This window comes from Planococcus beijingensis, assembly GCF_016820615.1.
Taxonomy (GTDB): domain Bacteria; phylum Bacillota; class Bacilli; order Bacillales_A; family Planococcaceae; genus Planococcus; species Planococcus notacanthi.
On record NZ_JADHDZ010000001.1, the window covers coordinates 630,855 to 688,525 of the forward strand.

Consider the following 57,671-nt stretch of genomic DNA (forward strand, 5'->3'; position numbering starts at 1 on the left):
AGGACGACATAGTCTTCGACTTTTTGCATGCTCGACTTGTACTTCTTAGGACGGACAGGCTGTTTGCGGCTCCACTGAGGCCGTGTTTCCTTCATTTTCTGTTCAAGTATCTGCCGTGCATCTCTTTTTTCCATACGATGCCTCCTTTTTTACTTTCTAGTGTACCGCAAAACTGAAAAAAATTCCGTTTTGGCAGATGACACAGTTTCTTCATTGTATTCGCCATCTGCCTATGGCAAAATGAAGCGCAGGAGGAATGCGTGATGAAAAAAATGATTATTGCGGTTGGGCTGATTTTGACGCTAGCTGCCTGTTCGAATTCAGAAGAACCTTCAGTCAATGGAAATACAGTTGAAGACGGCAACGCCTCTAATGAAAATAATGCTGTTGACCATGGCATTAAAGAAAATAAGGATGAAAAAGTCGGCTTTACAGTAGATGATGAAGGAAATGTCATTGAAGCAGATGTGCCTGAAGAAAAGGCAAGTGAACTTCTTGCTGCCTATGATGAATATATTGCTGCTTTCAATTCTGAAGATATTGATCGGTATATGGAAACCATTGCACAAGAACCGGACGGTTTCGATCGCGAAGAAGACAAAGCAGCATTGGCTCAGGCTTTTGAAGCTTTTGACAGCAAATATGAAACCAATGACGAAACAATTGTCAAATATGAAGAAAGCCGTGCGGAAGTTTTTGCAACACTGAATGTTAAGATGAAAGATGCAAAGTCATCTGACGCCATCGAGCAGTCAGGACGCCAAGTGGTCGTATTCAAAAAAGAGAATGATGAATGGAAAGTAACTAGCGTTCACTTTATCGGTAATCAATAAAAGATATCCCGCTATGTGCGGGATTTTTTTTATTGTGACTTTTCACATTATGTCTTTTCTATGTCTTTTTTTGGTAAACTAGCAAGGGGGGCTTGATCGAGTAATGAAAACAGCAATTGTAACAGATAGCACATCTTATTTGCCTATAAAAACACGTGAAGCATTAAAGATCCATACAGTTTCACTAGAAGTGACGTTTGGGAACCAGTCATTTAAAGAAATAGATTTAACAGAAGAAGTATTTTATCAGAAAGCTAAAGAAGAATTTCCGAAAACTTCACAGCCGCCTCTGGGAGAATTCGTTGCGCTGTATGAAGATCTTTCAGCCGACCACGCTGAAGTTGTATCCATCCATTTGTCGAGCGGCATCAGTGGCACCTACGCAGGTTCCAAACAGGCTGCTGAAATGGTTGATGGCGTCAAAGTTTATTCTTTTGATACAGAACTTACTTGTGGCCTACAGGGGTTTTATGCAATTAAGGCCGCAAAAATGGCTGAAGATGGAGCAGATGCCCAAACGATTTTAACCGAATTAAACGAAATGAAAAAAACCTTGCGTGCTTACTTCATGGTGGAAGACCTGAAACACCTGCAGCGTGGCGGACGATTGTCGACTGCACAGGCGCTGGTTGGCGGTATGCTGCAAATCAAACCGATTCTGCATTTCCAGGAAAAAGTCATTGTCCCGTTTGAAAAAATACGGACACGCAAAAAAGCGATGAACCGGATTGTTGATTTATTGAAAGCAGACGTCAACGAAGGTTTGGAATTCCAGGCAACGATTATCCATGCGAACCGGCCGGAAGAAGCTGAACAATGGAAAGAAGAATTGGAGATTGCCTGTCCTGAAGTAGATTTTGAAATTTCCTATTTTGGGCCAGTCATCGGAACACATTTAGGAGAAGGAGCAATGGGTCTTGGTTGGGTGAAGAAATAAACCTGCTGAGGCTTTTTCTCTATCGAAAGGTGGTAGTCCATGAAAAATATAGAAGAGTTTCTGACTGGACGGGTGTGGCTTAGAAATTTCACACCCTTTCCAAAAGAGCAGATTGATCAGGCTATTTTAAACGGGAAAATCAGCATCAGCCGAGGCATTACGGATGAGCTTCAGTGTGCCCGTTGCCTCGAAAAGTCACCACAAAAAATTATTTCTTTTTTCTGCAGTGCATGTGTCGGCATCTGTTATTATTGCAGACATTGCATTAGAATGGGACGCGTCAGTTCCTGTACAGAATTGATCACCTGGTCATCTCCTTCAACGATTACTCCTCAGAGCCATTCTTTTCACTGGAATGGCAGCCTCACACCTTTGCAGGAAAGAGCTTCCCAGGAAGTTCAAAAAAGCCTCTTTCAACAAAATGACCATCTTGTATACGCCGTCTGTGGAGCAGGAAAAACGGAGTTGCTGTTTCCGCCGATTTTCGCTGCGTTGCAAAAAGGGCAACGAGTTTGTGTCGCTGCACCCAGAACGGATGTCGTTTTGGAACTTTCACCGCGCTTGCGTGTCGTCTTTCCGGATACAATCATCCACAGCTTGTACGGGAATTCTCCGGAAGAATCGGGTTTTGCGTCGCTGGTCATTGCAACGACCCATCAATTATACCGATTTCAAAATGCCTTCGATGTCATGATCGTCGATGAAGCGGATGCATTTCCCTATTCTTATGACCTTGCTTTAAAAAATGCAGTCATAAAAGCGCGGAAGAAAGACGCACCTATTGTTTATGTATCTGCTACTCCTTCGGATCAATTGCAGAAGCAAGTGCCGGAGATATCTCTAATTTTTCAGCGCTTTCATGGGCATCCTTTGCCGATTCCTGAATTCCGGTCATTATGGGGATACGACAAAACTTTTGCAAAAGGGAAGATTCCCAAAAAACTGATTGCCTGGGTAGATGAAAAAATAGAAAAAGAAGAGCCGTTTCTTGTGTTTTTTCCGACAATCGAAATGATTGAGCAGGCCATCCCTTTATTGCAAGAGCGCCATCCGGAAATTGCGGCGGTGCATTCAAAAGATCCAGACAGAAAAGAAAAAGTGATGAAGCTGCGCCAAAGGAAAATCCCAGGAGTTCTGACATCGACCATCCTTGAGCGTGGAATCACGATTCCTAATGTGCAAGTGGCAGTAGTGGGCGCTGATCAGCCTGTTTTCAATGCGGCTGCTTTGATTCAAATTGCCGGACGGGCTGGAAGATCAGTGGATTATCCCGATGGAGAAGTTGTGTTTTTCCATAATGGCATTGTTCGCCAAATGGATAAAGCCAAGCAGTTAATCATTTCCTATAATGGAGGGAGCCGCCGATGAACTGTTATTTATGCGAGCGGGATATGCCTCTCCAAGCAAATTGGCGAAGCCTTTTTTTAAACGACCTGGAAGAAGTAATCTGCAGCCGGTGCCGCAGCAGTTTCGAACGGCTGGAAAAAGGCTGCCGTATTTGCGGGGGGTTAGGAACAGACATCTGCTCCGACTGCAGCAAATGGGAAACGACAGCCTACGCCGGAGTGATTGACTCCGGCAAAAGTTTATTCCGCTACAACCTTGCAATGAAAGAATACTTGCATCAATATAAGTTTTTAAAAGATATCGTGTTGGCAGAAGTGTTCGCACCAGTCCTGCGGGAAGAGCTGCGCAGCCAAAAAGCAGTGATCGTTCCAATTCCAATGAATGAAAACAAATTGAAAGAGCGTACGTTTCCACAAGTCGATCGGCTGTTGGATGCGGCCTCTCTGCCTTATGTCCACTATCTCGAGAAAAACGAAGTAAGACTGGCAGGGAAATCAAAAGCTGATCGAATTGCTTCGGAAGATGTCTTTTGGTGGAATGGAAAACCGGTCCCTGAAAAAGTGCTACTGTTCGATGATCTGTACACCACAGGAAGCACAATGAGAATGGCTGCGAAAGCCTTAAAAGCGGAAGGCGTCAAAGAAATTACCATTCTGGCGCTCATCCGTGCCTAATAGATAAAGTTATAATACAGGATAACGAGGAGGGACATGAATGTTTTATAAAAGGTCAGAAAGTTTTCGTTACACCTTCGGCACACCGCCGGAAATCCATATGCACGTATTGGGGGCAGCAGAAAGTCCACCCAAGACAACTAAAATATATGGCCTAATGCTTGATGTTTCCCCAAAAGGAGCCAAATTGTTTTCCGAAAGGGAATTGCAGCCGGGAGAAGAAAATGTCAGACTGGAATTTGTCTTAAACCACGAAACAATCCGGTCAGGCGCAACGATTGTCTGGAAACAGCAATACGAGGAAGGCTGGATCTACGGTGCAGATTTCGAACGCAATTCAATCAAGGAAATGCTTATTTTAAATGAAATCAGAGAACTGAAAGAAATAGAAATGAAATAAAACCGGCCTTGGCCGGTTCAGACTGTAGACAAAGTCTTTACAAAATGAATAGCGGTGCATACCCCCAACCGGTCCGGCCACTTCGCGTTCCGTGGGCTCAGCTTCAGCCTCCTCGTCACTGCGTGCCTGCGGGGTCTTCAGCTTTCGCTGTCCCACAGGAGTCTCCGTGGCCAGCCCGGTCGGGGGCGTGTAGCTCTAATCAAAGAAAAGGGCTTGCTAGTCAGAATCCCGAAGACATCGTCCAAACAAACTTGGTAAATCCATCAAAGGATCCGTAGCGCAAGGCGGCGACTCCAGCGGGATAGTGAAGTGCCGAAATCCACTCGGGCGTCAGTCCGAGTTAGTTCGGCGCGAGCCCGCAGGAAAGCGTCCGCCTGGAGCGCAGGATCTGGTGTAAATAAGATAAAATGAATAATTATTCTTTAAAGGATATAACTATTCTTTTGTCTACAAGCTGAACCGGCCTTGGCCGGTTTTTTAGTGCTCGTATATCATTTTTCTTGTCATGCCGCCGTCGATATTCAGGCATTCGCCCGTGATGAATGAGTTTTGTGGATTGCTCAGAAACAGGCAAGCCCGTGCGATGTCGTCGGGATTTCCGACGCGTCCGCTCCAATGCTGCTTGTGGTCCACATCGCGCAATTCGGCAGTGTCCCCAGTATGGATCCAGCCTGGAGCGATTGAGTTGACGCGGATTCCTTGTTCGCTGAAAGTGGCGGCGAGTGAATGGGTCAATGCGAAAATGCCGCCTTTTGATGCCGAATAGGTTTCTGTATTGGGTTCCGACATGAAAGCCCGTGTCGAGGCCATGTTAATGATGGAACGGATATCGTCTTTCATATAGCGAGCTGCTTCACGGCTGCAGATGAAGACACTTTTTAAGTTAGTGTCCAGAACCTGATCCCATTCCTGTTCATCCACTTCCCAGATGGATTTGAACGTTGAAATCCCGGCATTGTTGATCAATGCATGGATAGCACCGTAATCCTCATGGATTTTTTTGAATACAGCCATTACTTCCGTGAAATCTCCCACATCGCATTTTCGGTATTCCACGTTCTCCAATTCGACCGGTTGGATATCTAACCCGATAACACGCGCATTTTCAGCTGCGAAATGTGTGGCAATGCTGCGGCCAATTCCTTGCGATGCTCCTGTAACGACAATGGTTTTATTAGTGAACATGAACTTCATCTCCTTGTCATAATGTTTACCTGTAATCCATGTTCTTAAAACTTTTTTGGTTTTAAGAAGGAAAGACTAGGGAAGATGTAGAATTGTACAAGTAGCACAATAGAAGGAGGAGTTAACATGTTGCAATTTAACATCAGAGGCGAAAATATTGAGGTAACTCCCGCAATACGCGACCACATCGAAAAGAAAGTGGAAAAAATTGAACGCTATTTTACCGACGGAGCAAATGCTACCGCGATGGTCAACTTAAAATCCTACAATCATAGCCAAACAAAAGTGGAAGTCACAATACCAATGAAAAATTTAACATTACGTGCTGAAGAACGGCATGATGATATGTATGCTGCAATTGATTTGATCGTCAGCAAACTAGAGCGCCAAATCCGTAAGTACAAAACTAAAGTCAACCGCAAATTCCGTGAGCGGGATGGCATTGGGCTTGCTTTTGCAACAGCAGAAAATGATACACGTGCACAGAATGAAATTGAGGAAGAAGAAGAAGATTTGACAATCGTTCGCACTAAACAGTTCGACTTGAAACCGATGGATGAAGAAGAAGCGGTTTTACAGATGAACATGCTTGGGCATAACTTCTTCGTCTTCACGGATGCAGAATCCAATGAAACGAATATTGTCTATAAACGAAAAGACGGAAGCTACGGACTGATCGAGACTTCTGCACAATAAAGGCATCTCCAATAGGATGTTAAAGCCTCTCCTTGCGAGAGGCTTTTTTAGTTGCTTTTTTCGATAGGAAACATTTTTCATATTAGGCTTTAGAGACAATAGATGGCGGATTCAGGCGCTTTAACGACAAAGAAAGAGAATCCATAATTTGCACGCATTTCAGCGCAGTGTTAAAATGAATAGTGAGATTTTTTTTGAAACAACCGATGATGATTTGGGTAAATATGTTCTTATAGGTTTTACTTAAAAGAACACTATAAAAGCTAAAGCGATCATCCGGCATGACAGGTGCCGGCGGACACTTACGCAGGGAGCGGTATAATTATGCTAGGAGTATTGAATAAGGTATTTGATCCGAATAAACGGGATTTGAAGCGATTAGAAAAAACGGCAGATCGGGTAGAAGCGTTGGCTTCTGAGTTTGCAGCTTTGTCCGATGATGCATTAAAGGCGAAAACCGAAGAATTTATCGCACGCCATGCAAAAGGCGAATCATTGGATGACTTGCTGCCTGAAGCATTCGCGACTATTCGTGAAGCGTCGAAACGTGTACTTGGCCTGTACCCATTCCGCGTACAGATCATGGGGGCTGTTTCTCTTCATGAAGGGAATATTTCTGAGATGAAGACAGGTGAAGGTAAAACTTTGACCTCTACTTTAGCCGTCTACTTGAACGCTATCAGCAAAAAAGGTGTGCATGTCGTGACGGTCAACGAATATTTGGCTAGCCGAGATGCTATGGAGATGGGCCAACTTTACGAATGGCTTGGACTATCTGTTGGATTGAACTTGAACAATTTGACCAAAGACGAAAAACGGGCGGCGTATCAGGCTGACGTAACATATAGCACCAACAACGAATTGGGCTTTGATTACCTGCGGGATAATATGGTCCTTTACAAAGAAGATATGGTTCAGCGGCCATTGAATTACGCTGTAATTGATGAAGTCGATTCAATTTTGATCGATGAAGCGCGGACTCCGCTGATCATTTCCGGACAGGCAGCCAAAGCGGCGCAATTGTATCAGCAGTCTAATGCGTTTGCACGCCTTCTGACAAAAGACCAGGATTATACTTACGATGAAACGACCAAAGGTGTGGTGTTGACGGAAGAAGGCATCGAAAAGGTTGAGAAAGCCTTTGGGATCGATAATCTTTTTGATATCAAACACGTGCGGCTGAACCACACGATCAACCAATCATTAAAGGCATATGTCACCATGCACAAAGACGTTGATTACGTGGTACAGGAAGGCGAAGTCGTCATTGTCGACCAATTTACGGGCCGTCTAATGAAAGGGCGCCGTTATTCGGATGGGCTTCACCAGGCAATTGAGGCGAAAGAAGGCCTGGAAATCCAAAACGAATCTATGACGATGGCTACCATTACATTCCAGAACTATTTCCGTATGTATGATAAGTTGTCCGGTATGACAGGGACAGCGAAGACGGAGGAAGAAGAGTTCCGCAATATCTACAATATGTACGTTGTGGTCATTCCGACGAATAAACCGATCATCCGTGAAGACCGTGTAGATTTGATTTATTCTACAACTGCCGGTAAATACAAAGCGGTAGGCGACGATATCGCTGAACGAAACGCAAAAGGACAACCTGTATTGGTGGGTACTGTAGCGATCGAGACTTCTGAAATCATTTCAGAGTACTTGACGAAAAAAGGCATCAAGCATTCGGTATTGAATGCCAAAAACCACGCCCATGAAGCAGAAATCATTTTGAACGCAGGCCAAAAAGGTTCTGTTACGATTGCCACCAACATGGCTGGACGCGGTACAGATATCAAGCTTGGCGAAGGTGTCATCGAGGCAGGCGGACTGGCTGTTATCGGGACAGAGCGCCATGAATCACGCCGTATCGATAATCAGCTGCGCGGACGTTCAGGACGCCAAGGCGATCCGGGTGTCACTCAATTCTACCTGTCTCTTGAAGATGACTTGATGCGCCGCTTTGGATCAGATGCGATGCGCAACATGATGGGCAAATTAGGCATGGACGATTCACAGCCATTGCAATCAAAAATGGTGACACGTTCTGTGGAATCAGCACAAAAACGGGTTGAAGGCAATAACTTTGATGCACGGAAACGCTTGCTCCAATACGATGATGTGCTTCGCCAGCAACGCGAAATCATCTACAAAGAGCGTATGGAAGTTTTGGACACTGACAATATGCGTACATTGGTTGAAAATATGATCAATAGCTCTATTGAACGCATGGTTTATACGCATACTGTTGAGGAAAAACAGGAAGACTGGCACCTGAAGACACTTTCTGAAACAATAGCTGCCAACCTGCTTCCCGAAGATACAGTCACTGAAGCTGATCTGCAAGGAAAAACCCAGGAAGAATTGATCGACTTCATCAAGGCAGCTGTCGCTGTGCGTTACGATGAAAAGGAAGTTGAGATGACGCCTGAACGGATGCGTGAATTCGAGAAAGTTGTCTTGCTTCGTTCGATTGATACGAAATGGATTGACCACATTGATGCAATGGATCAGTTGCGCCAGGGAATTCATTTGCGTGCTTATGGACAAAATGATCCGCTTCGCGAATACCAAAGTGAAGGATTCGCCATGTTCGAGGCAATGGTTGAAGCCATCGAAGAAGATGTCGCGAAGTATTCCATGAAAGCTGAAATCCGCAATAATCTTGAACGTGAAGAAGTTGCAAAAGGGCAGGCCGTCAACCCGAAAGAAGACGGACCGGCACCGAAAAAGAAAAAGGCTCCTGTCCGCAAAGACATGGAAGTTGGGCGCAATGAACTTTGCCCATGCGGCAGCGGCAAGAAATTTAAGAATTGCCATGGCACAGCTTCATAAGAGTGTGTGAAAATACCGAAGAGCATATGCTCTTCGGTGTTATTTTGAGGAGGAACATATAATGATGGAATTAGCAGACATCCGTAACGAGCTCGACAAATCAGCCAGTAAATTGGCGGACTTTAGGGGGTCTCTTTGACTTAGAAAACAAAGAAGCCCGCATACAGGAATTGGATGAAATGATGCTCGATCCGGATTTTTGGAATAACCAAGAATCGGCGCAGACAGTCATATCGGAATTGAATGGGTTGAAGGAAATCGTTAATGCTTATTACGGTTTCGTAGAAACCCAGGAAAACATGGAAATGTCTTTAGAGCTACTAAGAGAAGAAGACGATGAAGAGTTGCATGAAGATGTTAACACTGAAATGAAGGAATTCATTTCTAAGCTGGCAGATTACGAATTGACGATGCTGCTCAGCGAACCGTATGACAAAAACAATGCCATATTGGAGTTGCATCCAGGGGCAGGCGGAACTGAGTCTCAGGATTGGTGTTCAATGCTTTTGCGCATGTACACACGCTGGGCTGAAAAACGCGGATTCAAAGTAGAGACACTGGATTACTTGGCTGGAGATGAAGCAGGTGTTAAATCGGTGACTTTAGGGATTCGTGGACACAATGCCTATGGCTACTTGAAAGCTGAAAAAGGTGTTCATCGCCTGGTTCGGATATCGCCTTTTGATTCATCAGGCCGCCGTCATACTTCTTTTGTTTCCTGCGAAGTCATGCCGGAATTTACAGGTGAAATTGAAATCGATATTCGTACAGAAGACTTGAAAATCGATACGTATCGGGCAAGCGGCGCCGGTGGACAGCATATCAATACAACGGATTCCGCTGTCCGTATCACTCACCTTCCGACGGGGGCTGTTGTGACGTGCCAACAGGAACGTTCGCAGATCAAAAACCGGGAAAAAGCCATGCAAATGTTGAAAGCGAAATTGTATGCGCTGAAAATCGAAGAAGAAGAAGCGCGTCTTCTTGAAATTCGTGGAGAACAAAAAGAAATCGGATGGGGAAGCCAAATCCGTTCTTATGTGTTCCATCCCTATTCGATGGTCAAAGATCACCGGACGAATTATGAAACAGGCAATTTGAGTGCCGTCATGGACGGCGATATTGATGGATTTATCAATTCCTTATTGCGTTCTAAAATGGAATAGAATTATGTAGTGGATTGTGAAAAATTGCTGCAGTTCTAAACGAACGCCGCGAAAGCCAATGAGCTTTCGCGGCGTTTTTTCTTTGGGTGTCTGGCGAATGCCTTGCTTTACTTGAATGAAGTTCACAAAGTTCCATGCGTTTGGTATACTCTGACAGGGTTTAACCGAACATAACAGAGAAGAGGAAGAAACAGATGGCTAAAAAAAATAGACGTATCCGTAAAGATCCACATCCACTGCTGACGGTTTTCATAGATTATGCCAGTGTCATAATCGGCTCAGCGATTGTGGCCATTTCCTTTAACGTGTTTTTGCTGCCTAACGAAGTAGCTTCGGGCGGAGTAAGTGGCATCAGTACTTTATTGAAAGGGTTATTTGAATGGAAACCAGCATTTGTGCAATGGGCATTCAATATCCCTTTGTTTATTGCAGGCTTGATTTTATTAGGGAAAAATTTTGGCGTTAAAACGGCTGTAGGGACCGTATTCCTTCCGTTTGTCGTCTTTCTGACGGAATCATGGGAACCATGGACGCGTGATCCTTTGCTTGGGGCTTTGTTCGGAGGAATCATGGTTGGTCTTGGATTAGGAATCGTATTCCGGGGGAAAGCATCTACAGGCGGGACGGATCTGGCCGCTCAGATCATTACCAAATTTACTGGGCTGACGCTCGGGACAAGTGTTGCCATGATTGATGGATTTATCGTATTGGCTGCGGCATTGGTATTTGATATCGAGAAAGGCCTTTATGCATTGATCGGCCTTTACGTGACGACCAAAACCATCGACCTTGTCCAGGTAGGGTTTGGCCAATCCAAATTGGTTTATATTATTACTACAAAACAAATGGAGATCCGTGATGCCATTTATGAAGAAGTGGACCGGGGGGTTACAGAATTGGCTGCAACCGGAGGTTATTCGGGAACAGAAAAACCTTTATTGATGGTGGTTATTCCTCAAACGGAATTTACGAAACTGAAACAATTGGTGAAATTTATCGATCCTTCCGCATTTGTTATTGTCTCGGATGCCTCAGAAGTTTTAGGTGAAGGTTTTAAACGGGCGTAACTTTGGTATACTCTAATAGGAAGAGATAATACATCTGAGGAGGTCACCAAATGAAAAAACAGTTGATGGCTATATTATTCGGATCAGCACTTATCCTTGGTGCGTGCGGCGGCGGAGATACGACTGAACCGGAAGAGGCACCTGCTGACAGTGGCGGTGAAGAAGCAGCAGCGGTGGATGCGGAACAAGTGGTTCAGCAAAATTGCATTTCCTGCCATGGTGAAAACCTGGAAGGTGCAGGGAATTTCCCGGCTTTGAACAATGTTGGTTCGCGTTTATCGCAAGATGAAATTCGCTCAGTAATCGAAAATGGTAAAGGTGCAATGCCAGCAAACATCATTGAAGGTGAAGAAGCCGATGCTGTTGCAGAGTACTTAGCAAGCATGAAATAAATCTGCTAATTAGCAGATTTATTTTTTTTGCCAAAAAATAGGTCCGAATAGCATATTTATGTCTAGAAAAAGGAAAAAAATAGTTTTTAAAAGGTCTATAATTACGACAAGAAGTATTTTTTCATATAGTTCTGATTATTCAGATTGAATTTTAAATGATACAGAAATGTAATAAAAATATATGTTTAAGGTGTTATAATGAGTTTGCTGCAAAATTCTATGGAAATAATTTTGGCATTTAGCCAATTAATAATAGGTGGGTAATAAAATGATTCAAATGAAAAATGTCTACAAGAAATATCCGAATGGCATTGTCGCTTTGAACGGGCTGAACGTTGAAATCGAACAAGGAGAATTCGTATATATTGTAGGTCCGAGTGGAGCAGGGAAATCAACATTCATCAAAATGATGTATCGCGAAGAACGTCCATCTTCAGGCCAGATGTTTGTGGATGATATCGATATAGCAACATTGAAGAACAGAAAAGTTCCGATGCTGCGCCGTCAGATCGGAGTCGTGTTTCAGGATTTCAAATTACTGACGAAGTTGAATGTTTATGAAAATGTAGCATTTGCCTTGGAAGTAATTGAAGAAAAACCACAAGCAATCAAAAAGCGTGTCATGGAAGTATTGGATCTGGTTGGCTTGAAGCACAAAGCCAAAATGTTTCCGACTGAATTATCCGGTGGCGAACAGCAACGTGTTTCAATTGCGCGTTCGATCGTCAACATGCCGAAAGTAATGATAGCGGATGAACCGACTGGAAACCTGGATCCGGAGACAGCATGGGACATCATGAATTTGTTCGAGCGGATCAACAAAGCAGGAACAACTGTAATTATGGCAACGCATAATCAACAAATCGTCAATACGCTCAGACATCGCGTTATTGCAATAGAAGGCGGATTAATTGTCCGTGATGTAGCTGGAGGTGATTACGGCTATGAAGGGTAGAACATTGGTACGCCATTTCAAAGAAAGTTTCAAAAGCATCGGAAGAAACAGCTGGATGACATTTGCATCTGTAAGTGCTGTAACAGTAACGTTATTGTTGGTCGGGGTATTTGTTCTTATCATGATGAACTTGAACAAAGTGGCCGATGATCTTGAAAACGATGTTGAAATCAAAGTATTCGTTTCCTTGGACGCTTCGGAAGAGACGGTCCAGAACCTGGAATCGAAAATAACTGAAATGCCTGGTGTTGAATCGACCAACTTCTCGACAAAAGAAGAAGAGTTGACTGACTTGGTTCTTGATTTTGGGGACGAGTTAAGCTTATTCGAACAAAGCAATCCATTGTTCGATGTTTTTTATGTAAAAGCACTTGACCCGCAGCAAACTGAAAAAGTGGCCACAGATATAGCGGCTTTTGAACATATAGAAGATGTGAAGTACGGAGAAGGCAAAATAGAAAAACTCTTTAATTTCTTGAATGCCGGAAGAAATGTCGGGTTGATTTTAATCCTTGCATTGCTGTTTACAGCCATGTTCTTGATTTCCAATACGATTCGAATCACAATTGTTGCGAGACGACGTGAAATTGAAATCATGAAATTGGTGGGTGCAACAAACTGGTTTGTCCGAATTCCATTTATTTTGGAGGGTATGTGGCTTGGCCTGTTAGGTTCCATCATTCCAATTGGTCTTGTAGCATTGCTTTACAGCAAAATCACCGAATTTGCACAGCCCCGCTTGAGTGGCGAACTATTCCAGCTATTGGAGTTTACACCATTCATTTACCAGGTAAGCGCCTTGATCTTGCTGATGGGTGTATTTATCGGGATTTGGGGAAGCTTCATGTCCATCAGAAAATTCTTGCGTGTGTAACATAGATTTAGAAACGGCCTGCATGTAGGCCGTTTACATAGAAAAAACGGAAATAGATAGAAAAAGAGCGTAAAGCCGAAAGGGGATCACGAACTTGAATTCGAAGTCGAAATGGATGTTGACTGGTGTTTCATCGGTATTAGCACTTACCTTGTTGATTCCAACAGCAAATGCAGATACATTGAGTGAATTACAGCAAGAACAACAAAAAGTAGAACAAAAACAAAATGAATTAAATTCTGGAATCAGTGAAAAATCCAACGAAATGAATCAAAACCAATCTACACTGGAGAGCATCATGGCTAAAATCCAGGAGTTGGAGAACCAAATGCAAGAAACCCAGTCAAAAATTAATGGAGTTCAAGGCGAAATTGATCAAACAATCGTTGAGATTGAAGAGCTGCAGAAATCAATTGAAGAACTGGAACGAAAAATTGCTGAACGTACAGAGCTTCTTCAGGAACGTGCACGTGCTATCCAATTGAGCGGCGGCTCTGTGGATTACATAGATGTATTACTGGGTGCCAATAGTTTTGTTGATTTTATTGACCGTTTTTCAGCAGTCAATACATTGATTGATGCAGATCGCGAAATCATGACAGAACAGGCGGAAGATAAAAAGCTATTGGGCGAACAAAAGGCTTTAGTTGAAACAAAACTTGCAGAGCAGGAAGAACGCCGTGCAGAACTTGTTAATTTAAAGGAATCATTGGAAGGCCAAAAAGCGCAGCAAGCAGGCCTCGTGAAAGATTTGAAAGCTGAGCAGGAACGCTTGGCAAAAGAGAAAACTTCACTCGTGCAACAACGCGATGAAGCAATTGATATAAGTGCTGATCTTGAAACAAAAATCGTTAATGAACAAGCGCGTCTGGCAGAATTGGCGAGAAAAGCTGAAGAAGAACGCCAACGTAAGCTAGCGGCAGAACGTGCAGCAGCAGAAAAAGCAGCAGCAGAAAAAGCGGCGGCAGAACGCGCTGCAGCAGAACGTGCAGCAGCTGAAAGAGCGGCAGCAGAAAAAGCAGCCAACAAATCTCAAGCAGCCAAAGCACCGGCAGCAGCAAGTGCACCGGCTTCAACGCCGGCTCCAGCTTACAGTGCTCCTGAACCAGCAGTGTCAGTAAGCGCAAGCTCAGGATTTATTCGTCCAGCAGCTGGACGCTTCACTTCTAAATTCGGCTGGCGTGATATCGGTTCTGGTCCGGAATTCCACCAGGGCGTAGATATTGCCAACAGCAAAGGCACTACAATTGTAGCTGCAGCGAACGGATTCGTTTCTTATGCAGGATCGATGGGCGGCTACGGCAATGTAGTTATCATTACTCACTCGATCAACGGACAAACGCATGCGACTGTTTATGCACACTTGAATTCGATTAGCGTGTCAGTCGGACAGCAAGTTTCACAGGGACAAAAAGTTGGCGGAATGGGGAACACTGGACGTTCATTCGGTGATCACCTGCATTTCGAAATCCATGTTGGACCTTGGAATGGCGGACGGACAAACGCAGTGAATCCAGCAAGCTATATTTCTTTATAAGTACAAACAGCCGGCATCGTGATGCCGGCTGTTTTTCTATTCTGCGATTCTGTCACATTTCGCAATAAACATAGTGGAACAAGTCACCTGATTTATCGTATGATAAAGAGAAACTTCAATTTATGTGGGTTTCTTCATCCCCCATTGATTGTTAGTTGATCCAATCGGACTTTTACGGCCAGTGGGATCACCTGCTTGTTAAAGCGGGATGAAAGTTGAATGGAGTGAATAACAGATGCCTAAAAAGATAATTGGCTTATTAGTGTTGGCTGTTATGATAGCCATTGTTGTAATAGGGGCTGTGAAGAATAACATGGCGGATTCTGATGCATTGGATGGCATGGCACTCGGCAGCGATGTGGATTTTTTGCCGACAGATGAAGGCCTCGCCAAAGGAGAAAAAGCACCGGATTTTCTGCTGACTACATTGGATGGCGAGGAAGTCAAACTTTCGGATTATCAGGGAAAGAAAGTGCTGCTGAATTTCTGGGCTACCTGGTGTCCCCCTTGCAGAGCCGAAATGCCGCATATGCAAACCTATTATGATGAACAGGCAAAAGACGAAAATGTCGTGATTCTGGCAGTCAATTTAACGACTGAAGACAAGGGACTCGGGAAGATCGAAGATTTCGTTGAAGAATTTGGATTGGAGTTCCCGATTCCGATGGATGAAAACGGGGATGTGGGAGCTTTATATCAGGCGGTATCAATTCCGACTTCGTATGCCATCGATACAGAAGGACGTATTCAAAATAAAGTTGTGGGCCCGATGGATGAAACGATGATGGAGCAATTGATTGAAGAATTGGAATAGGAGATGGACTAATGACCTCACTTGAAACGAAATCCGTACACACTGCAACAATGAAAGAACGTACCATCCAATCAAAAGTTATGCCGCTATACCAGACTTCCGCTTTTTCGTTTTCCTCTTTGGAAGAGCTTGAAGGTTATTATGAAGGCAATGGCACCTATCTGTACTCGCGTACAGCCAATCCGAATACCGATGCACTCGGCCAGACTGTAGCGGATCTGGAAGGGGCTCCAAAAGGCGTTTCGGCATCTTCTGGGACTTCGGCTATACTGGCGGGGATCTTGTCGGTGGTGAAAACTGGAGACCATATCCTGGCAGCTCAGGATGTATACGGGGGAACTTTTCATCTATTGAAAGAAGAACTGGTGTTGATGGGAATTCAGGTTCATTTTGCCGATTTTTCGAACGTCAGCGAAATCGAACAGATTTTAATCGATTTTCCTGAAGTCAAGCTGATTTTCAGTGAATCGATCACCAATCCATTTTTGCGCCTGGAAGATATCGAAGCGCTAAACCAACTGAAACGGCATTATGGTGTCCGGCTAATGATTGACAACACCTTCGCTACGCCTTATACAATGACGCCTTATGCCCTTGGTGCTGATTTGGTCGCTCACAGTGCGACAAAGTATCTCGGAGGCCACAGTGATGTCACAGCGGGCGTTTTGGTAGGGGATGCCGATCTGATTGGCATCGCTGAAAAACGTGTGGTGAATTTAGGTTTGAACTTAAGCCCTTTTGAAGCCTGGTTGACAATCCGGGGAATCAAAACGCTGGCGTTGCGAATGAAGACGCAAACCGAAAATGCCATAGCAATTGCAGCTTTTCTGGAAGACAAGGCACGTGTCTGGCATCCAGGAGTGGGCGCCATCGTATCCTTCGAATTGCCTGAAACTGTCGATGTGTCGAAATTCTTTTCTTCACTCGGCTGGATAAAAATCGTGCCGACTTTGGCAGGCGTAGAAACGACAGTGTCATATCCTTACGGAACATCGCACCGGGCGTTGTCTGCAGAAGAAAAAGAGAAAATTGGCGTGACACGCCAAGTGATTCGGCTGTCTGCTGGAATTGAAGGCACCGACGATATATTGGAACAATTGGGTGCGGCTTTTGTTTAACTGAAAAAGAAGTGCAGAAAGCCGGTTTTCTTTGGTACAATAATAACTAAAGTCAATTGCCGGTGATAGGATGGTGTAAGAACAGTGATAATGGATTTAATAGTAGCTATTGGCAGATTTTTTGTGAATCCGGTTTTTTACATAGCATTGCTTGCTGCAGTGTTATTGGGATATTACAGAGTTAAAAAAGAAAGAAAAATTTTCAGGATCCGTATCGTATATGGCCTGACAGAATTTAAACGGCTCATTAAAGATGGTTGGCTGTACGCTTTAGTCTTTTCTGTACTGTTTGCAGGAATAGGGCTGGTTGTACCGATGGATTGGCTGATCGCCTTGAGCATCGTCTCCATTGTGTTGATGGCTACGACTTTTTATCAGGCAGGCTCATTCATTTATTTGGCTGCAGCAGCTGTAGGTTTAAGTTGGTTGTTCAGCGCGAATGAGTGGACTTTGAATTTCGGATTTTTCAAATTTGAAGGAGTGGCTTTTTCCTACGAATGGCTCATCCCGGTTGTCTTGATTGCAGGTGCATTAGTATTTGCAGAAGGCAAAATGATCGGCAAAGCGGCAGCGGACGCTGCTTCTCCACGTTTGCACAAATCTGGGCGTGGCCTCAAGGCTGCTGCTTACATTTCTAAACGTTTGTGGCTGCTGCCGATCTTATTGGTGGTGCCAGGTTCGTTGATTGAATCGTATGCACCTTATTGGCCTCAATTGCCGATCGGGGAATCCAGCTTTTCGCTGATTTTGTTCCCGTTCATCTTTGGATTCCAAGGGCGGTCGCAGCGCACCTTGCCGGTGTATCTATATCCGCAGGTCGCTAAAGCGGTGTCCACTTTGGGGATCGGCATTGTAGTGGTCGGATTAGCTGCCTTGTTGTGGCAGCCGCTGGCAGTTGTCGCATTGGCAGCTGGAGTAATCGGCCGCATCGCCATTGCTGTCCGTTTTGCAATGAAAGAACGCAGCGGCAATTACGCTGTAACTCCCCAATCCCAAGGCGTCATGATCGTCGATGTTTTGCCGGATTCTCCCGCTGACAAAATGGGCTTGCTGCGCGGCGAAGTGATCCGCAAAGTAAACGGCATCGCTATTGCGAATGAATCAGAGCTTTATGAAGCAATTCAAGTCAACGCGGCGCATTGCCGTCTGGAAGTGCTGGACCATAACCTGGAAGTCCGTTTGCGCCAGCATGTTATTTTCCGGCACGACCATCATCGCCTGGGGTTATTAGTGGTCAATTAAGGAGCTAATCTAATGGAATCAATGGTAACGAAATTTTTCTTGTCTCTGCTGGTGCCTGGGCTGCTCGTCATTTTGTTTACGAGAGTCACGTTCAACCACATTGTTGCATTGATTTTGACTGTGGCGCTTATGGCGGCAGCTGTTTATGCGGGTTATACCCATACATGGCTGTTGTTCATTGCCAATGCGGCTTCTTTAACCGCAGGATTCTGGTATTCCACAAATATGTTCAACCGCAGAAAAAAAGCCGAAGCTCATGAAAATGAGTAACGGCTTTTTTGTTATATAGATTTAAATGATTAAACTTAAAACTGCCAGTACGGCAATCGAACCGAGGACCACAATCATGACGTTAGCTCCGGTGAAAGCGATGCCGAATGCGGCGATAGCGCCGATTACGCCATACCAAATATTTTCCTGAATAAAAAAGATCGCCGGGAAAATCAAAGCACCTAAAACAGCATAAGGGATATTGCGCAAGACATTCTGAAGGGTTTGAGGCAGTTCCTTGCCTTCCAAAAAAGTAAGTGGAATGGCGCGTGGGATATAGGTCACCACTGCCATGCCAAGTATCATCCACCAGTACCATGAGCCCATTAGTGTGCCACTCCTTTCCGGGAGATCCATTCAATGAAAATGGCGGACGCCAAAGTCGAGACCATGATAGCCCAACCGGTAGACAGCCATTCTGTAAAATAAAATAAGGAATTGACTGCCCCGGCAATAAGGGCAAGGCTGACCACTTTTCGATTGCCGCGCATTGAAGGCACTAAAAGGCCGACAAACATGGCGTACAGTGCAATCGACATGGAAGCTTGGAGAAATTGAGGCAGGTTGGCTCCGATCAAATGGCCGATTGCTGTGAAAATGACCCAGCTTCCGTAAGCGATGACAATGACACCTACAGCAAAAGCCGTGCTTAATTTATTGCCTTTTTGTGTAGCCAGTACTGAAAAGGATTCGTCTGTAATTCCAAAAGCATAAAGCGCTTTTTTCCAGCGGTCATCCGGCTGCATCTTTTCATTGAGTGCAGCCGTCATAAGAAAGTGGCGTATGTTGACGATGAACGTATTTAAGACGATGACTGCTGGTGCTACTCCCGCAGTGATGAGTGACAGGGATATGTATTGTGCAGCACCTGCATAAACGAAAATGCTCATCGCTACAGCTTCAATCAGTGATAGTCCAGTGGTTTTTGCCAATAAACCAAAGGTTAATGCTATCGGAAAATAACCGACGGCTATGCTCGTTCCAGCCTTCAGCCCGGACAAGAACTCACGACCATTCATTTTTCTCGCTCCTTGTGGTTAAGTATTTCCTTTTCCAAACCTCTTGAAAGAGTGTAAAGTAATTATAATAGCATATCATATAATCTTTAAAATTTTGCAGACCATTTCTAAAAAATAGGTAGTTTAAAGGACTGAGCTTATGTCGGATTTTTTTTCCATGGAGAATATTGTTGAATTGACACAATCCTACCGGGCTTTCGGTCCAATCATTGGTTTTTTATTGCCGTTCTTTGAAGCCTTTCTGCCCTTTTTGCCATTGTTCGTTTTCGTCTTTGCGAATGCTACGGCTTATGGACTGTGGGTCGGCTTTTTGCTGTCCTGGAGCGGCTCTGTAGTAGGAGCATATGCAGTATTTTTAGTAATCCGCAAGTATGGCCGTGCCCGGTTTATGAATTTTATGACAAGGCATGAAAAAGTGCAGAAATTGATCCACTGGGTGGAGCGAAATGGGTTCGGCCCGCTGTTCCTGCTGTTGTGCCTGCCTTTTACACCTTCAGCATTGGTCAATCTCGTAGCGGGTTTGTCCAATATCCGCAAGCATTATTATTTATTGACGGTCATGGCAGGCAAGTTCGTCATGGTCTTTACGATTTCATATGTCGGTTATGACCTGCGGGCTTTGTTTACACAACCCATTCGAACGGCCATTGTCATCTTGGTGATCGTCCTCCTTTACATCATCGGAAAAATTCTTGAGAAAAGGCTGCACAAAAAAGTCGAAGCGGATTTCCGTTTGGCAAGCGAAGAACGTAAAAAGCGCCAACCATAAAAGCTTTTCTATAATTGGCAATCAAATTCAGTTAGTCGTATAATTAGAACAAACGTTCTTAATTGAGGAGTGATCATGTGTCTTTACGCATTGTATACGGCCGAGCAGGAGCGGGGAAAACTCGTTATCTACAGGAAGAAATTGTGGAAGAACTGCAGCGCCAAGCCGATGGAGAACCGATTTTTCTCATCGTGCCTGACCAGATGTCGTTTTCTACCGAGTATCGCCTTTCTGCCGCCTATGGCATGAATGGCATGATCCGTGCCCAGGCTGTCACTTTTAAACGGTTGGCCTGGCGCGTGCTGCAGGAAGTTGGCGGCATCAGCAGAAAAGAAGTGGATACCTTTGGATACCGCATGCTGATCCGAAGCTTGTTGGAAGAACATCGTGACGAGTTTCAATTGTTCCGGAGAGCGGCCGGAAAACGGGGCTTTACGGATCAAATCGAGCAGTTGGTGAAAGAATTCGCCCGCTACTGTGTGGATTGCGGAGAATTGAGTTCCATTCGTTCATCCCTAACAGAAGCAGGGGCGCCCAGAACCTTGCTTGACAAGGCGGAAGATTTGGAGTTGATTTTAACTGAAATCGAAAGCCGGCTGGGCAAAGTCTTTGTGGATTCTGAAGGGCATCTGGCTTTGCTGAGCGAAAAAATTCCTTATTCCGAGCTGATCAAATCAGCGACCGTCTATATCGATGGATTTGTCACATTCACTGCAAGAGAATATGAAATTCTGTTTGAATTGATGAGGCATGCCAAATCGGTGACGATTGCCTTGCCGATGGATGACCGCACAGATCCCAACGACGAGCAGGCCCTTTTCTATCAGTCTGCCAACACGGCACGCCGGCTCAGTGAACAAGCTGCAAAAGACGGCATCGAAATTGACCAGCCGGTGCATTTGGATGCTCCGCGCAGATTTACGCATCCGGAACTGGAGCATATCGAACGCCATTTTGATGATTACCCGATTCAGACAATGCAAGGGCAAGGCCATGTGTCTTTGGTGGAGTCCTCAAACAGAAGAGCAGAAATTCATGCCGTGGCACGGAATATCAGAGACCAAGCCAGAAAAGGGATGCGCTATAACGAAATCGCCATTCTGTACCGCCAGCCGGAAATCTATGATGAATTGATCAATACGATTTTTCCGCAATATGATATTCCCTATTTCATCAGCCAGAAAAAGTCGATGCTGCATCATCCCTTGATTGAGTTCAGCCGCTCGGTCCTTGAATCGGCTGTCTCCAATTACTCCTATGAGTCGGTTTTCCGTGCGGTCAAAACGGATTTATTCTTTCCGCGTGGTCCTGCAACGAAATGGCGGGAGCGAAGCGATTTGCTGGAGAACTTCGTTATTGCCAACGGCATTTACGGGGATCGCTGGTTTGAAGAAAAGCGTTGGTTCTTTAAAAAATACAGAGGACTGGAATTTCATACGTCCATCCAAACAGACGAAGAATTGGCAGCTCAAATGGAACTGCATGCAGTCCGTGACTTGATTCGGGATCCGTTGGCACAATTAAAAGAGCAGCTGAAAGAAGGCAAAACGGGCAGAGACATGGCGGAAGCATTATTTCTTTTCATAGAAAAGATGGACGTTTATGCGAAAATCCAGGACTTGAAAGAACGCGAAGAAAATGAGCATCGCTTATTGGCTGCGACAGAACATGAACAGGCCTGGAATCAATGGGTGGGGGTTCTTGATCAGTTTGTGCTGATGTTCGGAGACAAAGAAATCGATTTGGCGACAGCTGTCAAAATTCTGGATGAAGGATTTGAAACGCTGGAGTTTTCCCGCATCCCGCCATCTTTGGATCAAGTGACAGTGTCCAAAATCGATTTGGCGCGCCTGATGGATATCAAGTCGGTATTCGTCATCGGAGCCAATGACGGCGTATTGCCGAAACGCATCGAACAGGAAGGGATTTTGACAGATACGGACCGTGAATGGTTTGCCCAGATCGGTTTCGAGCTGGCACCTACTTCGAAAATGCGTCTGATGGATGAAACGTATATGGTCTACCGGGCATTCACGTCAGCTTCGGATGTATTGACAGTTTCCTATCCGATTGCAGATGAAGAAGGAAAAGCGCTGTTGCCATCGCTTTATATCCAGAAACTGAAGGATATGCTGTCGATCGACACGGTGCCTGCGGTCATCGATCCGGAAGAACTGTTGGACGTGTCCCCAATGGCTTATATTTCGCATCCGCGTGCAAGCCTGGCTTATTTGACTTCGCAGATCCGCAGCGGTGACTTAACTGCCGAATGGCGCGCTGTTTTGAACTATTACGAAGACGATCCGTTTTGGTCTTCGGTCATCAAACGCATTTTAGCACCGATCAAACCGAATATTGCAGATCCGCTGCGGCAAGATATTGCTGAACCGTTGTACGGCACGCCGATTTCTTCCAGTGTTTCACGTGTGGAAACCTATTATAGCTGTCCGTTTGCGCATTATGTTGCTTACGGCCTGCGTCTGGAAGAGCGCAGCCAATACAAATTGGCAGCGCCGGCGATGGGGGACCTTTTCCATGCAGCGATCAAGTGGATATCTGATGAAGTCATGAGGCTCGGCGTATCTTGGTCATCACTGACTCGGAAACAATGCCAGGACTTGGCAAAAGAAGCGATTGAACAGCTTTCGCCTTATTTCGTCAACCACATCCTGATCAGTTCCCACCGCTATCGGTATATCCAATATAAATTGGAAGGAATTATCCGCCAGACAGCGTTCATGCTCAGCAAGCATGCCAAAGTTTCAGGATTCGTGCCGGTTGCCCTGGAAGTTGGGTTCGGTCCGAAAGAAACGATTCCGCCGCTGGATATTCCGTTGAAAAATGGCCGGAAAATGAATGTGCGCGGCCGTATCGATCGGATTGATTCGACTGAAATCCATGGCAAACCTTATTTGCGCGTGGTTGATTACAAATCATCGAAGCAAGGACTTGACCTCGGAAATGTCTATCATGGCTTGTCCCTTCAGACGTTTACCTATCTGGATGTGGCATTGACGCATTCAGACCGTTGGCTAGGGGAAGAGGCAGAACCTGCCGGAGTGCTTTATTTCCATATGCACAACCCCATGTTGAAGTTGACGAAGCTGATGACAGAGGAGGAGCTGGAAGAAGAGATGGCTAAGTCCTTTAAGATGAATGGGTTGGTCGTCGAAGATCCGGAAGTGATCCAGGCAATGGATGAAGCGATTGACGGTTATTCGAATGTCATACCGGTAAGGCTCAATAAGAGCGGCACTGTGTCTGCTTCCCAATCGAAAACCGTAATGAAAGAAGACATGCAGGCAATTCGCCGTTATGTCCGCGGCAAGCACCAGAGCGCAGGCAATGGCATATTGGATGGAAATACAAGCATTACACCATATAAAGTGAAGGAAGATACACCTTGCCAATTCTGTTCTTACCGTTCAGTCTGCCAATTCGATCCGGCGGACCCGGCGCAAACTTACCGGAAACTGCCGGCATTGTCTCCGGACAAGGCAGTAGAATTGATCAGAAAGGAGACCGCTGAAGATGATACCGAAGAAACCGACTGATGCCACATGGACCGATGAACAATGGCAGGCGATATGGGCCAAGGGCCAGGATATGCTTGTTTCAGCTGCAGCTGGATCGGGTAAAACAGCCGTCCTGATCAATCGGATGATTGAAAAAGTGTTGGCTGAAGAAGAACCGATATCAGTGGATGAATTGCTTGTCGTAACTTTCACTAACGCATCAGCTGCGGAAATGCGCCATCGCATGTCCAAAGCCCTGGAAAAAGCGGTGGCTGAAAACCCGGAATCGGCCCATTTGAGAAAGCAATTGCGCCTGATCAATAAAGCGCAGATTTCGACTCTGCATTCTTTTTGCCTGCAGGTGGTGAAACAGTATGCCTATCTGCTGGAAATTGATCCCGGCTTCCGGATTGCAGGAGATACTGAAGCTGCCCTGTTGCGGGACGATGTCCTTGAGTCGGTTCTGGAGGAATCCTACGAAGGAGAAGGGGCTGACGCGGTTTACCGGTTGGCAGACAGCTTTACTTCGGATCGCAGTGACCAGGCGATGGAAGTCCTGTTGAGCAAGCTTTACGACTATTCCCGGGTGCATCCTGATCCGGAAGAGTGGCTTCAGCAGGTTCCGGCTTTATATGCGGTTCCGGAAACTGCCACTATCGATGAACTGCCTTTTATCGGTGACTTAAAGCTGACCATACGTCATGCACTAGAGGAAGCGCTGCAGTTGACGAAACAAGGTCAGCAATTGGCATTGCAGCCGGATGGACCCGCTTTGTTGGAAGAAACATTCAAAACGGATGCAGAAGTAATCAAAGCGGCAATTGCCGCTTTGGAGATATCCTGGGACAGCCTATATAACTTTTCAAAGTCGTTTAAATTTGAGAAAGCGGCAAGCATCAAAAAGGATTCCTGCGACCCTGCAGTTGCTGAAGAAGCGAAAGGCATGCGCAATGATGTGAAGAAAATCGTTGCCGGCCTATTTGATTCGTATTTTACACGGACGCCTAAGCGCCTACTTGATGAGATGCGTGAAATGGCACCGATGATGGCTACGTTGGTGGAATTGACACAGCTTTTCGCCGATCGCTATAAAGCATTGAAAATCGACCGGGCATTGGTCGACTTCTCGGACTTGGAACATTATGCGTTGGAAATCCTGTCAGATGAGGGGAAACCGTCTGCAATCGCGAAAGAGTACCAGAATCGGTTTAAAGAAGTGCTTGTCGATGAATACCAAGACACCAATATGCTTCAGGAAACCATTTTGAACTTAGTGAAGTCCGGAAACGAACAGGATGGAAACCTCTTCATGGTAGGCGACGTCAAACAATCGATTTACCGGTTCCGCCTGGCAGAACCCATGCTTTTTTTAGGGAAGTATTCCAGGTTCAGCCATGATGCGGAAGGCACGGGACTGCGCATTGACTTGAATGCGAATTTCAGGAGCCGCAAAGAGATACTGGACGGCACCAATTACATCTTCTCGCAGATTATGGGACAACGTGTAGGGGAAATTGACTACGATGAAGCAGCTGCTTTAAAAGCAAAAGCACCTTATCCGGAGCAGCAGGTTCCGATTGAATTGGCGTTGATTCATGAACCTGAAACCGAAGAGGAAGCGGCGGATGAAGACTTGGTGAAATCCCAATGGGAAGCACGTTTCATTGCAAAGAAAATAAAAGAGATGATGGATCAGGAAATGCTTGTCCATGACCCGTGGACACAGCAACAGCGGAAATTGGAATATCGGGACATTGTCGTCCTCATGCGCTCTATGACTTGGTCGGGAGATTTTGTGGACGAGTTCAAAATGGCTGGCATTCCTTTGTATGCCGAATTGAACGGCGGTTATTTTGATGCGTTGGAAGTGATGATCATGCTCAATACATTGCGCGTCATCGACAATCCGTATCAAGATATTCCGTTGGCATCCGTTTTGCGGGCACCATTTATCGGGTTGAAAGAAAATGAATTGGCGGAAATACGTTTGGCTGCGCCAAACGCTTCGTTTTATGAAGCAGTAAAAACCTTTATGCGCGCAGGGACCGGAATCGACCGGGCTGCGGCTGATAAGCTGCAGCGCTTTGTTCTTCAACTGGAAGGATGGCGCAACCAGGCACGCAGGGGTTCGCTTGCGGAGTTGATCTGGCAGGTTTACCTGGATACGAATTATTACGAAATGGCAGGGGCCATGACCAACGGCAAGCAGCGGCAGGCAAACTTGCGTGCGCTGCATGACCGGGCACTGGAATATGAAAAAACTTCTTTCCGCGGGTTATTCCGCTTCTTGCGTTTCATTGATCGCATGCGCGAGCGGGGCGATGATCTGGGAACCGCCAAATCACTCAGTGAAAAAGAAAATGTTGTTCGGCTCATGACGGTCCATAAATCAAAAGGACTTGAGTTTCCGGTGGTCTTTTTTGCCGGTACTGGACGGTCGTTCAATGAAATGGATTTTAGAAAATCGTATCTGTTCGATCAGGATTATGGATTGGCCGTCAAAGCGGTCAATCCCGACACGAGAATCGAATACACTTCCTTGCCGTTCCTGGCAGTCAAGGAAATGAAGCAGCTGCAGATGAAAGCAGAAGAGATGCGGGTGTTATACGTAGCGATGACACGGGCAAAAGAACGGCTGTTTCTGACGGCTTCTGTCAAAGAAATCGACAAGCTCTTTGAAAAATGGAAAGTCGGCGGCAATGATGTCCGTCTGCCGGATTTCATGCGTTCACGTGCCAAAGGCTATTTGGACTGGATCGGTCCGGCCGTGGCCAGGCATCCCGATGCTGCAGAGCTATTGAGTGTCAATGGCAATGTGCTGCCGCATTCTTCCCGCTTCCACATCGAAATCATCGAGTCCCAGTCATTGCTTCCAGGAGAAATCAATTTAGAAGAATTGCTGAAAGGCGATGACGTAAATGAAGATTATCAGCAGCTTGTAAACGAACGTTTCGATTTTCGTTATCCACATCAACGGGCGGTTGAAAAGCGTTCCAAACAATCAGTCACTGAAATGAAACGGCTGCAGATGCTTCAGCGTCTGGATGAACCTGAATCCTTTATCCAAACCGCAAAACCTGAACGAACGATGCTCTTGCACCGTCCGGATTTTATGATGGACAAACGCTTATCGGCCGCGGATATCGGTACTGCCGTCCATGCAGTCATGCAGCACATTCCATTGGACCGCACAATGGATTCTGCGGAAATCAAGGAGTTCATCGACAATTTGGTCGGCATGGAGATATTGTCGCCCGATGAAGGAAAAGCCGTGAAGGTTGAAGAAATCGAACGGTTTTATGCCAGCGACACTGCTGAACGTCTCCGTTCGGCGAAACATGTTAAACGTGAAGTCCCTTTTACGTATGCCAAAGCGGATGCTGATGGAGACCACCAAATCATACAAGGGATTGTCGATTGCCTTTTCGAGGAACAGGATGGCTGGGTTTTGCTTGATTACAAAACAGACAGGCTAGCACATTTAAATGATGTTAAAATGGAAATGGCTGAGCGATATGGCGTCCAGCTGACTGTCTATCAGGAAGCGGTAGAAGCGATTCTCCGCATCCCGGTCAAAGAACGGTTGCTGTATTTGTTTGCAGCGAGCCAAGAAGTGAATATTTAGGGGGATTATTTTGGACTTACAGCCCGTTTCAATAAATGAACGAGTAAAAGCGATTGATTTGATGAGAGGCTTCGCGCTTTTGGGAATTTTAATCATCAACATGTTGGCCTTCCATTCACCTTTGTCGTACATTGATCCGTACAAATGGTTTAATGGGAGTTTGAACGAAGGAATATACATGGTTATTGATATATTCATTCAAGCCAGTTTTTATCCTCTTTTTGCGATGCTATTCGGTTACGGCCTTGCGATGCAATTCATGCGTGCAGAAGCGCGGAACCGGCCATTCATGCCACTTGCAGTCAAACGGTTATTGATTCTTCTGCTGATCGGCATCATTCATGCGTTTTTGATTTGGTACGGCGATATACTGATCACCTATGCCATCATGGGTCTTCTGCTGATCAGTATGATCCGTCTGCCATCCACATGGCTGATGGCCTTTGCAGCGATCATCTATACGGTACCGCACCTTTTGCTGCTCGGCATCATGTTTTTGGCAGTGGCAGTGGATCCGAACACGTATGTCGGATATATGGAAATTGAAAGTTCCCTCCAATCCTATCAGTCTGGCAGTTTTGCAGAAATCTTCAGCCAGCGCCTGGCGGATTGGACTTACAGCAATAACCTGGTCAACTACATTGTCCTGATCGCCACGATTCTGCCATTTCTGATGGTCGGAGCAGCTGCAGCAAAATGGCGGCTGATTGAGCGGACACAGGAAAAACGCAAATTATGGTTGGTGTTGGCTATTGTGCCATTGGTTGTCGGCTTGTTGCTGAAATCTGCACCTTTCCTTTTCGAATCGAATTATGCTTTTGTCTATCTGCAGGACATCTTCGGCGGACCACTTGTTGCTATCGGCTATGCCGCTTTGATCGCTTTGCTTGCACAAAATGCCTTCATGCAAAAATTGCTTTCTCCGTTGGCGAAAGTCGGACGCATGTCGCTGACAACTTATATTACGCAATCTGTCCTGGCAACCTTGATTTTCTATTCCTATGGATTCGGTCTTTATGGACAAGTGGACTTGCTGACAGGAACCTTGATCGCTCTTGGAATATTCGTCGGGCAAGTGATTTTTGCGGAGCTCTGGTTCGAAAAATTCCAGCGAGGACCACTTGAAATTATCTGGAGAAAATGGACATATGGAAATAAATTCGAAAAAACTAACAATTCAAAACTCTGAATGTGTATAATGGATTCAATCAAAGAAAAGGAGTGTTTGACGAATGAAGCTGTTATCATTTCGCTATGCAGGGGAAGAAAGATTCGGACCAAAAGTTAAAAAGGAAGAAGCTGTTTGGGACCTGATTGCCATTCAACAGCAATTGGAGGTTCTGCCTGCGTTTCCTGCCTCACTGACTGAAGGAATTCCGCAAGGCATGGAATTTGTGGAAGCAATTCGAAAACTGACCGAAGCCGCAGTCCAATCTGACCGCTCTGAAGAATTCAAACACTCTTTTTCAGAAATTGAATGGTTGCCGCCAATTTCGAAAACACCAAAAAATATCCTTTGCGTCGGCAAAAACTATGCCGATCATGCAAAAGAAATGGGAGCGGAAGCGCCTGTGGATTTAGTGGTTTTCACTAAAGCGCCTGCAACCATCTCAGCGGATGGGGCAACTGTCTCTGTGCATAGTGATTTAACCGATTCCTATGATTATGAAGGAGAACTGGCTGTCGTTATCGGCAAAGCCGGACATAAGATACCGAAGCAAATGGCTTATGACTACGTATTTGGCTACACAATCGCCAATGACTTGACCGCACGGGATCTGCAGGATAAGCACCAGCAGTATTTTCTTGGGAAAAGTTTGCCGGACTCCTGTCCGCTTGGGCCATATATTGTCACTAAGGATGAAATCCCGCAAGCGCAGAATTTATCGATTGTAACAAAAGTAAATGATGAGGTGCGCCAAAACGGCAATACGGAAAAAATGATCCGCCGCGTGGATGAGTTGGTAGCTGAAATTTCGAAGTACGTGGCATTGGAACCGGGCGATGTATTATTGACGGGTACACCCGCAGGAGTCGGCAAAGGCTTTAATCCGCCGAAGTTCCTAAAAGCGGGGGACACCATCAAAGTGTCGATTGAATCGATCGGTACCCTCGTCACACATTTGTCATAAGATCAGAGCTCTTTTCATCGTCCGCTTTGTGATAAACTGAAGAGGACATTATTGGAAGAGGTGAGCTTTTGAGTATTTTTACAGACACTACACATTTACACATCACGACATGGGTCATTGCAATCGTTTTATTCCTGATTGCCGCATTCATGCAGCGTGACAGCAAAGGCCGCAAGATTTTACACATGGTATTGAGATTGTTTTATATCTTGATCATCATCACTGGACTTACTTTATTCATCGAATGGTCTTCTTCTGATCCGATGGTATACGGCATCAAGTTCCTATTGGGCATTTTGACAATCGGAATGATGGAGATGGTATTGGTCCGTTCGAAGAAACAAAAACCGGTTACGATGTTCTGGGCATTATTTGCATTATTCCTATTTGCAACGATGTTTGTCGGCTTCATGTTGCCGGTCGGTATGGATTTCTTTTAATGAAAGTAAGGCGGGTGCATCCAGCACCTGCCTTTTTCTTTTGTTCAGCTGCAAGTGTCCAGCTTTTCTGCTCATAGCTTACATTCCTTTAGTTGGGCGCTTCCGCTTTTCTAAAGCGATTTTCACAGTTTAGACGAAACTCGGACAAGTCACTGAGGAAACCTTAACTTAACATGGCGGCAGTAGCTGGAGTTTGATAAAATAAACCGGGTGGAACATAAGTACGACCTCATTGAAGGAGGATTTTAGAGTGAAGAAAAAATGGATTTCAGGCATTTTAACAAGTGTGCTGCTGCTGACTTTGGTTAGTCCGGTATCTGCTCAAGACGAGCTGGAGCTTAAAGACGAGTTCATATACGATACACTGGTCGACCGGTATTTTAACAAAAAGATCGACAACGACTATGAAGTGAATGCAGTTGACCCTGCTGCTTTTAACGGAGGCGATTTCGATGGCATGGCCAGTGAAATCCTGTTTGTTAAAGAAATGGGCTTTACTGCTCTTTCAATAGGACCTGTATTCTCTACAGCTACATATGATGGAAAAAGCGTATTGGATTATACTGAATTTGAACGCCATTTTGGTACCGATGAAGAATTTAAAGAGTTGGTTACCGAAGTCCACGACCAGGAAATGAAAGTGATTGTGGATATTCCAACGCAACAAGTCAATGAAAACCATGTATGGGCAATTGAAAATCCAGAGTGGTTTACAGAAAATGAAGATGGCAGCCTGGCACTGGATACAGCGAATTCAGAAGTTCAAGAAGCCTTGATCTCAGTTTTCGAGGAATTCACGGAAACCTACGAAGTTGATGGGTATCGTCTTCAGAATGCCGATCAATTGGACCCTGCATTTATTCTCAATTTTTCTGAAGCTATGAAAGGTGCGGGGAGCAGCTATCTGCTGAGCGATCGTGAAATGGAAGAAACTCCTGGGTTTGACGCAGTGGTTTTGCCGGGAGTGGAAGAAACCCTGCGCGCCGCGTATAAGAATTTTGATCAGGACATGACCGGGATTTCCACCATCATGGAACAAAGCGAAGGCAAGCTGATTCAAGTCGATTCCCTATTGGGGTCGCGCTTTACGGCCGATATTGTCGATGTGAACGGCTTTCCGCCAACACGCTGGACTTTATTGCTGACTCAATTATTGACGATGCCTGGAATTCCAGTCATTCAATACGGCTCTGAAGCTGCTATGAATGGCGTTGAAGCAACGGAATCGCATCAAATTTTGGACATGGCAGTAGATAAAGAACTGGTTGACCATATTACTGACCTAACGTCCTTGCGCAATGCCTCTGCCGCTTTGCGGACAGGAGACTTGGAAGTGCTCCATGACGAGGATGGGTGGCTGGTATACAAACGTTCAAATGATGAAGAGACTTGGATTGTCGCCATCAACAATTCCTCTTCAACTCAGAACTTCAATTTGTCGACTGACGTAATTGGAGAAGGCAAGGAGCTTCGTGGTTTGTTTGAAAGTGACATCATTCGCCAAGGAGAAAATGGCGAGTACCGTGTGACACAAGATCGTGAAATTGCGGAAGTTTTCCACGTTACTGAGGAAACCAGCCTCAATACGGCCTATATTGCAACACTCGCTATCATGTATGTCGTGTTCATGCTGTTCCTTTGGTTCGTCTGGCGCAAAGGCAAACAGCGCAAAGCAGATGCTGCAAAACAAAAAGAAAATGAAAAAACGGTACAGTAGTTTCAAAAACTAAAACAGGACGGAAAAGCGATTTGCTTTTCCGTCCTGTTTTTGATTCTGCTTTTATTTAGTGATGGCTTTATAGCCAATCATATTGATCGGGTCTTTCGGAGATGAATAGGGAGGCGCATAGCAAAGTTCCAGTGCCTGCAGATCATCAACCGTTAAACCGGCATAGATGGCTGTAACAATCACGTCAATGCGTTTGTCGACTCCTTTGCCGCCGATGCATTGCGCGCCTAAAATCTTACGAGTTTCCGGATTGTAATGGACCTTTAACGTGATTTGAGCGTGGTCCGGATAATAGCCGGCGTTCGAGTTGCCGGTATGAGTGACTGTAGCGGATTGGAGATTCTTATCCTTTATGGACTGTTCGTTCAATCCGGTCATAGCTGCAGTCAGTGAAAAAACTTTCAAAACAGAAGTCCCGAGCAACCCTTTTTTTGCGAGTTTGTTCCCTGTCAGGTGCTGGGCTACAATAAACGCCTGGCGATGGGCAGGGGACGCAAGAGGCACCCTTTTAGGATCTCCGGTTACCATGTCGAAATTCTCTGAAGCATCTCCGATTGCATAAATCGAAGGGTCGTTTGTTTGCATAAACTCATTGGTTTGGATGCCGCCGGTTTCGCCGATATTCAACTCTGCTTTTTCAGCAAGCTGAGTACTGGGCTTCAAGCCGATGCTCATGATAATGAAATCAGCCTGCAGGTCAATTCCGTTCCCTAATGTCACTGTTTTGCCTTCAGTTTTCTCAATCGTAGTTCCTGTCAAAAGCTTCACGCCTTGAAGCGCTAATTCTTTTTCGATGAGCAATGAGATGTCCGTGTCTAAAATGGACATGATGGTTGGAGACTTATGGACGAGTGTGACATTCAACCCAAGATGCTTCAAGTTTTCAGCCATTTCAAGGCCGATAAAACCTCCTCCTGAGACGATGGCATTTTTAGGCTGCTGCGTCTTGATAAATTGGTCTATGCGCTGCATGTCCTCGTAATTACGCAAAGAGAAAACTTTCGAAGACTCCATACCTTTTACATCAGGCATCACAGCAGAACCGCCAGGAGACAAGATTAAGGCGTCATACGACTCTTGGAATTGCTCGCCGGTTACTAAGTTTCGAACGTGGACCTTCTTGCCTTCACGATCGATTTTCAACACTTCATGCTGCAACTTAACATTGACATCGCGTTTCTTTTTGAATTTTTCCGGATCGGTCATGATGATAGATCGTTCATCTTCGATGACACCGCCAATGACGTAAGGAGTGCCGCAGGCTGCGTAGGACATGGTCGACTCACGGTCGAATACTACGATGTGTGCATCCGGATCATAAAAACGAATTTGGCCGGCTACTGTTGCTCCACCGCCAACTGCACCGACAACGACTATTTTTTTCATAAGATAGTCAGCCCTTTCCTTATTCAATTTTGTTGAAGAAGAATAAAGCCAATGTGCCGGGGCCAGTATGTGCAGCAATAACCGAACCAATCATATGGATTTCGACTTTTTGGGGATGGAAGTTTTCTTCAATTTCTTCTTTTAAAGTATTGGCGAATTCTTCATCATCTCCATGGCTGATGGCAATTGTTTGCTGGTCTAATTGGCTTCCGCGTTCTTTCATCAATTCAATCATTCGCTTGATGACTTTTTTGCGTCCGCGCAATTTTTCAATCGGCACCAATTTGCCGTCTTCTACGTGGAGCAATGGTTTGATGTTCAATAACCCGCCTACAAAAGCGCTGCCTTTAGAGATGCGTCCGCCTTTGGCCATATAATCCAAATCCTCGACAGTAAATAGGCTTTCCAGGTGGTCGGCCATAAAACGGGTTTTTTCTATAATTTTGTTTAACGGTTGGCCGTCATCCCGCATTTTTGCAGCTTCTTTCACCAGAAGCCCGTAGCCGAGGGATGCTGCTTTAGAATCAAGAATGGTGAGCTTCATTTCCGGGTATTCCTCGCGTACTTGATCTGAGACCATTACGGCTGTACTGTAAGTGCCTGATAGTTCAGACGAAAAGGCGATGTAATAACCTTCATCACCATCTTTTGCTAACTTCTCAAAAGCGGACAGCATTTCTTCAGGTGATACTTGTGATGTTTTGGGATGATTGCCTGAACGGATATCATCAAATACTTTAATGGATTGAATGCCTCTTACATCTTCATAATCCTGATTTCCGATATGGACACGAAGCGGAAATAAAACGACGTTTTCATTTTCAAAAAAATCTTTCGGCAAATCAGATGCGCTGTCAGCAAATAGTCTCATGTAAATCCCCCTTTTCTTTTACAATTTCAATCGATCGATCAGCAATTCAGCGATGCCGTCTTCATTATTGGTTAAAGTTATTTCGTTAGCTATGTTCTTCAACGGATCAATGGCGTTGCCCATTGCAACTCCGACGCCTGCAAAATCTATCATTTCCAGGTCATTGTCTTCGTCGCCGAATGCAATGATGTTTTCCCGTGAAATCCCGAGCGATTTAGAGACGCGGTCAAGTCCGACAGCTTTGCTCATTCCGCTTTTGACAATTTCAATGACGTGCCAAGGAGCTCCCCAGCGACGATGATCGATGACTTCCGCATGGACAGAAGAGAGATGATCATGAATTTCCTGTACGCGTTCAAAAGGTGCATGAATCAGAATAGAAGTTGGATCTGTTTTTAAGTAATTTCGCAAGTCACCCGTGGTGATGGTCGGATCACCGAACCGGAAGATATCCATTAGTTTTTCATCGTGGTGATGGACATAGACATCATCCAATACTTCAGCGACGATATTGTGGAATTCATAGTTGTGCATGGATTCGACCACTTCATGGACAACGTCGAGCCCGATCGGGTTATGGTGCATGCCCCAATGCTGATTGGCTGGATGATGCACAAAAGCTCCATTGAAGTTGACGATTGGTGTCGTCAACCCCAATTCTTTGTAATACGGTTCGCTTGAACGGTATGGACGCCCAGTGGCAATCATAACTTGATGCCCTGCTTCAAGTGCTTTATTTAAAGTCAGTTTCGTTTTGGGTGAAATGACTTTTTGATCGGTTAATAAGGTTCCATCTAAATCTAGAACAATCAAATGTTGCTTCATAAATAGCCGACTCCTTTCTCTATACTACTAGTGTAGCGATAATACGAGGGTTTCGTCAAAAAATCTTGAGAAAATCGACAGGGTTTTTTGGGAAGTAGATTGACATTTGCTGGATAAGGTTAAGATTGGTAGGATTACTAATGAAGGAAGTGATTTGAGATGAGAGTTGAACGACAAGTCTGGGGACATATCCCATTGCTGAACATAACCCCGGAACAGGATGCAAAAGAGTTGCCGACCGTTATTTTTTTTCATGGACATACGAGTGCTAAAGAGCATAATCTGCATTATGCATACCAATTGGCTGATAAAGGAATCCGTGTGATTTTACCTGATTCCCATCTCCACGGAGAACGAAGTGAAGGATTGGATGGAGTCCAGATAAGCTTACGATTTTGGGAAATCGTGTTGACATCAATTGAAGAATTGGCATTTCTGCGGGATGAATTACATAAACGCGGATTGATGGCCGGTGAACCAGCAGTAGGCGGTACATCAATGGGCGGTATTACGACGCTGGGCGCAATGACGGTCTATCCGTGGATCAAAGCGGCCGCAGTGATGATGGGTGCCGGAAACTATGTGGAATTGGCACAGGCACAGATGGCCCAATACGAAAAGAGAGGTTTCCAGTTGCCGATCAGTGAAGAAGAACGCGAAAAGATGCTGTCGACTTTAGCTATTTTTGACAGCCGCCGCCATTTGGAGAAATTCAATGGACGCCCGATTTATTTCTGGCATGGGGAACAGGATGTCACGGTTCCATTTGAACCGACATATCGCTTGTATAAAGAATTGAAACAACAATATGAAGCGATCCCTGAGAAGATCGAATTCAAGCGTGAACGCGAAGCGGGACATGCGGTGAGCCGGACCGGCATGCTTGAAGCAACAAACTGGCTGGCTAAGTATTTGCTGGAATAAGCGTGTAAATTTCATTTCCAGTGAAAGTTTGTTAAGATGGTACTAACAGTAAAGGGAGGGATTCTGAATGGATCAAGATATGAAAGACAGCATGATGGGTGCCTTAGAAACAGTAATCGATCCTGAATTGGGTGTCGATATTGTCAATTTGGGCCTTGTATATGATGTAATGGTTACAGAAGACGGATTTGCAGTGGTTACCATGACATTAACGTCAATGGGTTGCCCGATGGGACCTCAAATCGTTCAAATGGTCAAAGAAGCATTATATGAGCTGCCTGAAGTGGAAGAAGTCGATGTTAAAATCGTCTGGCAGCCGGTATGGGGCAAAGAACATATGTCGCGTTACGCAAAAATGGCGCTTGGCGTCAGATAATCTATTTTTGAAAGGCCGTTATGGATTTTATTCCGTAACGGCCTTTTTTAGGACCAAAATAATTGCTTATTCCTGAAAATTTGACTATAATCTAATTAGTCAAAGATAGTCAAACTAATTGAGAGGTGTGGTTGTTATGGTTCAATTCCAAAATAACACAGAACAAAAATCCCCGTTGGAGCAGTTTGGCCGCAATATGGTGGAGCAAGCCCAATCAGGGAAAATGGATCCTGTCATCGGACGAGACCAGGAAATCCGTAATGTCATCCGCATCCTGTCGCGGAAAACCAAAAACAATCCGGTATTGATCGGCGAACCGGGTGTCGGCAAAACGGCGATCGTTGAAGGATTGGCACAGCGAATTGTCCGCAATGACGTACCGGAAGGGTTGAAAAACCGGACCATCTATGAGCTTGATATGAGCGCATTGATTGCTGGAGCCAAGTACCGGGGGGAATTTGAGGAACGGTTGAAAGGTGTTTTAAAACAGGTCAAAGACAGTGAAGGACAGATCATCCTGTTTATTGATGAAATTCATACCATCGTCGGAGCGGGTAAAACTGAAGGTGCGATGGATGCAGGAAATATGCTGAAACCGATGCTTGCCCGAGGGGAATTATATTGCATCGGAGCGACCACATTGGACGAATACCGGATGCATATTGAAAAAGATCCGGCTTTGGAACGCCGGTTCCAGCAAGTAATGGTAAGAGAGCCTTCTGTAGAAGACACGGTGTCGATTTTGCGCGGTTTGAAGGAACGTTTTGAACTGCACCATGCTGTGCGGATACATGACCGTGCCATTGTAGCTGCGGCTGCTATGTCGGATCGGTACATCACTGAACGCTTTTTGCCGGACAAAGCCATTGATTTGATCGATGAGGCTTGTGCGATGATCCGGACGGAAATCGATTCCATGCCGCAGGAATTGGATGAAGTGACGCGCCGCCTTATGCAGCTTGAAATCGAAGAGCAGGCATTGATGAAAGAAACCGATGCAGCCAGCAAAACACGCTTGGATACTTTGCGTAAAGAAATCACGGAGCTGCGCGATTCTTCTGCAGATATGAAAAATCAGTGGACAGAAGAAAAAGAGTCGTTGAAGAAAATCCAGGAAAAGCGGGAACAATTGGATCAGTTCCGCCGCCAGCTGGAAGATGCGGAAAACCGCTATGATTTGAATGCGGCAGCCGTTCTGCAGCATGGCAAGATTCCGGAACTGGAAAAGGAATTGGTAGCGCTCGAAGCCAACCTTGAAAAAGACGGCGCTGAACGGTTGTTGCGTGAAGAAGTGACGGAAGAAGAAATTGCCGGCATTGTCGCCAGATGGACTGGAATCCCGGTAACCAAATTGGTGGAAGGTGAACGTGAAAAATTGCTTCGCTTAGGCGAGACCTTAAAAGAACGTGTCATCGGACAAGATAAGGCAGTTGAACTGGTGACGGAAGCTGTATGGAGAGCGCGGGCAGGCATCAAGGATGAGAAGAAACCGATTGGTTCATTTATTTTCCTAGGTCCGACCGGTGTCGGTAAAACCGAATTGGCCAAGTCTCTTGCTGCAAATCTGTTTGATTCGGAAGATCATTTTATCCGAATCGACATGTCCGAGTATATGGAAAAACACAGTGTATCCCGTTTGGTCGGAGCGCCGCCAGGATACATCGGCTATGAAGAGGGTGGACAGTTGACCGAAGCGGTACGCCGCAACCCTTATTCTGTCGTGTTGCTTGATGAAATTGAAAAAGCCCACCCGGATGTCGCCAATATCCTGTTGCAGATTCTGGATGACGGGCGCATCACCGACAGCCAAGGGCGCTTAATCAACTTCTCGAACACGGTAGTGATCATGACTTCCAATATCGGATCAGCCCACATCAGCGATACGAGCAATGAACATGATATTGAAGACATTGTCATGAGCGAATTGCGCAGACATTTCAAACCGGAGCTGTTGAACCGCATTGATGACATCGTCATTTTCCATGCGCTCAACAACACTCATTTCTACGGCATTGCCAAGAAGATGATCGCTGAATTGGCAGCCCGCATCAGTCAGCAGCAAATCAAGCTGACAGTGGATGATTCCGTCATCGACTATATCGTCGAAGCTGGAACCGATCCGGTATTCGGGGCACGGCCATTAAAACGGTTTATCCAGCGAAATATCGAAACGAATATCGCCCGTGAATTGATCAAAGGTGGAATCGTCGCAAATACAGAGTTGGAATTGACTATGGGCGACAACAAGCAAATCATCATCAACAAAAAAGAAGCGTAAACCGGCTAGCCGGTTTACGCTTCTTTTTCTATTAATGCTTTTCAGGAGCTGGTTCATTAGGAATGACAGCTGACATAACGAAGATCATGATTGAAACTCCGACTGAAATGTAAACGCCGATCATGAAGTCGAAGGGTACGTTTTGTACTGCACTTACCACATAGTTGACCAATGAAATCAATAAGAATGACCATAAGAACGTTCCAATATATTGCATCTAGTTTCACCTCTACATAGAATATCTAGATTAATCATAGCACAAGCTCCGACAGACAGAAAGAAAGATTGGAGAGATTGAAGATTTTTTGTCGGAAATATGTCAGTTAGTTGAAATTAAAGGATAGATGACGTATTATTAACACCAGGTACTAATATATGATGACAAGTGAAATGAGGGATATAAAATGAATGCTGGCATAATCGGTATGGGCAGATGCTTGCCTGAAGATAAATTGACGAATTTTCAATTAGAGCAGCGGATGGATACCAGTGACGAATGGATTCGAACAATGACAGGCATAGAAGAACGCCGGATCGCTAGAGAGGATCAGGATACTTCTCATATGGCTCGTGAAGCTGCGCAAAAAGCGATTCAAGATGCTGGAATCGATCCTGCTGAAATTGGTTTGATCCTGGTGGCGACCGTAACGCCGGATCAGCCATTCCCATCGATGTCTTGTGTCATCCAGCAGGAAATTGGCGCTGTCAATGCTGCAGCTATGGATATTTCAGCAGCATGTGCCGGCTTTATGTATGGAGTTATCACAGCAAAACAATTCATCGACAATGATGTTTATAAATATATTCTGGTTGTGGGCGTCGAGAAATTATCAAAAATCACCAACTGGGAAGACCGTAATACGGCTGTCCTTTTCGGTGACGGAGCGGGAGCCGCAGTCATCGGGAAAGTATCCGAAGGAAGAGGGATTCTGTCCTTTGAATTAGGTGCTGATGGGTCTGGCGGCAAGCACCTGTTCCAAGATGAAGAAGATCATCTGCAGATGAACGGCCGGGAAGTATTCAAGTTTGCAGTTCGCCAGATGGGTGAATCTGCTGTAAATGTTATTGAAAAAGCGGGATTGCAGAAAGAGGACGTCGATTTTCTGATTCCACATCAAGCGAATATTCGAATTATGGAAGCATCCAGAGAACGCTTGGGGCTTCCGATTGAAAAAATGTCGAAAACGATTCACAAGTATGGCAACACTTCAGCAGCTTCAATTCCGATTTCTCTTGTTGAAGACATTGAAGAAGGCCGTGTCAAAGATGACGATGTCATCGTCATGGTTGGATTCGGTGGTGGCTTGACTTGGGGAGCAATTGCAATGAAGTGGGGCAAATAATCAGCTATGCGAAAGGAAGAAGATAGAATGGATAATCGCCGTGTAGTTATTACGGGAATTGGTGCTGTAACACCTTTAGGCAATAACATCGAAACAACCTGGGAAGCTGTAAAAAGCGGGAAATCCGGTGTCGGTCCCTTAACTAGATTGGATGCAGATTTGTATTCAGCAAAAGTGGCAGCTGAAGTAGAAGGTTTTTCAATGGAAGATTATGTAGAAAAGAAAGATGCCCGGAAAATGGACCGTTTTACGCATTATGCGTTAGCAGCCTCCATTATGGCCATGAAAGATGCTGACCTTGAACTGGATGACAATACAGCTTTGCGTACGGGAGTTTGGATCGGTTCTGGCATCGGCGGAATGGAAACTATTGAAAACCAGATGAATGTGTTGAATACAAGAGGCGTCCGCCGCATCAGCCCGTTCCTGATTCCAATGATTATTCCTGATATGGCTTCAGGGCAAGTATCGATTTACTTTGGCGCAAAAGCCATCAACTCCTGCTCGGTGACTGCCTGTGCGTCCGGCACCAACTCAATTGGAGATGCTTTTAAAGTCATCCAGCGCGGAGACGCAGATGTAATGATTTCGGGTGGCGCTGAAGCACCGATCACGCAATTGTCTGTAGCCGGCTTTACAGCCAATACGGCATTGACGACCAATCCGGATGCAGCTACAGCATCCCGTCCATTCGATAAGAACCGCGATGGTTTCGTTATCGGTGAAGGTGCAGGGATTGTTATCCTTGAAGAATATGAACACGCAAAAGCACGTGGCGCCAAAATCTATGCGGAAGTGGTCGGGTACGGCTCGACTGGCGATGCCCACCATATTACAGCTCCTGCTGAAGGTGGAGAAGGAGCGGCCCGTGCAATGGCACAAGCTTTAGCAGATGCCGGTGTTGAAACAACGGAAGTCGGTTATATCAATGCGCATGGAACAAGTACACCATATAATGATTTGTACGAGACCATGGCTGTGAAAACGGTATTTGGTGAGCATGCCTACAAATTAGGAATGAGTTCTACAAAATCTATGACAGGCCATTTACTTGGTGCAGCAGGTGGAGTAGAAGCGATCTTCACTGCGTTGGCTCTTCAAGAAGGCATTATGCCCCCAACAACGAATTACGAAACACCGGACGAGCAATGCGATTTGGATTATGTTCCAAATGAAGCCCGCAAAGCGGATTTGAAATTTGCTATGAGCAATTCACTAGGCTTTGGTGGACATAACGCTTCACTGGTATTCAAGAAAATTTAACCACTATCTAGATGAAACAGCTAGTTGCGCTTTGTTGACGCAGCTAGCTGTTTTTATGTTTTCCATGTAGAAATAAGGGGAGAATGACATATTTTTATAAAAATTGAAAAAGTTTTCCGATTATTGTTTGGCTTGTGTTATTCTATTTACACAGAGCATTAGTGTTTAATTATATGGATGTACAATACAAATTATATGAACAATATTTACTAGGCTCTTTCTTCTTAAAAAATGAGTGGATATTCACAATAATTTAATCCCTACCAAAACGTTGGTACGACTGGTTTTCTAAAGAGAAATTGCTATTCGGAATTACGAAATAATTCATAAAATTAATAATAATCATTGTTTTTGTAATTTTATTGTAATAAAATTAATGGTAGAAACCATTATCCGAAGAAAACATTAATGTTGATGGTGCTGTTCCGGGGAAACAGCCCAGCAAGTGTTAACATTTTTTTAGGATGATATGTCTGAAAATTGAAAACTTCATTGCATGTATTAAGTCGCTCAGTTCAGCAAGAAGACAACCATAGAACGGATTCATTTTGAGGAGGATAAATGTGAATGATGTTTTGTTGAATATCAAGAATTTAAAAACGTCTTTTAGAATTAAAGATGATTATTACGCTGCAGTTGATGATGTATCGTTGACCGTTAGAAAGAACGAAGTGTTGGCAATCGTAGGTGAATCAGGATCCGGCAAAAGTGCTTTTGCTTTTTCTATCATGGGTCTTCATACAAGAGCCAAAATCGAAGGGGATATTGATTACAAAGGGATCAACCTGGTAAAGGCCAGCACCAGCCAAATGAGAAAATTGCGCGGCAAAGATATGGGAATGATTTTTCAGGATGCACTTTCAGCTCTGAATCCGCTTATGGTAGTGGGAGATCAAATTGATGAAGCAATTTTCCTGCACAACCCGAAAAGTTCCAAGAGCCTGCGAAAAAAGCAGGTCATCAATTTATTGAATCAAGTGGGCATTCCCCGTCCAGAAAAAACATATCACCAGTATCCGCATGAACTGTCAGGCGGAATGCGCCAACGTATTGTAATCGCTATGGCGATTTCCAATCAGCCTGAACTGTTGATTGCAGATGAACCGACAACTGCGTTAGACGTGACGATTCAGTCACAGATCCTTGATTTGATAAAAGAATTGAAAGACACCATCAATGCCGGCATTATCCTAATCACACACGATTTGGGTGTCGTAGCAGAAATGGCCGATCGGGTAGCAGTCATGTACGCGGGGCAAATTGTGGAGATTGCAGATGTTTATACATTGATGGAAAATCCACAGCACCCGTATACCCGATCACTTTTAAATTCAATACCTACATTGAACGACGTGAAAGAAGAACTCCACGTAATACAAGGGGTAGTGCCATCGCTCCAGAAACTGCCAAGAACCGGTTGCCGGTTCGCTGCCAGAATTCCTTGGATCGAAGAATCTTCACACGAAGCTTCACCGGAACTCCATGAAATTAGTCCTGGACATTTTGTGCGCTGCACATGCTACAAGGACTTTTACTTCCCAGAACAAGCCGAGGAGGAGCGCAATTATGTCGCTAATTGAAGTTGAAAACCTGAAAGTTCATTTCCCCGTACGTGGAGGAGTCTTTCAGACAGTAAAAGATCATGTTCGCGCAGTAGATGGTGTTTCATTCTCTATTGAACAGGGCCAAACTTATGGGCTTGTCGGCGAATCTGGATCAGGAAAGACAACAACAGGACGCGCGATTATCGGTTTGAACGATATCACTTCAGGCAAGGTCATGTTTGAAGGAAGAGATTTGGCTACGATCAACAAGAAAGAGTATATTGATGTGCGAAAAGATATCCAGATGATTTTCCAAGATCCATTTTCCTCATTGAACCCTAAAAAAAGAGTAGTGGATATTGTGGCAGAACCTCTGCGCAACTATGAAAACTTATCGGCTAAAGAAGAGCGGATCCGTGTTCAGGAGCTAATGGAATTAGTTGGGCTCAGTCCAGAAGCTATCTATAAATACCCGCATGAATTCTCCGGAGGACAGCGGCAGCGGATCGGTATTGCCCGGGCAATAGCGCTCAATCCAAAATTGATCATTGCGGATGAACCGGTATCTGCCTTGGATGTTTCCGTCCAGGCGCAAGTATTGAATTTCATGCGTGAAATACAAAAAGAATTGAACTTGACGTATTTATTCATCAGCCATGATTTGGGGATTATCCGCCACATGTGCGATCACATCGGCATCATGTATAAAGGGCGATATGTTGAACATGGGACATCTGACGAAATTTTCAACAACCCGCAGCACATTTATACAAAACGGTTGATTGCGGCCATTCCGGACAGCAACCCGCGCAATCGGGAAATGCATTACGAAAATCGCAAACTGGTGAAATCTGAGTACGACAAGTTGGAGAAAGACTTTTTTGATGAAGAAGGTTTGCCTTTCTCTTTAAAATCAATTTCAGCTACCCACCAAGTAGCGTTGCCTGAGAGAGGTTGAATGGTATGTGGAAATTAATTTTACGCAGAACACTTATAACGATCCCGCAAATTATCCTCTTGAGTGTCTTGGTGTTCATCTTGGCCCAAGCAATGCCTGGAGATGCATTAACCGGACTGATCGATCCCAACATCGACCCTGCGACCATCGAAGCGATGCGAGAACGTCTTGGATTGAACAATCCATGGTATGTACAGTATATCGACTGGATCAAAGGTGTGCTTCAAGGGGATTTCGGACAGTCATTCCGCTTTAAGATGCCAGTATCTGAATTGATCGGCGAACGCATGATCAATACATTGTGGCTGTCATTGGCTACATTGATCCTGACTTACTTGATTGCCATTCCACTTGGAATCATCAGCGGCCGCTTTAACGACACATGGTTGGATCGTGCCATCACAGGATATACGTATATAGGCTTTGCAGCTCCATTATTTATTTTCGCCTTGGTTATGCTGTTTGTTTTTGGATTCCAGTTGGGCTGGTTCCCGACAAGCGGAAGTGTGACGCCGGGTACTGAACCGGGAACCTTCGCATATTTCCTGAGCAAACTGAATCATTTATTATTGCCGGCATTGTCTATGGCATTAATTACCACTGTTTCAACAGTCCAGTATTTGAGAAGTGAGATCATTGATACAAAACAAAAAGATTTTATCGTAACAGCCAGAGCAAAAGGTAATTCTGAAGCACGGGTCTACAATCGCCACATTTTGCGGAATTCCCTGTTGCCGATTGCCGCATTCTTCGGCTATGAAATCACTGGCTTGATTGGCGGGACCATTTTCATCGAGAATATTTTCGGCTACCCAGGAATGGGTGAATTGTTCCTTTCTTCAATCAGCTTACGTGATTACAGCGTTATGACAGCTCTTGTCCTGTTGTTTGGACTAGCAGCGATTATCGGGGCATTGCTATCCGATATCATCTTGAGTTTGGTTGATCCACGCATACGGATTAAATAATAAATGACAATTTTAGAGGTGTAAATATGAGAATTGATAAAGACAGTGGAGCACAAATCCCTGATGTGGATCTTGGCAAAAGCCCATCTGGATTCAGTATATTACTAAGAGAGCTGATTCGGGACAAAGTTGCATTTGGTTCTCTCTTGTTCCTGTTTTTGATCATTGCTGGCGTCTTCGGCACTTCGATCATCATGGACCAGTCTGAGATTATCAAAGTAGATCTTTTTGCACTATATGAGCCGCCATCGGCCACTTATTGGCTGGGGACGGATTACGGCGGCCGCGATATTTTTGGGCAATTGATCATCGGTACACGGAATTCATTAGCTATTGGATTTTTGGTCACATTACTGACTGGAATCATCGGCATATTGGTAGGTTTGATTTCTGGTTATTACGGCGGAACTGTGGATAATATTTTCATGCGCTTTGTTGACTTCTTCATGGTTTTGCCGATTTTGATGATCGTTATCGCATTTGTTACAGCGGTACCAGGATACAGTATTGTATCTTTCTCATTGATCATGACAGCTTTCCTATGGATGGGAATTGCGCGATTGATCCGTTCAAAAGCATTGCAGGAAAAAGAACTGGATTACGTAAAAGCTTCTAAAACATTAGGGACATCCGATTTTAAAATCATGTTTTTCCAGGTTCTGCCGAATCTTAGTTCGATCATCATTGTTACGATGACGTTGAATTTGGCAGGCAATATCGGAATCGAGTCAGGCTTATCCTTTTTAGGGTTCGGCTTCCCGGAATCGACTCCGAGTTTGGGGACCTTGATCAGTTATGCAAGAAATCCGCAAACACTGGAATTACGATGGTGGATTTGGTTACCTGCATCAATCCTGATTTTTGTTTTGATGCTTAGCATAAATAATGTCGGGCAAGCGTTAAAACGTGCTACTGACGCACGACAGCGTAGAGGGTGACAAAAAGCGGGGGAAAAGGAGGAGTAGGGTTCTCAGTACCAGAAAGAAACAACTCTATTCGAGTACAACATCAGTCAGAAATACCTTTAGTTATTAGAAAAGAGGAGGAAACAGAGAATGGCGAAAAACAAATGGTCCAGATATTTAGCATTGCCGATGTTGTCTTTTGTAATGGTCTTGGCAGCTTGTTCCGGAGACGATACGTCTAAAGAAGAAGGCGGGAAAAAAGAAGCCGACGGCGGACAGGATCTGAAGAATGGCGGCATGTACTCAATTGAAGATTTCGACAATGTAAAAACAAATGAAGGGGAAGCCATTGATGGCGGAACCGTTACATTCGGTTTGGTGTCGGATACAGTATTTGAAGGAACATTGAACTGGAACTTCTACTCCGGTGCACCGGATGCTGAAATTTTGAACTGGTTTGATGAAGGTCTATTAACATGGGATGAAAACTATGTGTATACCAATGATGGAGCTGCAACATATGAAGTTTCAGAAGATGGCCGTACATTTACCTTCAAAATTGGCGACAATGTCAATTGGCATGACGGCGAACCTGTAACTGCAGAAGATTGGCTGTTTGCGCACGAAGTAATCGGTAACCCTGATTATGACGGCCCTCGCTACAATACTGATTTCACCAACATTGAAGGAATGGAAGAGTATAACAGCGGGAAAGCTGATACAATTTCAGGCATTGAAGTGATCGATGAAAAAACCTTGTCGATTACGTATATCGAATCAACACCTTCTCTATTAACAGGAAGTATCTGGACTTACCCATTGGCTAAGCATATCTTCGGAGACATGGCAGTTGCTGATATCTCGTCTTCACCTGAAGTGCGTGAAAAGCCAATCGGTTTTGGGCCATTCAAAGTGGACAGCATCGTACCTGGAGAGTCTGTGACTCTTTCTAAAAACGAAGACTACTGGCGCGGAGAACCAAAACTTGATGGTGTAACAATTAAAGTAATCAGCAGTTCGACAGTCGTTCAGGAATTGGAAACTGGCGGTGTTGACCTGGTAAGTGATTTCCCTGTAGATCAATTCCCGGATAATGCTGAAATGTCGAATGTAGAGTATTTGGGAACAATTGATCGTGCTTATACGTATATCGGCTTCAAGCAGGGAACATGGGATGCTGAAAACAACCGTGTTGCGTATGACCCTGAATCGAAAATGGGCGATGTAGAACTTCGCCAAGCAATGTGGCATGCAGTGGATAACGCAGCTGTCGGCGAAAAGTTCTATAACGGTTTGCGTTGGAATGCTACAACATTGATTCCGCCATCCCATCCTGAATTCCATGATGAAAACAATAAAGGCAGAGAATACGATCCTGAAGTCGCTAAACAACTTTTAGAAGAAGCTGGATATGTTGATACAGATGATGACGGTTTCCGTGAAGATCCAGAAGGCAATCCATTGGAAATCAATTTTGTTTCTATGACTGGCGGCGATACAGCTGAGCCTTTGGCACAATACTATGTTCAGTCTTGGGAAGCTGTTGGTTTGAACGTGAATTTGGAAATGGTTGAGTTTAACTCGTTCTACGATCGTGTAGGTAACGGCGGAGAAGATGATCCAAGCGTAGATGTTTACCAAGCAGCTTGGGGAGTTGGAATTGACGTAGATCCTTCAGGTCTGTACGGCGCTGACACATTGTACAACTTCGGCCGTTGGGAAAATGAAGAAAATGATCGCCTTCTAGCAGAAGGCCGTTCAGAAAAAGCATTTGACCTAGCATACCGCCAAGAAGTTTACAACGAATGGCAGCAATTGATGGTTGACGAAGTACCGGTATTCCCTACGCTATACCGTGCACTATTGGCTCCTGTCAATAAACGCGTAATGAACTATGCAATCGGTGATGGCACTGGAGTGTACTTGTCTGATCTTGCGGTAAACGCAGAATCAGCAGAAGTAGCTGAATAAAAGAAAATGGAAAAGGAGCTGCGAATTCGCAGCTCCTTTTTTTTCTGTTTTATTTTCTTTTCCGTCCAAGACCCATAGCGTTTTCCATTTTCTTTAACGTTTTATTTGCCAGGTAATTGGCTTTTTCAGCACCAACATCGAGTATCGCATCCAGCTCTTCAGAACCGAGAAGCGCAGCGTAGCGTTCTTGGATCGGTGCCAAATGTTCAGTGACGGCTTTGGCAACAGAAGCTTTAAAATCTCCGTAGCCGGAACCTTCATATTTAGCCACCAGACTATCAATGCTTTCTCCGGTCAACGCAGCTTCAATAGTCAACAAGTTCGCAACACCAGGCTTGTTGATCGGATCGTAGCTGACTACTCCTTCAGAATCCGTGACAGCGCTCTTGATTTTTTTCTCGATCGTTTTCAGGTCATCCAATAAAGTAATGATGGCTTTTTTATTGGTATCGGATTTGCTCATCTTTTTCGACGGATCCTGCAAGGACATGATGCGTGCTCCGTTCTTGGGCACGCGAATATCAGGGATCGTAAAGATGTCGTTGTATTTGCGGTTGAAGCGTTCTGCCAAATCACGTGTCAGTTCGATATGCTGCTTTTGATCATCGCCGACAGGGACGATATCCGTCTGATACAAAAGAATATCGGCTGCCATCAATGGTGGGTAAGTCAATAATCCTGCTAGAACAGACGTGTTTTTCGCGGACTTGTCTTTGTACTGGGTCATGCGCTCAAGTTCACCGATAGTGGAGACGCATTGCAGCATCCATCCGGCTTGTGCATGGGCGGGAACTTCAGATTGGATAAACAAGGTGACTTTTTCCGGATCGATTCCGACAGCCAAATAGAGAGCTGCTAAAGCACGAATGTTTTTCCGGAGCTCTAAACGATCCTGGGGCATTGTAATGGCATGTTGGTCGACGATGCAGAAGATGCAATCATACTCGTCCTGCAAATCTGTAAATTGCTTGAACGCTCCTATGTAATTTCCGAGTGTCACCGTACCAGTAGGCTGAACGCCTGAAAAAATTTTCTTCATCAATATTCCTCCTCAAAGTAAAAAACACAGCACACACCCCTAAAAAAAGGGACGAATGATGTGTTTTCCGCGGTACCACCCTAGTTGCCGTCACCGGCCACTCTTCTTCATAACGTGAAGAACACGGAACCGGCTACTCCACGTTCACCGGTTCAGCTCAAAAGCCCATTCAATGCAATCCTCCATCTGTTTCCACCAACCACAGACTCTCTTTATAGAAGGAACTGCATTTACTCTTCTTTTTCATCGCTCAATATATGTCTTATTATTATAATACATAAGCGATTTGAGGTGCAATGTTAGAAGCTGTAAATCATCAGGCAAATTCCCATGATTAGCATAGTGACTGCACCTGTGGTCAACAGCAGAGAACTGGAAAATCCCAATGCTTCGGATGGGGGACGCATTTCATCATCATCCAGTGTGGATTTCAGCTTAAAAGCTTTTCTCATGCTGATGGTGAATATATCAAATACGCCTGTACGGACGACGAAAACCCACAAACCGAAAAACAGCAGAACGCCACCGTAAATAAATGAGTTGTTGATATAGGACAACAAGGAAAGATTTTCTGCCCGGAAAAATATTGTCACGAAAATCAATACTTGGATAATTACTAAAGAGAAACCTATTTTCTTCAAAACTCGCACCTCGATTCTTATCAATTGTAGAAGAAATTAAAAAAAAAATCAAAAATTCTTTATTTATCTTAGACGGCGAAAACGCTTACAAATCCAATATTCTGGCGCTTTTATGTAATGTTAATGTAACGCAATTGTTACAAGAGTGTAAAAATTTCCAAAAAAAGTTCTGTACAACAAAAAAAAATTATGTATAATTAGCAGTGTACCAAGTTTTCAGAAAATTCGAGGGGGTCAATTTAGTGAAGAACAGCAAGATTTTTTGGCTACTAAGCCTAGTTTTAGTACTAAGTGCTTTTCTAGCAGCATGTGGGGGCGGCGATAACGCTGACACTGGGACTGAAACTACAGACGAAAAAGAAGGTACAGAGACAGCTGGGGATTTAGACTCAGTACAAGAACTTAACTTGATGGAAAGCGCAGAAATTCCAACAATGGATTCGGCAATCGCTGAAGACACAGTAGCTTTCAATATCTTGAATAACGTAAACGAAGGACTATTTCGTTTAGATCAAGAAAACATCGCTATTCCGGCATTGGCTGAAGGCGAGCCAGAAGTAAGCGAAGACGGTTTGACATACACGTTTAAATTGCGTGATGCTAACTGGTCAGATGGTACTCCTGTAACAGCTGAAGATTTCGTATTCTCTTGGCAGCGTGCGATTGATCCTGCAACTGGATCTCCTTATGGTCCATACATGATGAGCGGAACAATCCTTAACGCTACAGCAATTTCTGAAGGTTCTATGGATAAAGCAGAACTAGGCGTTAAAGCTATTGATGAAAAAACTCTTGAAGTAAAACTTGAACGCCCGGTTCCATATTTCATGTCATTAATGGCATTCGGAACTTTCTACCCGCAAAACGAAGCGTTTGTTACTGAAAAAGGCGATGCATATGCGTCTAACTCTGACAACCTTCTTTTCAACGGACCATTCACACTTACTGATTGGGACGGCACTGGCTTGACTTGGAAAATGCAGAAAAATCCTGAGTACTGGGATGCTGAAACAGTTAAACTTGAAACAATCAATGTTGACGTAGTTAAAGAACCTGCTACTTCAGTGAACTTGTACAACTCAGGTGAAAAAGACCAAGCAATCCTAAGTGGAGAATTTGCATTGCAGTATGGCGATAACGAAGAAGTAGTAACTGATTTGGAGCCAACTGTATTTTACTTGAAATTTAACCAAGAACGTGAAGGAGCAGCAACAGCTCTTAAAAACGTAAATATCCGTAAAGCAATTGCAACAGCTTTCAACAAACAAGATCTAGCAGATGTTGTATTGGCGAATGGTTCACTTCCTGCAAACTTCTTAGTTCCAACTGAATTCACTTTTGATGAAAGCAAAAAAGATTTCCGTGAAGTAAACGGAGACATGCTTGAATTCAACGCTGAAGAAGCTAAGAAACTTTGGGCTAAAGGCTTAGAGGAAGAAGGCTTGACTGAAGTCACTTTGGAATTGCTTGGTGGCGATACAGAAACAGCTAAGAACATGGATGCATATTTAAAAGATCAACTTGAAACAAATCTTGAAGGTTTGACAGTTAATCTGAAAGCAGTACCTTTTGCAGTTCGTCTTGAACTTGACGAAGCACAGGATTATGACATCCAAACATCTGGATGGGGCCCTGATTACCAAGATCCAATGACTTTCATTGACTTGTTCGTAACAGGATCTTCACACAACTTGATGTCTTATTCTAACGAAGAATTTGATAAATTAGTAGAATCTGCTAAAGCAGAACTTGCACAAGATCCAGCTGCACGTTGGGAAGCAATGGCTAAAGCTGAAAAAATCTTGTTAGAAGACGATGCAGCGATTGCACCAATTTACCAACGTGGTGAAAAAGCTCTTCAAAAACCTTACGTTAACGGTATCATTAAACACCCATTCGGTGGGGAATACAGCTATAAGTGGGCTTCTATTTCTGGAAAAGAATAATTTAATCCCGTTACTGTAAAAACAAAATAGAAGGAGAGTATATCGCATTGTTAGGACGATATACTCTCTTTTCTAATGTAAAGGAATTAACCGAAAATTAACGGTTTTCTGCTAACTCATGAATATAACAAGACTCTGTTTATTATGCATAGAGCTTGTCAAATAGACTTATTTTTGGAGGTGCACAATGGGTAAATATATTGGCAAACGTTTAATTTATATGGTTATCACTCTGGCTTTAATCGCTACGTTCACGTTCTTCTTGATGAATGTACTACCAGGTTCCCCAATCGCTTCCGCAGATAAATTAACTCCAGATCAAAGAGCAGTTGTAGAGGCAAGATATGGCTTGGACAAACCTCTTCCGGTTCAGTATTTTGATTACATGTTCGGGTTAGTGCAAGGAGATTTAGGGATTTCCATTAACCAATTTAAAGGCGCAGATGTAACAGATGTTATTTTAAGCCGTATGGGTCCTTCAGCTCAAATTGGTTTCCAAGGTATGCTGATCGGAACTGTGCTTGGAATTCTATTGGGCATGGTTGCCGCTTTAAGGCAAAACACATGGATGGATTACACCAGTACGTTTATCGCTATTGTTGGTATTTCAATTCCGTCCTTCGTTTTTGCATCTTTACTGCAATATTGGTTCGGATTGAAATGGGAATTGTTCCCGGTTGCATTATGGAAAGACGGCTTTATGTCCAGCGTTCTGCCATCAATCGCGTTGGCCATGTTCCCGCTTGCGACAGCTGCACGTTTTATCCGTACTGAAATGATTGAAGTACTGGGTTCGGATTACATCACCTTGGCGAAAGCCAAAGGCGCAAGCGGTTCAGAAATCGCATTCAAGCATGCATTCCGTAACGCATTGATTCCGTTGATTACAGTTCTTGGCCCAATGGCAGTATCCATCCTTACTGGATCACTCGTAGTGGAACAGATTTTCGCAATTCCAGGCATCGGGGAACAATTCGTTAAATCAATTATGGTCAGTGATTTCTCCATCATTATGGGGACCACTATCTTCTTCTCAGTATTCTTGATTGTCATCATTTTACTGGTCGATATTCTCTATGGTGTCATTGATCCTCGTATCCGTCTTTCAGGAGGTAAAAGTTAATGACTCAAAAAATCGATAAAATTCCGGAACTGCCGAAAGGCTCGTTTGAACGCATTACATTAGATGCACATCAAGCGGAACGCATCACAAAGCCGAGTGTCAGCTTCTGGCAAGATGCCTGGTACCGTATCCGCAAAAACAAAGGCGCTTTATTCAGCATTGTGTTATTTGGTCTAATCGTCATTATGGCGTTTTTAGGGCCGGTCATCAGCCCGTATGCACCAAATGCCCAAACTATTACTCACGCTAACTTGCCACCGAAGATCCCGGTCATTGAAAAATTGGGGATCCTCGATGGAGTCGGAACTTTAGGTGGCAAAGAAGTCGATTTGTATGAAATGAAAAACGTTGAAGTCAACTACTGGTTCGGAACTGATGGGCTTGGCCGTGATATGTTTTCACGTGTCTGGAAAGGGACTCAAGTATCCCTATTCATTGCTTTCGTTGCAGCAGCGATTGATATGTTGATCGGCGTCATCTACGGCGGGATTTCCGGTTACTTTGGCGGACGTGTGGATGATTTCATGCAACGGGTCGTTGAAATTTTAACAGGTATTCCAAACCTTGTTGTGGTTATCCTGTTCATTCTAATCATGGATCCGGGAATACTAGCCATCATCATCGCTCTGACGATAACCGGTTGGACAGGGATGTCTCGAGTTGTCCGTGGCCAGGTGCTTAAGTACAAGAGCCAGGAATTCGTTTTGGCCGCCCGCACGTTGGGTGCCAGCGACACTCGTATAATCTGGAAGCATTTGATGCCTAACGTATTAGGCGTAATCATCATCAATACCATGTTTACAATTCCAAGCGCTATTTTCTTTGAAGCTTTCTTAAGCTTTATTGGATTGGGGCTGCAGGCACCGGATGCTTCACTCGGAACATTGATTAACGATGGCTATGCGTTAATTCAGTTCGCACCGCATATCTTAGCGTTCCCAGCTATCTTGCTAAGTTTGATCATGATTGCATTTAACTTAATCGGTGATGGACTTCGAGATGCCCTCGATCCGAAGATGAAAGATTAAGGAGGAAAGTTTAAAATGGAGAAAATTTTACAAGTGAAAAACCTTGAGCTTTCCTTTAACACCCAAGGCGGGGAAGTTAAAGCGATACGCGGGGTTAACTTTGATCTAAATAAAGGTGAAACGTTGGCAATCGTAGGGGAGTCGGGTTCAGGCAAATCTGTAACGACGAAATCGATTATGCGTTTGCTGCCTGAAAGTTCCGCTGAGTTCAAAAATGGCGAAATTCTATTTGGCGGCCGTGATTTGACGAAGTTGAGCGATAAAGAAATGCAAAAAATCCGTGGAAAAGAAATTTCGATGATTTTTCAGGATCCAATGACTTCCTTGAATCCGACAATGCCAATCGGCCGGCAGCTGACAGAACCTTTGCTGAAGCATCAAAAGATCAGCAAAAATGAAGCAAAAAAAGTAGCGATCGATTTATTGCGCATGGTCGGTATGCCGAAACCTGAATTGCGGATGAAGCAATATCCGCACCAATTCTCAGGTGGACAGCGCCAGCGCATTGTTATCGCCATCTCACTCGCCTGCAATCCGAAGATCCTGATTGCGGATGAGCCGACAACAGCACTTGATGTGACAATCCAGGCGCAGATTCTGGAATTGATGAAAGATCTGCAGAAGAAAATCGATACATCAATCATTTTCATTACCCATGACCTTGGAGTTGTGGCGAACGTAGCTGATCGTGTGGCGGTTATGTACGGCGGGAAAATCGTCGAAATCGGTACAGTCGATGAAATCTTCTATAACCCGCAGCATCCATATACATGGGGCTTATTGAGCTCCATGCCTTCATTGGACACGGAGGATGCCAAGTTGTATGCAATCCCAGGAACGCCACCTGATTTATTGGATCCGCCAAAAGGAGATGCTTTCGCGCTTCGCAGCGAATACGCTCTGAAAATTGATATGGAGCAAAACCCTCCTTTCTTTAAAGTCAGCGATACGCATTCAGCTGCCACTTGGTTGTTGCATCCGGATGCGCCGCAGGTAGAACCGCCTTTAACTGTCATTGAACGAATGAAGAAATTCCCAGGAAGCAGATATTATGAAGGGGGCGCGGTGTAATGGCTGAAAAATTACTGGAAATCAAAAACCTGAAACAATATTTCAACATCGGCAAAGCCAATGAAGTCCGCGCAGTAGATGACATCAGCTTTGATATTTACAAAGGTGAGACCCTCGGATTGGTTGGAGAGTCAGGTTGTGGGAAATCGACGACTGGCCGTTCCATCATCCGTTTATATGATGCAACAGATGGGGATGTCTTCTATGAAGGTGAGAATGTCCATGGTAAAAAGTCCAAGCAGGACTTGAAGAAATTCAACCGTAAAATGCAGATGATTTTCCAGGATCCATATGCTTCGTTAAATCAGCGTATGAAAGTTATGGATATCATTGCTGAAGGCATCGATATCCATGGTTTGGCGAAAAACTCGACTGAACGGAAAAAAATGGTTTACGATTTGTTGGAAACTGTTGGTTTGAACAAAGAGCACGCTAACCGTTACCCGCATGAATTCTCGGGTGGACAGCGCCAGCGTCTTGGCATAGCCCGTGCTTTGGCAGTAGATCCGGATTTCATCATTGCGGATGAGCCGATCTCTGCATTGGATGTATCCATCCAAGCTCAGGTCGTCAACTTATTGAAAGAACTTCAACAGGAAAAAGGGTTGACGTTCCTGTTTATTGCCCACGATTTATCGATGGTCAAGTACATTTCCGATCGCATCGGTGTCATGTATTTCGGAAAATTGGTGGAGTTGGCTCCTGCAGAGGAGTTGTACAATAATCCGTTGCATCCTTATACGCAATCGCTGTTGTCAGCTATTCCATTGCCTGACCCGAACTATGAACGCAACCGGATCCGCAAGTCCTACGATCCGGCCATCCATAAATACACAGAAGCTGATGACGTGCGTATGAGAGAAATCAGTCCTGGCCATTTTGTTCAATGCTCAGAACGTGAATTCGAATCGATTAAATCAGCATCAGCGTCGAAGTAACAGCAAAACGATGTCCTAATGGGCATCGTTTTTTTTTTTTGTGGGAACAATCTATTGGCTGGCATAGTGAAAGAGTTATCAAAAGCTGCATCCAGGCGGATGATTTCTTATTTCAATTAGTCAGATAAATGTTAGAATGGAAGAACACTGGATATTAAAGTTTATTCATATAAGGAGGGCTCTGGGCTTAAGAGCCGATTTAGGCGATTGATCAAATTAGAAGGTCGGTAAGCAAGCATAAATAACTTGGCGTAAAAGTGGAATAAGGGGTGCAAGAAGATGGCGAAATCATTGAAGACAGCAGTAATTCTTACAGCAGGCGTTTTATTGGCAAGTGTTGGCAACGTTTATGCAGCTGAAGAAAGCGAAACACCGGATTTTACACCGCGTACATACAATACAATAGAACTTGATTCGAGTGTTTTGGCAGCTTCCCAGTTGTTTAAATTTGATTCAGGCCTCGAATTTGCCTATCCGGATGCCGTTCGGGGAATTTTTGTAACAGCTCATTCTGCAGGCGGGGAGCGGTTTGGATCACTGGTTGAACTGGTGGAGCAAACAGAATTGAATGCCATGGTCATCGATATCAAAGAAGATTTTGGCCATTTGACATACATACCGGAAGACGGCTCAGCACTGGCGGAACTTGGATTGGGCCAGCCTTTGATTAAAAACCCAAGAGCTATGCTGGAGCAGCTGGAAGAAAAAGAAATCTATCCTATTGCTCGCGTGGTGGTATTCAAAGATAGCGTACTGGCGGAACAGCGGCCTGAGCTGACATTTATGGATGGGGAACAGGTCTGGAAAAATAATCGCGGAGAATCATTCGTCAATCCATTCTTGAAAGAAGTGTGGGACTACAATGTCCAAATTGCTATTGAAGCCGCTAAGCTTGGGTTTAAGGAAATTCAATTCGACTATGTCCGTTTTCCGGAAGGATTTGAACATCGTGCCGACGATCTCAGCTATTCGCTCGGGGATTATGCAAATTCTGATGCTGATCCGATACAAAGGCGAGTAGAGGCTGTAACGGATTTTGTTGCTTATGCAAAAGAACAATTAGAACCGTATGAAGTGGATGTATCGGTTGATATTTTCGGCTATGCGGCAACACTGCCGGAAGCTCCCGGCATCGGCCAAAATTTTTCCAAGATTTCTGAAAATGTCGATGTCATCTCATCGATGATTTATCCGAGCCACTGGACTTCTTATTTTGGGATTGCCAAACCGGATCTCGAACCCTATAATCTGGTTGCAGAATATGCCAAGGTGGAAAATCAAGTATTGGGTGCCTTGGATAACCCACCAGTTTCAAGGCCATGGCTCCAGGATTTCACCGCCAGCTACCTTGGGTCAGGCAATTATCTGCGTTATGGAAAATCAGAAGTGGAAGCTCAGATCAAGGCGCTGAATGATAATGGAATCGAAGAATTCCTTCTTTGGAATGCGGGGAATAGCTATTCCAAAGGTGTAGATTATACGCCTTAAGCAGATTCGTGGGATTGTGAATAGGGTGTTTGGCTAAGGAAATAAAAATATCTTGCAGCAATCATAAATTAGATGGAACTATTTTCAGTTTGAAACGTAATATATACTAGAATCGATTTTCAAAAAGAAGCTGTAACTGAGAATAAAAAATTTTAGTTTGGAAGTTTACGACAAAAGAAAATGGGGTAAATTTAAATATATAAGCTTACAAGTATAAAGAATGTATAGCGAATATGTGACAAAAAGCTTGAAATTTAATTTTTTTACTGAAATACACTATTAAATTCATCCCATACATTGTATAATGAATGTAGAGCCTCTAAACTATAATGATTCTAATTTGAAAAATGAACCACACTATATTTTCATGAATCCGAAAGGAAGTGCTCCATTATGATGGTTACATTATTCACGTCCCCGAGCTGCACATCTTGCAGAAAAGCAAAAGCTTGGCTTGAGGAACACGACATTCCATATACAGAACGCAACATTTTTTCTGAACCTTTGACAATCAGCGAAATCAAAGAAATCTTACGTATGACTGAAGACGGTACAGATGAAATCATCTCAACCCGTTCTAAAATATTCCAAAAATTGAATGTAGATGTTGAAAGTTTACCGCTTCAGCGTTTATATGAATTAATCCAGGAACATCCAGGATTGCTGCGCCGTCCGATCATCATGGATGAAAAGCGTCTGCAAGTCGGCTATAACGAAGATGAAATCCGTCGATTCCTACCGCGTAAAGTCAGAGCTTATCAACTGCTTGAAGCTCAGCGAATGGTAAACTAACAATAAGCACATCAGCTGTCCGGTCTTTATGGTATTTCATAATAGATCCTGGGGCAGCTTTTCTTTATTTTAATTAGTTGCATAAATCAGTTAAGTGATTTAAACTCTATGTACTTGTAACTTGTCTTTGGAAGATAGGCATAAACTTTTTCTTTGCCTGCAAAAGAAGTTATACTTATTAGAAGCAACACAAGCACGGCTCGGAGGAAGGTTCTCTTAGTCCAAACCGTAAAGGAGAGGTGTAAAATGGAAATAGAACGCATTAACGACAACACAGTTAAATTTTACATTTCCTATCTCGACGTTGAAGAGCGAGGGTTTAGCCGTGACGAAATCTGGTTTAACAGAGATAAGAGCGAAGAACTTTTTTGGGAAATGATGGATGAAGTGAATGAAGAAGCCGATTTCGTAATGGA

52 protein-coding genes and 1 other annotated feature (2 of these 53 cut by a window edge) are annotated in these 57,671 nt (G+C 44.4%); of the genes, 42 read left to right on the plus strand and 10 right to left on the minus strand.

Annotated features, from left to right (window positions below; translation table 11 throughout):
• On the minus strand, window positions 1–134 hold the 5' portion of the coding sequence (locus tag IRE19_RS02915) for a 3'-5' exonuclease (RefSeq protein ID WP_203339287.1). Its footprint begins 475 nt before the window's first position; only the first 134 of its 609 coding nucleotides appear in the window; it begins with the start codon at window positions 132–134; the stop codon falls past the left edge of the window.
• Between the two features lie 129 nt (window positions 135–263).
• Here IRE19_RS02915 and IRE19_RS02920 point away from each other — a divergent pair, with 129 nt between their 5' ends.
• The 5 genes from IRE19_RS02920 to IRE19_RS02940 all read left to right on the plus strand — a co-directional run bounded on the left by IRE19_RS02920 (window position 264) and on the right by IRE19_RS02940 (window position 4,191).
• Complete coding sequence (locus tag IRE19_RS02920) at window positions 264–833, plus strand: DUF4440 domain-containing protein (protein ID WP_191714481.1); 570 nt, start codon at window positions 264–266, stop codon at window positions 831–833.
• 103 nt (window positions 834–936) lie between these two features.
• On the plus strand, window positions 937–1,770 hold the full coding sequence (locus tag IRE19_RS02925) for a DegV family protein (protein WP_203339288.1): 834 nt from the start codon (window positions 937–939) through the stop codon (window positions 1,768–1,770).
• Window positions 1,771–1,809: 39 nt separating this feature from the next.
• Complete coding sequence (locus IRE19_RS02930; RefSeq protein WP_203339289.1) at window positions 1,810–3,138, plus strand: ATP-dependent helicase ComFA; 1,329 nt, start codon at window positions 1,810–1,812, stop codon at window positions 3,136–3,138.
• Window positions 3,135–3,791 (plus strand): ComF family protein, encoded by a 657-nt coding sequence (locus IRE19_RS18390; protein WP_238943039.1) that lies wholly within the window; start codon window positions 3,135–3,137, stop codon window positions 3,789–3,791. The genes IRE19_RS02930 and IRE19_RS18390 overlap by 4 nt, the downstream gene beginning before the upstream one ends.
• A 40-nt stretch (window positions 3,792–3,831) precedes the next feature.
• Window positions 3,832–4,191, plus strand: coding sequence for a PilZ domain-containing protein (locus IRE19_RS02940; protein WP_203339290.1), 360 nt, complete (start codon window positions 3,832–3,834; stop codon window positions 4,189–4,191).
• 477 nt (window positions 4,192–4,668) lie between these two features.
• Here the strand turns inward: IRE19_RS02940 and IRE19_RS02945 are convergent, their stop codons facing one another.
• Window positions 4,669–5,376, minus strand: coding sequence for an SDR family NAD(P)-dependent oxidoreductase (locus IRE19_RS02945; protein ID WP_191713836.1), 708 nt, complete (start codon window positions 5,374–5,376; stop codon window positions 4,669–4,671).
• 126 nt (window positions 5,377–5,502) lie between these two features.
• On the opposite strand from IRE19_RS02945, the gene hpf reads away from it, so the two are divergent.
• The 12 genes from hpf to IRE19_RS03005 all read left to right on the plus strand — a co-directional run bounded on the left by hpf (window position 5,503) and on the right by IRE19_RS03005 (window position 18,348).
• Window positions 5,503–6,072: a ribosome hibernation-promoting factor, HPF/YfiA family gene (gene hpf / locus IRE19_RS02950; protein WP_284700299.1), complete on the plus strand. Its 570-nt coding sequence runs from the start codon at window positions 5,503–5,505 to the stop codon at window positions 6,070–6,072.
• A 324-nt stretch (window positions 6,073–6,396) separates the two neighbouring features.
• Window positions 6,397–8,913, plus strand: coding sequence for a preprotein translocase subunit SecA (gene secA / locus IRE19_RS02955; protein WP_191713837.1), 2,517 nt, complete (start codon window positions 6,397–6,399; stop codon window positions 8,911–8,913).
• Window positions 8,914–8,977: 64 nt separating this feature from the next.
• Window positions 8,978–10,079, plus strand: a protein-coding gene (prfB, locus tag IRE19_RS02960) for a peptide chain release factor 2 (protein WP_191714484.1) whose coding sequence is annotated in 2 segments (ribosomal slippage) — window positions 8,978–9,049 and window positions 9,051–10,079 — 1,101 coding nt in all. Because the reading frame shifts where the segments join, the coding sequence is not laid out codon by codon here.
• Window positions 10,080–10,273: 194 nt separating this feature from the next.
• Entirely contained in the window at window positions 10,274–11,146 is an 873-nt protein-coding gene (locus IRE19_RS02965; RefSeq protein WP_191713838.1) for a YitT family protein, read from the plus strand.
• A 50-nt stretch (window positions 11,147–11,196) separates the two neighbouring features.
• On the plus strand, window positions 11,197–11,538 hold the full coding sequence (cccB, locus tag IRE19_RS02970) for a cytochrome c551 (protein WP_191713839.1): 342 nt from the start codon (window positions 11,197–11,199) through the stop codon (window positions 11,536–11,538).
• 268 nt (window positions 11,539–11,806) lie between these two features.
• On the plus strand, window positions 11,807–12,493 hold the full coding sequence (gene ftsE / locus IRE19_RS02975; RefSeq protein WP_191713840.1) for a cell division ATP-binding protein FtsE: 687 nt from the start codon (window positions 11,807–11,809) through the stop codon (window positions 12,491–12,493).
• The gene (ftsX, locus tag IRE19_RS02980) at window positions 12,483–13,367 is read left to right on the plus strand and encodes a permease-like cell division protein FtsX (protein ID WP_191713841.1); all 885 of its coding nucleotides are present in this window, start codon (window positions 12,483–12,485) and stop codon (window positions 13,365–13,367) included. The genes ftsE and ftsX overlap by 11 nt, the downstream gene beginning before the upstream one ends.
• A gap of 94 nt (window positions 13,368–13,461) precedes the next feature.
• On the plus strand, window positions 13,462–14,904 hold the full coding sequence (locus tag IRE19_RS02985) for a murein hydrolase activator EnvC family protein (RefSeq protein WP_203339291.1): 1,443 nt from the start codon (window positions 13,462–13,464) through the stop codon (window positions 14,902–14,904).
• A 235-nt stretch (window positions 14,905–15,139) separates the two neighbouring features.
• Window positions 15,140–15,718: a peroxiredoxin family protein gene (locus IRE19_RS02990; RefSeq protein WP_191713843.1), complete on the plus strand. Its 579-nt coding sequence runs from the start codon at window positions 15,140–15,142 to the stop codon at window positions 15,716–15,718.
• A gap of 11 nt (window positions 15,719–15,729) precedes the next feature.
• A complete protein-coding gene (locus IRE19_RS02995) occupies window positions 15,730–16,836 on the plus strand; it encodes a trans-sulfuration enzyme family protein (protein WP_191713844.1) in 1,107 nt (368 codons plus the stop codon).
• Window positions 16,837–16,926: 90 nt separating this feature from the next.
• On the plus strand, window positions 16,927–18,078 hold the full coding sequence (locus IRE19_RS03000) for a PDZ domain-containing protein (RefSeq protein ID WP_203339292.1): 1,152 nt from the start codon (window positions 16,927–16,929) through the stop codon (window positions 18,076–18,078).
• 12 nt (window positions 18,079–18,090) lie between these two features.
• On the plus strand, window positions 18,091–18,348 hold the full coding sequence (locus IRE19_RS03005; protein WP_203339293.1) for a CsbA family protein: 258 nt from the start codon (window positions 18,091–18,093) through the stop codon (window positions 18,346–18,348).
• A 21-nt stretch (window positions 18,349–18,369) separates the two neighbouring features.
• On the opposite strand, the gene IRE19_RS03010 is transcribed toward IRE19_RS03005, so the two are convergent.
• Complete coding sequence (locus tag IRE19_RS03010; RefSeq protein ID WP_203339294.1) at window positions 18,370–18,675, minus strand: AzlD domain-containing protein; 306 nt, start codon at window positions 18,673–18,675, stop codon at window positions 18,370–18,372.
• On the minus strand, window positions 18,675–19,367 hold the full coding sequence (locus IRE19_RS03015; RefSeq protein ID WP_203339295.1) for an AzlC family ABC transporter permease: 693 nt from the start codon (window positions 19,365–19,367) through the stop codon (window positions 18,675–18,677). Before IRE19_RS03015 ends, IRE19_RS03010 begins: the two co-directional genes overlap by 1 nt.
• Window positions 19,368–19,524: 157 nt before the next feature.
• Here IRE19_RS03015 and IRE19_RS03020 point away from each other — a divergent pair, with 157 nt between their 5' ends.
• From IRE19_RS03020 to IRE19_RS03050, 7 genes are all read left to right on the plus strand, one after another.
• Window positions 19,525–20,136, plus strand: a complete 612-nt coding sequence (locus IRE19_RS03020; protein ID WP_238943040.1) for a TVP38/TMEM64 family protein — start codon at window positions 19,525–19,527, stop codon at window positions 20,134–20,136.
• A gap of 77 nt (window positions 20,137–20,213) precedes the next feature.
• Window positions 20,214–23,690 carry a helicase-exonuclease AddAB subunit AddB gene (addB, locus tag IRE19_RS03025; protein WP_203339296.1) on the plus strand — a complete coding sequence of 1,159 codons (3,477 nt, stop codon included), beginning with the start codon at window positions 20,214–20,216 and terminating at the stop codon, window positions 23,688–23,690.
• Window positions 23,668–27,276, plus strand: coding sequence for a helicase-exonuclease AddAB subunit AddA (gene addA / locus IRE19_RS03030; protein ID WP_203339297.1), 3,609 nt, complete (start codon window positions 23,668–23,670; stop codon window positions 27,274–27,276). The genes addB and addA overlap by 23 nt, the downstream gene beginning before the upstream one ends.
• 10 nt (window positions 27,277–27,286) lie before the next feature.
• Window positions 27,287–28,465 carry a DUF418 domain-containing protein gene (locus IRE19_RS03035; protein WP_203339298.1) on the plus strand — a complete coding sequence of 393 codons (1,179 nt, stop codon included), beginning with the start codon at window positions 27,287–27,289 and terminating at the stop codon, window positions 28,463–28,465.
• A 43-nt stretch (window positions 28,466–28,508) separates the two neighbouring features.
• Window positions 28,509–29,408: a fumarylacetoacetate hydrolase family protein gene (locus IRE19_RS03040; protein ID WP_203339299.1), complete on the plus strand. Its 900-nt coding sequence runs from the start codon at window positions 28,509–28,511 to the stop codon at window positions 29,406–29,408.
• Between the two features lie 68 nt (window positions 29,409–29,476).
• Window positions 29,477–29,848: a YisL family protein gene (locus IRE19_RS03045; RefSeq protein ID WP_203339300.1), complete on the plus strand. Its 372-nt coding sequence runs from the start codon at window positions 29,477–29,479 to the stop codon at window positions 29,846–29,848.
• A 250-nt stretch (window positions 29,849–30,098) separates the two neighbouring features.
• Window positions 30,099–31,565 (plus strand): alpha-amylase family glycosyl hydrolase, encoded by a 1,467-nt coding sequence (locus IRE19_RS03050; RefSeq protein ID WP_203339301.1) that lies wholly within the window; start codon window positions 30,099–30,101, stop codon window positions 31,563–31,565.
• A gap of 63 nt (window positions 31,566–31,628) precedes the next feature.
• Here the strand turns inward: IRE19_RS03050 and IRE19_RS03055 are convergent, their stop codons facing one another.
• From IRE19_RS03055 to IRE19_RS03065, 3 genes are read right to left on the minus strand one after another with little or no spacing between them, the layout of a single operon-like run.
• Window positions 31,629–32,963, minus strand: coding sequence for a CoA-disulfide reductase (locus IRE19_RS03055; RefSeq protein WP_203339302.1), 1,335 nt, complete (start codon window positions 32,961–32,963; stop codon window positions 31,629–31,631).
• A gap of 19 nt (window positions 32,964–32,982) precedes the next feature.
• Entirely contained in the window at window positions 32,983–33,834 is an 852-nt protein-coding gene (locus IRE19_RS03060; protein ID WP_203339303.1) for a DegV family protein, read from the minus strand.
• A gap of 18 nt (window positions 33,835–33,852) precedes the next feature.
• Window positions 33,853–34,659 carry a Cof-type HAD-IIB family hydrolase gene (locus IRE19_RS03065; RefSeq protein ID WP_203339304.1) on the minus strand — a complete coding sequence of 269 codons (807 nt, stop codon included), beginning with the start codon at window positions 34,657–34,659 and terminating at the stop codon, window positions 33,853–33,855.
• A gap of 159 nt (window positions 34,660–34,818) precedes the next feature.
• On the opposite strand from IRE19_RS03065, the gene IRE19_RS03070 reads away from it, so the two are divergent.
• From IRE19_RS03070 to IRE19_RS03080, 3 genes are all read left to right on the plus strand, one after another.
• Window positions 34,819–35,583 carry a prolyl oligopeptidase family serine peptidase gene (locus tag IRE19_RS03070; RefSeq protein ID WP_203339305.1) on the plus strand — a complete coding sequence of 255 codons (765 nt, stop codon included), beginning with the start codon at window positions 34,819–34,821 and terminating at the stop codon, window positions 35,581–35,583.
• A gap of 67 nt (window positions 35,584–35,650) precedes the next feature.
• Window positions 35,651–35,959 (plus strand): metal-sulfur cluster assembly factor, encoded by a 309-nt coding sequence (locus IRE19_RS03075; protein WP_191713860.1) that lies wholly within the window; start codon window positions 35,651–35,653, stop codon window positions 35,957–35,959.
• Window positions 35,960–36,095: 136 nt separating this feature from the next.
• Window positions 36,096–38,237, plus strand: coding sequence for an ATP-dependent Clp protease ATP-binding subunit (locus IRE19_RS03080; RefSeq protein WP_203339306.1), 2,142 nt, complete (start codon window positions 36,096–36,098; stop codon window positions 38,235–38,237).
• Between the two features lie 31 nt (window positions 38,238–38,268).
• Here IRE19_RS03080 and IRE19_RS03085 read toward each other — a convergent pair whose 3' ends face one another.
• On the minus strand, window positions 38,269–38,454 hold the full coding sequence (locus IRE19_RS03085; RefSeq protein WP_203339307.1) for a YjzD family protein: 186 nt from the start codon (window positions 38,452–38,454) through the stop codon (window positions 38,269–38,271).
• Window positions 38,455–38,641: 187 nt separating this feature from the next.
• Here IRE19_RS03085 and IRE19_RS03090 point away from each other — a divergent pair, with 187 nt between their 5' ends.
• From IRE19_RS03090 to opp4A, 7 genes are all read left to right on the plus strand, one after another.
• A complete protein-coding gene (locus IRE19_RS03090; protein ID WP_203339308.1) occupies window positions 38,642–39,580 on the plus strand; it encodes a beta-ketoacyl-ACP synthase III in 939 nt (312 codons plus the stop codon).
• A 27-nt stretch (window positions 39,581–39,607) separates the two neighbouring features.
• On the plus strand, window positions 39,608–40,843 hold the full coding sequence (gene fabF, locus IRE19_RS03095) for a beta-ketoacyl-ACP synthase II (protein ID WP_191713864.1): 1,236 nt from the start codon (window positions 39,608–39,610) through the stop codon (window positions 40,841–40,843).
• A gap of 563 nt (window positions 40,844–41,406) precedes the next feature.
• On the plus strand, window positions 41,407–42,423 hold the full coding sequence (locus IRE19_RS03100; protein ID WP_191713865.1) for an ABC transporter ATP-binding protein: 1,017 nt from the start codon (window positions 41,407–41,409) through the stop codon (window positions 42,421–42,423).
• Complete coding sequence (locus IRE19_RS03105; RefSeq protein ID WP_225218322.1) at window positions 42,410–43,345, plus strand: ABC transporter ATP-binding protein; 936 nt, start codon at window positions 42,410–42,412, stop codon at window positions 43,343–43,345. The genes IRE19_RS03100 and IRE19_RS03105 overlap by 14 nt, the downstream gene beginning before the upstream one ends.
• 5 nt (window positions 43,346–43,350) lie before the next feature.
• Window positions 43,351–44,313, plus strand: coding sequence for an oligopeptide ABC transporter permease (gene opp4B, locus IRE19_RS03110; protein ID WP_203339309.1), 963 nt, complete (start codon window positions 43,351–43,353; stop codon window positions 44,311–44,313).
• A 26-nt stretch (window positions 44,314–44,339) separates the two neighbouring features.
• The gene (locus tag IRE19_RS03115) at window positions 44,340–45,251 is read left to right on the plus strand and encodes an ABC transporter permease (protein WP_191713867.1); all 912 of its coding nucleotides are present in this window, start codon (window positions 44,340–44,342) and stop codon (window positions 45,249–45,251) included.
• A 117-nt stretch (window positions 45,252–45,368) separates the two neighbouring features.
• A complete protein-coding gene (gene opp4A, locus IRE19_RS03120; RefSeq protein ID WP_191713868.1) occupies window positions 45,369–47,189 on the plus strand; it encodes an oligopeptide ABC transporter substrate-binding protein in 1,821 nt (606 codons plus the stop codon).
• A gap of 49 nt (window positions 47,190–47,238) precedes the next feature.
• On the opposite strand, the gene trpS is transcribed toward opp4A, so the two are convergent.
• Window positions 47,239–48,228 (minus strand): tryptophan--tRNA ligase, encoded by a 990-nt coding sequence (gene trpS, locus IRE19_RS03125; RefSeq protein WP_203339310.1) that lies wholly within the window; start codon window positions 48,226–48,228, stop codon window positions 47,239–47,241.
• Between the two features lie 44 nt (window positions 48,229–48,272).
• Window positions 48,273–48,484 (minus strand) — a binding site (T-box leader).
• A gap of 43 nt (window positions 48,485–48,527) precedes the next feature.
• The gene (locus IRE19_RS03130) at window positions 48,528–48,869 is read right to left on the minus strand and encodes a DUF3899 domain-containing protein (RefSeq protein ID WP_191713870.1); all 342 of its coding nucleotides are present in this window, start codon (window positions 48,867–48,869) and stop codon (window positions 48,528–48,530) included.
• Between the two features lie 242 nt (window positions 48,870–49,111).
• Here IRE19_RS03130 and IRE19_RS03135 point away from each other — a divergent pair, with 242 nt between their 5' ends.
• From IRE19_RS03135 to mecA, 8 genes are all read left to right on the plus strand, one after another.
• Window positions 49,112–50,815 (plus strand): peptide ABC transporter substrate-binding protein, encoded by a 1,704-nt coding sequence (locus IRE19_RS03135; RefSeq protein ID WP_191713871.1) that lies wholly within the window; start codon window positions 49,112–49,114, stop codon window positions 50,813–50,815.
• A gap of 187 nt (window positions 50,816–51,002) precedes the next feature.
• Window positions 51,003–51,938: an oligopeptide ABC transporter permease gene (opp3b, locus tag IRE19_RS03140; RefSeq protein ID WP_191713872.1), complete on the plus strand. Its 936-nt coding sequence runs from the start codon at window positions 51,003–51,005 to the stop codon at window positions 51,936–51,938.
• On the plus strand, window positions 51,938–52,966 hold the full coding sequence (gene opp3C, locus IRE19_RS03145) for an oligopeptide ABC transporter permease (protein WP_191713873.1): 1,029 nt from the start codon (window positions 51,938–51,940) through the stop codon (window positions 52,964–52,966). Before opp3b ends, opp3C begins: the two co-directional genes overlap by 1 nt.
• 15 nt (window positions 52,967–52,981) lie before the next feature.
• The gene (locus IRE19_RS03150) at window positions 52,982–54,037 is read left to right on the plus strand and encodes an ABC transporter ATP-binding protein (protein ID WP_191713874.1); all 1,056 of its coding nucleotides are present in this window, start codon (window positions 52,982–52,984) and stop codon (window positions 54,035–54,037) included.
• A complete protein-coding gene (locus IRE19_RS03155; protein WP_203339311.1) occupies window positions 54,037–54,975 on the plus strand; it encodes an ABC transporter ATP-binding protein in 939 nt (312 codons plus the stop codon). The genes IRE19_RS03150 and IRE19_RS03155 overlap by 1 nt, the downstream gene beginning before the upstream one ends.
• Before the next feature lie 279 nt (window positions 54,976–55,254).
• A complete protein-coding gene (locus tag IRE19_RS03160; protein ID WP_203339312.1) occupies window positions 55,255–56,463 on the plus strand; it encodes a putative glycoside hydrolase in 1,209 nt (402 codons plus the stop codon).
• Between the two features lie 396 nt (window positions 56,464–56,859).
• Window positions 56,860–57,255, plus strand: coding sequence for a transcriptional regulator SpxA (spxA, locus tag IRE19_RS03165; protein WP_008429739.1), 396 nt, complete (start codon window positions 56,860–56,862; stop codon window positions 57,253–57,255).
• Between the two features lie 246 nt (window positions 57,256–57,501).
• Window positions 57,502–57,671: the start of an adaptor protein MecA gene (gene mecA, locus IRE19_RS03170; protein WP_191713877.1), read on the plus strand. The gene runs 487 nt beyond the window's last position; the window shows 170 of its 657 coding nt (coding positions 1–170); the start codon lies at window positions 57,502–57,504; its stop codon lies off the right edge, out of view.

Excerpts from the sequence above, each read along its gene's own strand:
- IRE19_RS03005 (WP_203339293.1), top strand. The coding sequence starts at position 18,091 with ATGGAATCAATGGTAACGAAATTTTTCTTGTCTCTGCTGGTGCCTGGG.
- IRE19_RS03055 (WP_203339302.1), bottom strand. The coding sequence starts at position 32,963 with ATGAAAAAAATAGTCGTTGTCGGTGCAGTTGGCGGTGGAGCAACAGTA.
- opp4B (WP_203339309.1), top strand. The coding sequence starts at position 43,351 with ATGTGGAAATTAATTTTACGCAGAACACTTATAACGATCCCGCAAATT.
- IRE19_RS03155 (WP_203339311.1), top strand. The coding sequence starts at position 54,037 with ATGGCTGAAAAATTACTGGAAATCAAAAACCTGAAACAATATTTCAAC.
- IRE19_RS02990 (WP_191713843.1), top strand. The coding sequence starts at position 15,140 with ATGCCTAAAAAGATAATTGGCTTATTAGTGTTGGCTGTTATGATAGCC.
- IRE19_RS02945 (WP_191713836.1), bottom strand. The coding sequence starts at position 5,376 with ATGTTCACTAATAAAACCATTGTCGTTACAGGAGCATCGCAAGGAATT.
- fabF (WP_191713864.1), top strand. The coding sequence starts at position 39,608 with ATGGATAATCGCCGTGTAGTTATTACGGGAATTGGTGCTGTAACACCT.
- IRE19_RS02925 (WP_203339288.1), top strand. The coding sequence starts at position 937 with ATGAAAACAGCAATTGTAACAGATAGCACATCTTATTTGCCTATAAAA.
- IRE19_RS03115 (WP_191713867.1), top strand. The coding sequence starts at position 44,340 with ATGAGAATTGATAAAGACAGTGGAGCACAAATCCCTGATGTGGATCTT.
- IRE19_RS02965 (WP_191713838.1), top strand. The coding sequence starts at position 10,274 with ATGGCTAAAAAAAATAGACGTATCCGTAAAGATCCACATCCACTGCTG.
- IRE19_RS03040 (WP_203339299.1), top strand. The coding sequence starts at position 28,509 with ATGAAGCTGTTATCATTTCGCTATGCAGGGGAAGAAAGATTCGGACCA.
- IRE19_RS03000 (WP_203339292.1), top strand. The coding sequence starts at position 16,927 with ATGGATTTAATAGTAGCTATTGGCAGATTTTTTGTGAATCCGGTTTTT.
- addA (WP_203339297.1), top strand. The coding sequence starts at position 23,668 with ATGATACCGAAGAAACCGACTGATGCCACATGGACCGATGAACAATGG.
- opp3C (WP_191713873.1), top strand. The coding sequence starts at position 51,938 with ATGACTCAAAAAATCGATAAAATTCCGGAACTGCCGAAAGGCTCGTTT.
- IRE19_RS02940 (WP_203339290.1), top strand. The coding sequence starts at position 3,832 with ATGTTTTATAAAAGGTCAGAAAGTTTTCGTTACACCTTCGGCACACCG.
- ftsE (WP_191713840.1), top strand. The coding sequence starts at position 11,807 with ATGATTCAAATGAAAAATGTCTACAAGAAATATCCGAATGGCATTGTC.
- opp3b (WP_191713872.1), top strand. The coding sequence starts at position 51,003 with ATGGGTAAATATATTGGCAAACGTTTAATTTATATGGTTATCACTCTG.
- IRE19_RS03070 (WP_203339305.1), top strand. The coding sequence starts at position 34,819 with ATGAGAGTTGAACGACAAGTCTGGGGACATATCCCATTGCTGAACATA.
- IRE19_RS02920 (WP_191714481.1), top strand. The coding sequence starts at position 264 with ATGAAAAAAATGATTATTGCGGTTGGGCTGATTTTGACGCTAGCTGCC.
- spxA (WP_008429739.1), top strand. The coding sequence starts at position 56,860 with ATGGTTACATTATTCACGTCCCCGAGCTGCACATCTTGCAGAAAAGCA.
- IRE19_RS03085 (WP_203339307.1), bottom strand. The coding sequence starts at position 38,454 with ATGCAATATATTGGAACGTTCTTATGGTCATTCTTATTGATTTCATTG.
- secA (WP_191713837.1), top strand. The coding sequence starts at position 6,397 with ATGCTAGGAGTATTGAATAAGGTATTTGATCCGAATAAACGGGATTTG.
- IRE19_RS02930 (WP_203339289.1), top strand. The coding sequence starts at position 1,810 with ATGAAAAATATAGAAGAGTTTCTGACTGGACGGGTGTGGCTTAGAAAT.
- IRE19_RS03105 (WP_225218322.1), top strand. The coding sequence starts at position 42,410 with ATGTCGCTAATTGAAGTTGAAAACCTGAAAGTTCATTTCCCCGTACGT.
- IRE19_RS03090 (WP_203339308.1), top strand. The coding sequence starts at position 38,642 with ATGAATGCTGGCATAATCGGTATGGGCAGATGCTTGCCTGAAGATAAA.
- IRE19_RS03065 (WP_203339304.1), bottom strand. The coding sequence starts at position 34,659 with ATGAAGCAACATTTGATTGTTCTAGATTTAGATGGAACCTTATTAACC.
- IRE19_RS03160 (WP_203339312.1), top strand. The coding sequence starts at position 55,255 with ATGGCGAAATCATTGAAGACAGCAGTAATTCTTACAGCAGGCGTTTTA.
- opp4A (WP_191713868.1), top strand. The coding sequence starts at position 45,369 with ATGGCGAAAAACAAATGGTCCAGATATTTAGCATTGCCGATGTTGTCT.
- IRE19_RS03075 (WP_191713860.1), top strand. The coding sequence starts at position 35,651 with ATGGATCAAGATATGAAAGACAGCATGATGGGTGCCTTAGAAACAGTA.
- IRE19_RS03020 (WP_238943040.1), top strand. The coding sequence starts at position 19,525 with ATGGAGAATATTGTTGAATTGACACAATCCTACCGGGCTTTCGGTCCA.
- hpf (WP_284700299.1), top strand. The coding sequence starts at position 5,503 with ATGTTGCAATTTAACATCAGAGGCGAAAATATTGAGGTAACTCCCGCA.
- IRE19_RS03080 (WP_203339306.1), top strand. The coding sequence starts at position 36,096 with ATGGTTCAATTCCAAAATAACACAGAACAAAAATCCCCGTTGGAGCAG.
- IRE19_RS03015 (WP_203339295.1), bottom strand. The coding sequence starts at position 19,367 with ATGAATGGTCGTGAGTTCTTGTCCGGGCTGAAGGCTGGAACGAGCATA.
- IRE19_RS02995 (WP_191713844.1), top strand. The coding sequence starts at position 15,730 with ATGACCTCACTTGAAACGAAATCCGTACACACTGCAACAATGAAAGAA.
- IRE19_RS18390 (WP_238943039.1), top strand. The coding sequence starts at position 3,135 with ATGAACTGTTATTTATGCGAGCGGGATATGCCTCTCCAAGCAAATTGG.
- IRE19_RS03060 (WP_203339303.1), bottom strand. The coding sequence starts at position 33,834 with ATGAGACTATTTGCTGACAGCGCATCTGATTTGCCGAAAGATTTTTTT.
- trpS (WP_203339310.1), bottom strand. The coding sequence starts at position 48,228 with ATGAAGAAAATTTTTTCAGGCGTTCAGCCTACTGGTACGGTGACACTC.
- cccB (WP_191713839.1), top strand. The coding sequence starts at position 11,197 with ATGAAAAAACAGTTGATGGCTATATTATTCGGATCAGCACTTATCCTT.
- IRE19_RS03010 (WP_203339294.1), bottom strand. The coding sequence starts at position 18,675 with ATGGGCTCATGGTACTGGTGGATGATACTTGGCATGGCAGTGGTGACC.
- IRE19_RS03150 (WP_191713874.1), top strand. The coding sequence starts at position 52,982 with ATGGAGAAAATTTTACAAGTGAAAAACCTTGAGCTTTCCTTTAACACC.
- ftsX (WP_191713841.1), top strand. The coding sequence starts at position 12,483 with ATGAAGGGTAGAACATTGGTACGCCATTTCAAAGAAAGTTTCAAAAGC.